Raw genomic sequence first — 57,671 nt, 5'->3', positions numbered from 1 at the left:
TGACCCACCATTTCTTTTTAATTTCCGATGGCTTTGCCGAGTAAGTTTTCACAATAGTATCTTTTTAATTAGAATTTAAAATTAAAGAATCAAGAAACATATTTAATAGCATTAATCCCTGCCATTTGTCAAGTTAAATATAATCTATTTACTGGTATTGCTAATCAAAGATAAATTAGTTAATAAATTAACGTTATTGCGAGGATAAATTGAAAATTTTGATGAAGCAATCCAGTTTAAAAATGCTAGTTTATAGCATTTTTATTATCTTTTCTGGATTGCCGACCTCACTTTGACCGCTCGCAATGACGATATTATCACTAGTTAGCAATCCCTATTTACTTCCGAATATTATTTTTCTATCGGTAGAAAAATATAAATTATTATTTGCTCTTAGCCCATAATAACGAATATTCTTTATAATTTTGACAATATGAGGCATCATGTTTAATCCATTATTATCAACATCAAAACTATATAAAACACCGTTAACGGAAATAACATTTAAACTTCGCTTATTGTTATTATCAACTCCAACAAAAGGTACTAAAAAAGTAGCAGATTTTAGTTTCTTAGGATCTTTTCCATCATTTAAATCAGCTACAAACTTTACTTTCCCTGTTTCAGGATTAAATGCCGCTATTTGTCTAGCGTTATTTGTTACAAATAGGCTATTACCGATTAAAGACATTGATTGAATATCCTCGGCATTTACCTGCCAAATCACACTGCCAGTTGCTACATTAAGCTTAATAAGCTTGCCAAGACCGGTCGCTATATACAGATTCATATTATCATGAACGGGGGTACATAAAATACTTGATTCGTCAAAATTCGGTATAGCTGTACGATCATTAAGATTTGCGAACTCAAAATTCCATCTTACTTCACCGTTTTTTATATTTAATGCAAGTACTTGCCCGGAATTATAAGTTACTATTACATTGTCATGCTGTACTATAGGCGTCATAAAATAACTAGCCGATAAAACTTCCGCTAGGCTTTCATGTTCCCATACGGTTTTTAAAGTTTCTGCATTTAAAGCAATAGTTTGATTACTGATAGTTTGCACTAAGACAGTATTATCATTTAGCACAATAGGCTTAATTCTAATAATATCCGGAAGTTCTTTTCTAATTATTTCATAACCTGATTTTGCATCTAGCACTACTAACAACCTTGAACCGTATGTTACGTATAATTTTCCGTTATGGTGTAAAATTCCGCCACCTATATAATTATCTTTTTTATGTCTACTTAAATTATAAGACCAAATAATCTTATTTTTCTCTATAGAAAATGCAGAAATATTCGATCTAATATCTAATGCATAAATCATATCGCCTATAAAAATCGGCTCGGTAATTGTTTTGCTTCTAGCGGAACTATACTGTTTATTCTTAAGCATATTTGCATTAAACGCATATATATTTGCATTAGAATCTAAATATATAGGCTCATTAGCCTGAATTGCTAATTTAGGAGTCAACTCAACAATATTTTTTACCCTTTTTGGTCCAAGCCCGTTACATGAAATTAAAATAAACGGTAATAACAGAAGTGCTATTTTTTTTGTCATATTTTTCCTTAAGTACGAATTATTATTTATTTAAATTTACCAGCAATGCTTTAGCCTGATCTTTTATTAGATCAGATACATTATTTGAAATTAATAAATTTTTTAGATTTTTTTCTGCTTGCGGTTTCATATTATTCTTAATATCCCACATAGCCTTTATAATAGTTGCCGTAGCCCAAAAAGGTTTTTTCTCGTCATCAAAATAGTTTAAATATTTTGTCAATTTTTCTTTATCTTGAATATCTAGATTTTGATCATCAATAACAAGACCACACCATGAAATACGTGCATAAGAAGTAGAAATTTCGGAATATTCTTTATTTTCAATAATTTTATTAAGCAGATCTTTTGCTTCTGAATATTTTTTTTCCGAAATCTTTATGGCTACTTGTTCTAATGCAGCTATTTCTTTTATTTTAGTATTACTAGTAGTAACCAAATTCTCTAAAGTATTAAAAGCTAATTCTTCATTATCTTTTGTTGTTTCCAAACCAACAGTCTTAATAAGAATATCACCGTTTTTTTGGTTATTTTTAATTCTTTTATCTTTATTATTATTAATAACAACCATTATAGTAATAGCTATTATAGAAATGATTATTATTATAGGTAAAAGCTTTTTGAAAAAAATTAACCTTTTTTCTTCATTTTGATCACTCAGTATTTCATCCAAAATATCAGTCATATCTTATTATTTTTATTTATTTTCACAGCCAAATTTGATCTTAGCATCCTCTGCCATTTTCTTGGATGCAGCAGTTCTATTAGTTGAAAATTCCTTATCAAGCTTAGCAAGCATATTACATGCTTCCTGAGTTTTTTTTAGTTCGCCTAAGGAAAGTGCTAACTTCAATAATCCATCAGAAGATTTTACCCCTTTCGGTAACTCTTTATAGCCTTTTAAATAGTTAACCGCTGCTCCGTTATAGTCTTTTTGTTTAAAAAAGCATTCCCCATACCAGAAATAAGCATTACTAATCAGCGAACTGTTAGGATATTTTTGGATAAAATTTTTAAATTTATCTTTTGCTTCAGTAAGTTTATTATCTTTATAAGCAGCAAGAGCCAAATCGTAAGCTTGCTTATCGGGAGCTATATCCTTATTAACCGCAATAGGTTTTTTAGGAGCATTATCCGGCATGTCTTTAAGCAAAGCTATATCAAAAACATCTTGTTTTTTTGAATCACCAGCTTCTAAAACTTCAGTATTTTCTTCTTGATTTGGAATATTTGAGTTCTGCGTTAGCATATCAATTTTATGCTGTAAAACCTCAACTTTACCAATTAATCTTCTGATTTCTTGTTCCTGTTCATCTAATCTATTTTCAAAATCATTATTTGCTGCATATTTTAAAGGCTTTCCTTTAATAGTTTCGCTTTCTCCGAAAGAAACCATAGAAAATAAAAAAGTAAATAATAAGACAATCAGTTTCATATATTTTTTAAAGATTTATAATTTTTTTTATAATATACTCTGAATAAACGAAGAGTAAGTAGACGAAATTTAATTTGGAAAAGAGCAAGGAGTTTATAAGGCGAGGTGTGCTGCGTATACTTAAATACGTGAGAACCGCAGATCTTATAAAACGACGTAGCCAATTTTTCAAATTAAACAAGTATAACGAAAAATTTTTAATATTCCACACAATTTTTTATATTTCAATACTACCGTCATATGTAAAAGTTATTGTTATGGTGGTACCTTCATGTATCTTACTTTGCAAATCAAACTTACCGTTCATAAGCTCAACCAGCTTTTTAGTAAGCGGCAACCCAAGACCGGTACCTTCATATTTTCGACTAAGCTCACTATCAATTTGACCGAACGCCGATAAAGTTTTTGGGATATCTTTTTCCTCAATACCGATGCCGGTATCTATAACTTTTATATATACTAATTTTGCTAACTCATCTTTTTCAAGTGCAATAGTAACACTTCCTCCGGAATTTGTAAATTTCACGGCATTTGATAAAAGATTTAAGAATACTTGTTTTAGCCTTTTTGGATCAGCCTTTATAACCACATGCTCTTTCGGTAATCTACTAATTAAAGCCACTTCGGCTTGATCGGCACGAGGCTTAACAAGTATCAGCGAAGAACTAATTAATTTATTTAAATCAAGATCTATACTATCTACTTTTAATTTATCGGCAGAAGCTTTAGAAAGATCTAAAATATCATTAATCATACTAAGCAAATGTTTACCGGCATCATTTATATCTTTAATATAATTTTTACTTTTTTCTGCATCTCTTTCCGACATAAGAATTTCCGAAAAGCCTATTATAGCATTAAGTGGTGTACGCAATTCATGACTAATATTAGCAAAAAACTTTGTATTTGAAGAACTGGTTTTTTCTACTTTTACTATTTGAGCTTTTAAATTTCTATTTGTTTCAAGCTGCTCCTCAATAATTTGTCTAGCATAGTTAGTATTACTAATAATTATAGTGCAGAATATTATAAAAATAATGATAAAAGCTATAAAAACCTTTTGCTCAAGAGAGGTTATATTTTGCCACTGGCTGGTAATATTAGTGTTAATCTCAAATACTGCATCTACGGGAAAATCTAAATTATTATCTATAACAGGGATATAGCTAGTAACAAAAGAAGCTTTTCCCACTGTTAAATCACTTTCATTTTCTATTACTACCCTTGGTAATAATATATGACTTGTAATACCTTCAAAAGCATCTTGAAGCGGAGCTTTTGAAGTAAAAGACTTTAAAAAAAATTTATCGATTTTTGCGGTAACTATCTCAACCAAACTATCATCTTTATAATTGTCTACACTATACATATGTAACATATTACTAGTGATGAATTTATTACCTTTGAGATCGTAGAGAGAAATATTAATATTAAGATTGGTGAACCATTGAGCGGTAATCTTTGCAAAATTAATAAAATCTTGATCTTGTAGTAGTTTTAAATAATCGAATTTATGTAATTTACTGATTACGTTCTGATGAGTATTCCAAATATTATCAGTGTAAAGTTCTACAATTTTAGTATGTTCCAAAGCCACTTGTTTTACTATCATTTCTTTTATCATAAAATAACGATAAAACATCATATTTATGACAATATTAAGAAACAATATAATGAATGATAATCTTACTATATACTTATTATGGTTCATTACGAGACCTAGTAGTTATTTTTAGCTCAACTGATGTCATCCCTGCGGAAGGCTTGCTTGCATACCAAATCGTCATTGCAAGCGACTAAAAGGAGCGTGGCAATCTCATAAAGCAGGGCTCCTGAGATTGCGTACGTACAAAACTTACAGTTTTTCCGTAGCTTATGACGAAGAATCTATCCATGCAGCAAAACCGAGAATGACATTATCCTCTCTACTTATCTTCTTGTTTAACTTTCTCTTTTGTTTCCAGCTTCTTATTAATAATCAACCCTGTAATTACATCATAAGCACGAGCAAATTGATAATCTTTTTTGTATAATTCCGATAATTCATTCTCTTCTTGTTTATTATTTTTGGCTTTTGTTTCTTTTTTGCTATCTTTGTTTTTAGATGAATTATCTTTATTTTTTTCATTATCATTCTTCAAATAATTTTTTAAAGAACTCTCAGAAAAACGCTTATCTATTTTTTTCACTTCTGGATACTCAACTTTCGCCGGCTCAATTAAAATATCAGGCTCTATTCCTTCTGCTTGAATAGAACGACCGCTTGGGGTGTAATATTTAGATATAGTCAGTTTTAAGGCAGCCCTAGAATTGATTTGCATTAAAGCCTGAACTGATCCTTTACCGAAAGACTTAGTGCCAAGTATTATTGCTCTTTTATGATCTTGCAAAGCTCCGGCAACTATTTCCGAGGCAGAGGCAGAATTACCATTTATTAAAACTATCATAGGTACTTTGGGAGCTTTTAACGAAAACTCATTTGCTTTAGTTTCGCTATTACTTGATATAGTTCTACCTTTTGTTGTTACAATTACACCGGAATCAATAAAATAATCACTAACGGCAATAGCTTGATCGAGTATACCTCCGGCATTATTACGTAAATCTAGAATTATACCTTTAAGGTCATCTTTACTTTCAGTTTTTAACTTCTTTACTGCTGCCTTCAGCTCAGAAATTGTTGACTCATTAAAAGTAGTTATACGTATATATGCAATATTATTTTTTTCTAAATGTGCTTTTATCGGCTTGATTTTTACTATTTCGCGAGTAAGCTCTAGCTCTTGCGGTTTTGCCTCTTCTTCCCCAATTATCAACAATTTAACCTTAGTACCAGGCGTACCACGCATCTCTTTTATAGCTTTATTAGGACCAAGCGTAGAGACTAACTCGTCATTCACGCCTACTATATAATCCCCGCCTTTAAGCCCTGCTTTGAAAGCCGGCAAATCGTCAATAGGCGATATTATCTTAATTGCTCCGCTATCATACATTATTTCAACACCGATTCCGCCGAATTCACCTTTTGTAAAAGTAAAAATATCTTCTAAATCCTCATCGGTATAATAGCTTGAATGAGGATCAAGCGAGTTTAACATACCGTTAATTGCTTCATCTATCATTTTTTGCCTATCGGGTACTTGTACGTAATCCTTTTCAATACGTTCAAATACGTCTTGAAATTGCTTATAAGCTTCCTGATTTGATATTTTATTTTCAGTTTCTTTTTCTCCTTCTGCAAATGCACAAATAGAATTTATAATAAAAAATAGTGTTATAATTAAACGTAATAACATAATACTCCAAATATGTGTGTTTTTAAGCAAAGCGTCATTGCGAGAAAAATTACGAAATAATTTGACGAAGCAATCTCAGGATATTTGACGAGATTGCCGCGTCGCCTACGGCTCCTCGCAATGACGATTAAATATCCAGTTCACTAATAATTTTATCCATTTTAACTAAAGCCTGTTCATAAATAAATTGAAATCTTTTTTCCGGCTTTTTACCCATTAAATCATCTACTATTTTATCTACATTTTGAAAATCTTCTAAAGTTACCTTTAAAAGCGATCTTTTTTCCGGATGCATAGTAGTTTCCTTTAATTGTGCAGGCATCATTTCACCGAGACCTTTAAACCTACCTACTTCAATTCTAGCTTTACTAGCTTTTGATAATTTATCCGTTAACTTAGCTTTTTCCTCTTCATCGCCTGCATAATAAGTTTTATTAGACTGCGTTAAACGATAAAGCGGAGGCTTAGCTAGATATAAATGCCCCTCTTCTACCAATTTCGGCATTCGTAAAAAAAAGAAAGTCATTAATAGCGAAGCTATATGAGCACCGTCAACATCTGCATCAGTCATAATAATTATTTTTTCGTAACGCAGATTTTCTTTTTTATAATTCTTTAAACTACCGCAGGCAAGAGCTATTTCTAAATCTTGTATCGCTTGATTATTAACGATTTTTTCAAGCGTAGAACTCGCAACATTTAGAACTTTACCCCATAGCGGTAATACTGCTTGCGTTTCTCTATTACGTGCTTGTTTTGCAGAGCCTCCTGCCGAATCACCTTCTACAATAAATAATTCCGTCCCTTCAGGTGAAGTTCGTGTGCAATCGGCAAGTTTACCAGGTAAACGTAATTTTTGAGTGGCATTTTTACGGGAAATATTTTTTTCGTTTTTCTTACTTATTCTAAATTCGGCAATGCTAATTACATGCTCAAGTAAATTAGTAGCTAAAGCTTTATCGCTACTAAGAAAATGGTCAAAATGATCTTTTATTATATTCTCGACCGGTTTACTTACACCGTTTGATACTAATTTTTCCTTAGTTTGTCCTTGAAAAGACGGCTCAACTATAAAAATAGAAAGTACGACACTTGCGGTTTCTAAAATATCTTCAATAGTTAGATTAGCAGCTTTTTTATTCCCTATCATTTCACCGTATGCTTTAAGCCCACGTAAAATAGCTGACTTAAGTCCTTGCTCATGCGTTCCTCCTTGTGGAGTCGGAACGGTATTACAATATGATTGAATAAACGCCGAGCTATCGTTATTTTGCCAGCAGATTGCCCATTCAAGTTTTATCCCGTCCAGCGTAGACTCTATATTGCCTGAAAAAATTTCCGGAATAACTAAATTATCTAAAGTTATTTTTGAACTTAAATAATCTTTTAAACCGTTTGGGAAATTTATTAATGCCTTTTTAGGTATATCTGACGGTACTTCTACTTCGCATTCCCATTCTATAGTAACACCGCGATATAAATAAGCTTTTGACCTTGCAAGCTCATAAATCTTTTTAGGATTAAAATGTAATTTTCCACTAAAAATTTCCGGATCGGGAGTGAAATTTATTGATGTACCTCTTAGCCTTTTAGATGCTTCTTCACATATTAAATCAGTTAACTTTTCTCCTTTAGAATAACTTTGACTATATAATTTACCTTGTTTATAAACCTTTATTTCTAAATGTTTAGATAAAGCATTTACTACCGATATTCCAACACCATGCAATCCACCTGCAGTATGATAAACATTATTTGAGAATTTACCTCCTGAATGAAGAGTAGTTAAAATTACTTCTAAAGCTGATTTATCAGGAAATTTAGGATGATTATCAATAGGGATACCGCGACCGTTATCAAATATAGTAATACTATGATCCTGATGCATTTTTATCGTGATGATACTTGCAAAGCCGGCGACTGCTTCGTCCATAGCATTATCCAGCACTTCAGATACTAAATGATGCATAGCATTTGAATCAGTGCCACCGATATACATCCCCGGTCTTTTACGAACAGGCTCAAGCCCCTCTAATACTTCAATATCTTTTGCACTGTAGTTATTATCGACTAGCTTATTTTTTTTTTCTTTGTTAAAGCTGAATAAATCATTCATATATGTAGGAGAGGAATTAATTGTTTTCTTTCCTAAATTAAACTATTTAACCTAGAAAAGCAATTAAGCTTTAAAGAAATTGTTTGAAAATTCTACGTCATTGCGAGGAAAAACTGTAAGTTTTGACGAAGTAATCTCAAAATTTTATACTATTTCATGAGATTGCCACGCTCCTTGCAGTCACTCGCAATGACGATAAAAATAATCTTATTAGTACCCCTTAGCTTTGATTAACATGCAAGCTATGTTAGCGTTTCCTTGAGCTAATGCAATATCTAATGGATATTGGCACTGATCATTTAGAGTAGAAATTTTAATACCTCGTATGACCAAAAATTTTGCTAAATAGTAATTATCGTTATAAATAGCAGCAGTTAGTAATGTTTCACCTAATCTGCTCTTTTCTTGCAATATCGGATAAACATCAAGTAACGCACGCAGCCCAAAAAGATTGTTTCTATCAACTGCTCTAAAAGCATTATCTACTGCACTACAATAAGACAGATTGGCATAAATATCTTTCTTTTTATTTATATCATTATCATATTTAATAAAACTCTCTACAGCTTTTCTTCTTTCGGCACTTGCTATCCATTCTTCTTTCTTTTGGAACAGCTCTATATATGCATACATATCCATCTGCTCTAAAGCCGCTTGCTCTGTTAGTTTACCAAGAACTATATCATCATCAGGTAAAAGTAACATTTGCGTTTCATCTTTAACGAATTTTGTTGTCGATTCCGAGGTTTCATTATTCACCTTATCATCCTGTTTTTGAATCGTGACATTTGGAGAGCTTATCGGCAGTGATTTCTCTTGATTATTTGTAGTTTGATTATTCTTAATTTGCTTCTCTAAAGGCTGAGATTGAGGTTGATTCGGCTTCACTACAACAACGGGGATAAGCGGAGTATTCCAATCTTGTTTTTTTGGGACATCTGAAACAGCAACAAATGTCTCCTGCGAGTTATTGATTTCCGCTGAAGAATCGGTTGTAGGAACTACTTTAGGCGGAGTAGTAACGGGTGTATTTGGGCTAGCCGGTGTTATAGGCTGTATAGATTGTTGATTTGTAGGCATTACCAGCGGTGCAGGTGCATTACTAGGTACTACCGGAGTTTCTGCAGGAAGTACTGTTGTCGGCATAGTACTTGGTGTAATATCTTGGGTTACCGGCGGGCTAACCACAGGCGGAGAAACAGCAGGCATATTAGGTATAGACGGCGGTGCTATCGGTGCTACGCTTTCTTCCTCTTTATTAGCATCAGGAGGTGGATTAAGCGGAATAGGCTTATGCACGGGCGGCAAATTGGTCGGTTTATATATTTGCACCGGTCGCTGCGGATGCACTACATAACTTCCTGCTTGAGCCGGAGGCATAGATACTATCGGTCTCGGTACGTTAGGAGTTATAATATTAGAAGCTAAATTTGTATCTTTATGCTCATTAGAATCAACTTCTTCTTCATGCATTTCATTACTTGTAGCACTAGGTAACTTTGCACTACCAATATCTATAAAAGGTTCAGATGTTTCCGATTCATTAGGTTCTTGTTGTGTAACTTGTTTATCCGGTGTGTTATCATGAGAAGCTAAATTTACACTACTTTCATGTTCATTACTTGCGGTGGCACTAGGCAATGCTGTATTACCAACATCTATAAACGGCTCAGCTTGTTCATTTTCATTAGACTCTTGGGAAGCTAGCTTTGGTTCTTCTTTATGGGCTGCTTTAGTTTGTTCATTTGCCTGTTTAGGGGGTATATTTTTCTTTTTTGATTTACTAAAAAATTGCTTAAATTTATCAAAAAAAGAAATATCGGAATTAGAGCTAACATCCTTATCTTTAGTATCTACTTCGGCAGCCGGTAATGATGGCGGTAAGGACGGAGGTGAAGCATAACTTTGCACTGCAACCAATAACAGATTGATAAAAAATAATATCTTACATAATTTATTTAACATATAATTCCTTATTAAATAATTATCCTAAAACGTCATTGCGAGCGACTGGCATTGTTGCTATGTCATTCCCGCGAAAGCGGGAATCCAGAATAAACAAGACTAACCTAGCGCAAAATTACAAGCTTTGATGAAATAAAAATACAAAAAATATGTTTTTTGTATTTTTTTACTGGATTTCCGCTTTCGCAGGAATGACATAAAGAGCCGTACAATGACATTTACTCCTCTACCTCTTACTATTCTGCACCAATTTTTTTATTTCAATCTCTACTAACTCTTTAACAAGTAAAGGTAGATTTTTATCAAGCCAAGCTTTAAGTTCCGGTTTTAACATCTCAACGACTAATTCTTCCAGTGCATTTTTAGATGAGATATTATTATTCAGCTTTTTATCTTCAATAGTATCGGTAAAACTTTTAAAAATATCACCTACCTCTTCAGCAGATTTAGTTGATATTAACTTTTCTTCTTCATCTTGATTTACTATTTCCGTTAGCTCTAATATATCTTCATCTTCACTATCATTTTCGTGAATAGGATTTTTACGTTCGTTAATTACTCCTTTAATCGATTTTAATATGTCTTCTATCGACATATCTTGTTTTTTTTTATTTTCCTTACTCACGTTAGAAACCTATAAACATTTTCTTTTTAATAGTCTTAAACTTTTCTTCAGGACTAAAATATTTTACTTTAAGTTTTAAACTTTGAGCCGTTAGCTCGCCGGTTAACAATTTCATTTGATATGCTGCAAGTACTGAAGATTTATACGCATCCACACGAGTTATTTTTGCTTCATATAATTTTTCTTCGGCAGTTAAAACATCTAATATTGTTTTAGACCCTACTATTTCTTCTTGTACAGTACCGTCATATGATATTTGAGCAGCATCTACTCCTTGATTAGCTGCAACAATACGAGATTTTGCTGCTTCAAATCCCTCCCATACGCTTACAACCCCTGCTTGGGTCTGCTTTATCGTACTATCAAGTTGAACTGCACTATTTCTTGTTTGATTTTTAGCCGATCTGATTCTTGAATATTGAGCTCCTCCCTCAGGATAAATAGGAATATTTACCGAAAGAGTAGTAGTATAGCTTCTATTATTTATAGCATTTATATCATCTTGTGGATTGTAGTGCGTTCTACCGGATTGCAGTTGCACGCTTACTTGCGGTAATAATTTCCCTTTTTCTGCAATTTCTAAGGCTTTAGCCGAAGTGACATTATGCCTTGCCGAATCAATATCAGGATTGAGCTTAGCAGCTCTTTTTGTTAACTCATCTAATGAAGCAGGTAACATTTTAGGTAACTCAGGCATAGTTATATTAGTCGGCTCTATTCCAAATACTCTAATAAAATTTGCTTTTTTTCCTTGAAAATCGGCATAGGCAGCTAGTTTATTCGTTTCTGCCGCTGCAAGTCCTGCTCTTGCGGTTGCTATATCTATTTCCGTTGCTTCTCCAAGTCTTAATTTCTCCTCAACGGTGTTAACTTGTTGTATGTTAGTGCGAACCCTACTTTCGGAAATATCATATTTCTCTTTGCTCTCAAAACAATCAAGATACGCAGTTATTAAATTTAATAATATTTTTTGTTCACCGGCATAATATGCACCCCGTGCGGCTCTAAATCCTGCTTGAGCAGCTTTAAGAGCCGCAACGCTAGAACCACCATTAAATAGAGACTGTTGAATTGTTAATGTACCTTGATCACTATCTGTTGCCCTTGGAGTAAGACCAAGCCTATCTGCATATTTTTTATTATATTTGGTTTTACTATTACTTCTTTCAATCTTCATTCCAGCACTAGGCATAAACCCCGAAAAAGCTCGTGGAAACTGCTCAATCGAGTCTAAAAACTTAATTCTAGCAGCTTTCAGCTCCTCATTATTCTTATACCCTTCAGTTAAAGCTTCCTGCAAATCAACAGCGGCAACCGAACTAGTTAGCAATAATGTAACAATAAATGTAGTTAATTTACGCATAAATTTTTTGAATAATTGATAATATGTTAGTTAGATTAGTTTAATCTTTCAAGAATATACCTAATAAAACAATATAATATCTATTGTAGCAATGTTAGCACGTAATATAACAAAAATTAATCTCAAGGGCAATGATAACTATTTTACATTTTATTTTACGGTTATGCTTATAAAGCTTTAAGATTAATTAATATTTGATAACAAAATAATAAATTTTATGTCTATAATTAATTTTTCTAGTTTCAGCGGATTAAACAAAGAACAACAAGAAGAACTACAAAGACTTTTAATAAAATTAAAAGGTTTTACAAAATCTTTGAAAATGAATGTAAAAGATTTAGAAGATCATTTATTTTATATAATACAAAATTCTTTAAATGAATTATCTCACACTGTCACACTGAAAATATCGATTTAGAGAAAATAGAAAAACTTTTTAATAGGACAATCCAAGAATCTCTAACTACTTTATCTGAAGCACTTGAGAAAGTATATCAAGAACAGCTAAAAACAAAAGATATCTTTTTATTTGACGGGGTTATTGTAGAAAAATGTTTAAACGTTTTAGAACAAATTTTAAAATTTCAGCAAGAATTAGATAAACTCTATCCTGGAACTTCTAAAAAAATTATAGAATCATTAGAAAATATATTAGTCGGGGTTATATCCACTCAAATACCGATGCTTGGAATATTTATACAAACAAGCGGAATACTTGAAAAAGTAAATAATTTTATTGACTCTGAAAAATTATTGCCCAAAATAACAAAATTGCATAACGATATAAAAGAAATAAGAGAAGAGACTAAATCTAATGAGAAGCTTGAAAACATCTATGAAAAAGCCAAAAAAGTTGCCGCAATTTCAGAAATATCAAAAGAACCGCCTCGAAAAATTATTGAAATAGCAAATAAAAACCCTAATAATCAAGCTTCACTAGAGAATGTTGCAAAAGCTGCTAAAGCTATACCAAAAAGCAAAGATGAAGTAGAAGAAAAAATAGCAGAACTAAAAAGTAATATTGAAAGTGCAATTCCACAAGATATAAATATTGACAAATTAAACTCTGTAAAGAATACTCGGGTAATCTAAATGAAGCTAAAACAGAATTATTAAAAGTATTAAATCCGGAAGCTTCTTTTGGCGAAAAGATAGAATCCTTATGTAAAGCAACAGAAAAAGCTACGGAAATTGCAAGCGACATAAAAAAAATAGTAGGAGTAATACCAGGAAGTAAAGAACTCGGAAATGTTATAAGTCTAACAATAAAAACTAACTTATTACCGCCTCCGGTCTTAGCAGTTGCAAAGCTAGCTCCTGATATAGCTAACTTAGTTAATATAGGTAAAGCAGTGGTTACGATGCTTTCTAAAACACAAAACTTAACTCAACAACAAGGAAGAGCAAAATAGTGTCTAATTCTAATACTCATATTTTAATTGCCGTAGGTTGCTTAGCATTATTATTAATATTTTTAATGTATAAGAAAATAGCAGCACGTAAAAAAAATATATTACCTGCTGAAGGAGGTAATATTGACGATTCACCAAATGTTGCCCTTAATAGTCAAAAACCGGAAAATAAAAAGCTGACATTACAAGAAAGAATAGAATTATCTTGGAAATTCCTTTATGACATCACGGAAGTTATTTTAAATAAATTCTCTAAAGAAGATGTTATTCAAGTGAATAAATGCGGTCAAGTTTTATTTGAAAACGGCGTTAGATATGAACATGTAGTCGATCTTGCAATCCCTCAAGTCAAATCTCATACTCAAGCAGTTGAACAAGAACAATCTAAAGATAAAAAAGCCTTAGGGGTGTAACTCTTTTCTTTGAAAAGTAGTATTTTATTCTTCTTTTTAAAGTAGGTTTAAAATCAATACTAATATTTTTAGGAATAAACTCCGATTAAGTTAGATTATAAAAGGCAGCATTCTTAGCTAAATAACCCCGATTATGGATAAGAAATACATGGTTTATTAGGTTTAAGTTGGTAAGCAATAAGAGCAGAGAATAGAGAAGTAAAGAAATTAATAGGTGATCGATGTATGAAAGGAGTAATATTAAAATGTACAAGTTACGACTTAATCTGACAGAGTTGAGTAATAAGGCAGCTTGATGGGCAATCATCAAATTGTCTGATATTCTCTCTATATTACCAATATTTTTATCTATATTACCAATATTACCAATATTTTTATCTTTAGCAATATAAAGTGAATCTGTAAAAGATTGCATTGGTGTTTTACCAAAGCAATGTTTACCGGAATGAGGTCTTGCATTATTGTAACTCACAAGCCAGTTATCTATATCTGTTTGCAATTCATCAAGTGAATTATAAAATTTTTTGCGGAATAGAATGTGATAGCACTCTTCCTGCATAGTTTTATGGAAACGCTCACAGATACCGTTGGTTTGAGGACTATATGCTTTAGTTTTGGAATGATCGATATTCTCAATGCCAAGATATAGTTGGTAAGCATGGTTTTCTGGTTTTCCACAATATTCCGTACCTCTATCAGTTAATATTCTAAGCAGAGGGATATCATGGTTTGCAAAGAATGGAATAACCTTATCATTTAAGTGGTCTGCAGCTGTAATAGCCGTCTTTTCGGTATAGAGTTTACAAATAGCTACTCCTCAATAGGTATCGACAAAAGTTTGCTGATAAATACGGCCTATGCCTTTAATATTACCAACATAGTAAGTATCTTGTGAACCAAGGTAGCCAGGGTGCATAGTTTCTATTTCACCACTAGCTTCACGTTGGTTTTTAACTTTTTCAAGAACAGCAAGTTGATTATCACTTAAAACAATACCATCATTTGCTACTTTAGTCTCTAGAGCTTTTAGACGTTTTTTGAAACTTTCTAAATCATGACGTAACCACACAGATCTAACTCCGCCACCAGAAATGATTATCCCACTCTTGCGTAATTCATTAGCAGCACGTTCCTGACCAAATGCTGGAAATTCAACAGCTATATTAACTACAGCATCCTCTATATTTGCGGGCACACGATTCTTAATGCAAGCTTTACGTCTAGTCATCTCATATAGAGCTTCCCCCCTCCCCACCTTGATCATGGAGCTCTTTGTAACGATAAAATGTATCCCTGCTATAACCCATTACTTTGCAAGCTTGTGATACATTCCCTAATTGTTCAGCGAGTTTTAATAAACCGATTCTTGGCTTTATGATTTTTTCTTGATATGTTGTCATCTGACAGTCTCCTTTTTAGTAGGTTGTTAAAACTTGCCAGGTACTATCTTATCTTTTTTCTTCGTACCCAACAATCCTTAACTGTCAGATCAATTCTTTACTTTTACATTTTAATATTACTCCTTCCAGACATCGATCACCTATTAATTTCTTTACTTCTCTATTCTCTGCTCTTATTGCTTACCAACTTAAACCTAATAAACCATGTATTTCTTATCCATAATCGGGGTTAACATAGCTGCAATTTTTTCTTTGGTAATAGTCATAAATAATACCGATTTTTAAGGGTATATTGTCCGCAGTCATTGCGAGGAGAAACTATAAGTTTCGACGAAGCAATCTCAGGAGTTTATCCTACTTTATGAGATTGCCGCGTCGATGCTACGCATCTCCCCTCGCAATGACGTTAAAAAATTACGAATCTGCTTTTTCTTTATCGTTATTATATTCATTAATATTTTTATTTAGCTCTTCTAATTTATCCACTAGGTACTGACGTATTTTTTCTTGCTTCCTGCTTTTTTATAATCTTCCATTTTTGCTTTTACATCATCTATAGATTTTTGCAGTTCTTCACCGTTTTTATCTTTCTGATCTTTCACATTCTTTTTTATCTCTGCAACGCTTTGGGCTATCTTATCATAAGTATTGCTTAAGGTCTGATTAAATTTATCGGCTCCCGTTTGTGCTAGGTTTGTTAAATTGTCTTTTAATCCCTGTAAGTTTTCGGTAATTGTTTTTGTAATGCTTGTAGCTATTTCTTCAGTTTGCACTTCATTTGCTTTTGTTTCATCCTTGGTAGGCGAATCTGCAAAAATGCTAGGTGTTAATAATAATGTAGCGGTAGCCCCTAGTGTTATTAAGATTTTTTTCATTATATCATCCAATTATTTATGTTTATTATTATATTGTTCAATTTTTTTACTTAAATCATCAAGTTTTTTTACAAGAGTTTGTCTATATTCTTCTACTTTATCATCTTTAATTTTCTGATAATCCTGCAACTCTTTAGTTAAATTTTTATATTGCTCTTTTATAGTTTCTAAAGAATGATCTTTACTATCCTTAGTATATTTCTCTAAATCATTAATTTTAACGGATAATTTATCCGCCACTTCATGACATTTTTTATTAAAATCGGTAGTAATAATTTTAACAGAACCTTTAAGATTATTATGTAATTCTTCAAGTGCTTCCCCTATAGTTCTCATAAAACCTCTTTTTGAAAAAAGTTAATAAAAATTAAACTTAGGTATTATATATCAGAATCATAAATAATATAACTTTAAAAAGTAATTTTAAAAAATACATATTTAATATATAGTTATTTGTATCAAATAACTTTGAGGATTTTATGACATTAGAACTAGGAAAAAAAGTTCCTGATTTATCTTTACACATAGGTAAAGATAAAATAATTAAACTATCGGATTTAAAAGGAAAATTCATAGTATTATATTTTTATCCGAAAGACGATACACCTGGATGTACTATTGAAGCACAAGATTTTAACAAGCTAAAACCGGAATTTGATAAACTTAATACGGTAATTATCGGAGTATCCAAAGATAAGCTTGACTCTCATGATAAATTTAAAGAAAAATATAGTTTAGGATTTGATTTAGCCTCTGATGCAAATTCAAATTTATGTGAACAATTAGGGATATGGATAGAAAAATCAATGTTCGGTAAAAAATATATGGGCATTGATAGAGCTACGTTTTTACTTGATAAGGAGGGCATAGTTAAGCATATTTGGCGGTCGGTAAATGCTAAAAATCACGCTCAAGAGGTACTTAAAAAATTACGGACTATGCTTTCTTAAGTGTTGTTACGTGGATCAATTCCATCACTGTCATCCCGTGGCTTGACCACGGGATCTAAAAAAAATTAAAAAAGACTGGATGCCGTGGTCAAGCCACGGGATGACACCAAGCGTATGAGACCGTTCAGTCGCTCACAATGACGTTTTATTTTTTCCATCTATTATGAAACCAGAACCATTGAGAAGGATTTTGCTTAACCCATTCTCCTAGTATTTGATTAATATTAAGCATAATATTATAGCAATCAACTTTATTATCACCGGTTTGCTCAAACTTTAATTGCGGGTGAACTATTACTTTAAAATAACTGCCTTTAGTTCTAATGATTTGGCAAGGTATAATTGGATATTTATACTGCAAAGCAATTTTAGCGATGGCGTTTGCAGTCATAGCAGGGTGCCCTAAAAAAGGCACTTCAATTCCATCGTTCATTTTTTGATCAACAAGCATAACAATAGATTCACCCTCCTTGATAGCCCTAACTAAAGCTCTGCTACCTTCAGGACCTTTTGGTATAAGTTTTAATTTATCACCGGCACGGCTTTCATTAACCAACTTGTTAACATACGGGTTATTTGCTTTACGATAAATTACGGCAACTTTCGGATAAGATTTATGAAGAATCTTAAGACTAATATCCCAATTGGCAAAGTGACCGCTAAATAATAAAAAGGGTTGTCCTTCAAGTTTTTTAATATTTTCTATGCCGATTATTTCGATTCTACGCTCTAACTCGGCTTCATCCATCTTGTCGACATATGTAAATTCACCGATAAATCTACCAAAATTATCCCAAGTCTGATCTATGATTTTTTCAACATCACACATATCGCCAAATACTGCTTTAATATTTCGTCTAGCAATTTTATTAACGGCAAATAATATACCGACTTTTCTTGCTATAAAACTACAAATATCTGCTGCTTTATCTACACCGAATATTCCTATTACTTTAAGGAATATAACGACGATAAAATACTCAATTAAATATCTGAGCTTTTTTAAAAATTTTTTCATTTAATAAATCAGGGTTGTTTATAGATAGTTCTACATCTAGACAGACAATATTATTATTTAAATCATTAAACTTAACGTGATCTTTTCTTGTAGTAATTAAGGTAGCGTTATGCTCTTTAGCTAATGAATATAAATTTTCTAAATCTGCTTGTAAATAATTATAATGATCAGGAAAAATTTTGTAACCGGTTATATTTAATCCGTAATTTTTTAAAGTCGAAAAGAAACGCTCAGGATTACCAATGCCACTAAAAGCAAAATAATTTTTAGTTTTATCTATATTATTTGAAGGAACTATTTGAGCATTTATTAACTTATTGACATAAGGAGTTAAAATATTCGGTATGTTATCATTGGTGCTACTGACTAAAAAAATTAAATCAGCTGCATCAAGGGCTTTATTTGGATACTGCCTTAAAGGACCGGCAGGAATTAGAAAACCGTTGCCGGAAAGCCTTTGGCTATCTACTGAAACTATAGTAAAATCTTTATGAAGATAAGGATTTTGTAGGAAATCATCAACTATTATTATATCAGGTTTAAGCTCGTTAATTAACGGTAAAATCTCTTTAATATTTTTAGTAGCAATAACTGTTCCATGCTTTGCAAGTATTACTCCCTCATCTCCTACCTCTAATGCTGTATGTCCTTGATGTATGGTAGTTGCACTTTTAAGGTTACTACCATAAGCCTTAGTTACTATTACAAAACTTACATTTCTAACTTTTAGTAATTTGGCTAGATACATTACTATCTGCGTCTTACCCGTACCTCCTACGCTACAATTACCGACACAAATAACTTTAGCAGGCAACATAATAGGACGTGCTAAACTAGCTCGTAAATAGCCTAAAAATTGATATATCAAGCTTATAGGTAAAAGCAAATAAGCTGTAATATTTCGCTTCTGCCAAAATTTAGGATATAAAAGTTTGATCATAATTTAACATTTACGGCAGTTAAAAATAAAATCAAAAGGATTAATTGCTTTATTGTCTAGTAGAATTTCAAAATGCAAATGTTCACCCGTTGCATTACCGGTTCTTCCTTGTATACCGATAAATTGACCTCGCTTAATTTTATTTCCTTCCTTGACTGACATTTCCTTTAAATGAGCATATTTCGTAACCAATTTACGTCCATGTTTAATCTCAACAAAATTCCCGTAATCAGGTGCTCTTGCCGCTTTTATAACAATTCCGCTTGCCGCTGCATATATCGGCGCTGCTTTTTTAGCTTGTAAATCAATACCGCTATGGAAACATTTCTTTTTTATTTTCTTTTTATGAGGACTTTTTCTAATTCCGTAATGGCTAGTAATTTTCGGCTCATATTCCGGCATCATAAGCGGTATTGTACTAATTATTTTATCAAGCTTGGTTAATTCCGAGATATTATTCCTATGAGTTTGTTTTTTTGCAAAATAACTAGCTTCCGGTTTAGAGAGAAACTTATATTTTGAATTTAGTTTTGTTACAACTGCCTTTATATCAGCTATTTTTATTTCGGCTGCTTTATTAAATTCTGCCGGGTTTTTATTATGGAATTTTTGTAAAAAAATCTTATTCTGTTTAGGATTATTAATTATTAGACCTAAGTTTTTTGCATATATACATTTGCTATTTTTGTTTGTTAAATCATACTGTACTACTAAATCCGCATGGCTGATTTTATATTTTTGCTTTAATTGAGATGAAGTGGTAGAAAGTAATGTAGTATCACTAGATTCTTTAATACTGCTACAACCTTGAACCAGAAAAACTATAAACAGTAAAAAGATATATTTTCGAAAAGACATTAAAAGTAAATATACTCCTGTGAAATGAAGAGTTGATATACGAAGCTCAATTTGGAAAAGAGCAAGGCGTTTTGAGGCTTTTAACCGCAGCATACATACTAGTACGTGAGGATTAAAAGCAAAAAACAACGAAGCCAATTTTTCAAATTCAGCAAGTATACGTAAATTTTAAATTTAAAATATTGCTTAAATAACCTGTACAAGTTACGACTTAATCTGACAGAGTTGAGTAATAAGGCAGCTTGATGGGCAATCATCAAATTGTCTGATATTCTCTCTATATTACCAATATTTTTATCTATATTACCAATATTACCAATATTTTTATCTTTAGCAATATAAAGTGAATCTGTAAAAGATTGCATTGGTGTTTTACCAAAGCAATGTTTACCGGAATGAGGTCTTGCATTATTGTAACTCACAAGCCAGTTATCTATATCTGTTTGCAATTCATCAAGTGAATTATAAAATTTTTTGCGGAATAGAATGTGATAGCACTCTTCCTGCATAGTTTTATGGAAACGCTCACAGATACCGTTGGTTTGAGGACTATATGCTTTAGTTTTGGAATGATCGATATTCTCAATGCCAAGATATAGTTGGTAAGCATGGTTTTCTGGTTTTCCACAATATTCCGTACCTCTATCAGTTAATATTCTAAGCAGAGGGATATCATGGTTTGCAAAGAATGGAATAACCTTATCATTTAAGTGGTCTGCAGCTGTAATAGCCGTCTTTTCGGTATAGAGTTTACAAATAGCTACTCCTCAATAGGTATCGACAAAAGTTTGCTGATAAATACGGCCTATGCCTTTAATATTACCAACATAGTAAGTATCTTGTGAACCAAGGTAGCCAGGGTGCATAGTTTCTATTTCACCACTAGCTTCACGTTGGTTTTTAACTTTTTCAAGAACAGCAAGTTGATTATCACTTAAAACAATACCATCATTTGCTACTTTAGTCTCTAGAGCTTTTAGACGTTTTTTGAAACTTTCTAAATCATGACGTAACCACACAGATCTAACTCCGCCACCAGAAATGATTATCCCACTCTTGCGTAATTCATTAGCAGCACGTTCCTGACCAAATGCTGGAAATTCAACAGCTATATTAACTACAGCATCCTCTATATTTGCGGGCACACGATTCTTAATGCAAGCTTTACGTCTAGTCATCTCATATAGAGCTTCCCCCCTCCCCACCTTGATCATGGAGCTCTTTGTAACGATAAAATGTATCCCTGCTATAACCCATTACTTTGCAAGCTTGTGATACATTCCCTAATTGTTCAGCGAGTTTTAATAAACCGATTCTTGGCTTTATGATTTTTTCTTGATATGTTGTCATCTGACAGTCTCCTTTTTAGTAGGTTGTTAAAACTTGCCAGGTACTATCTTATCTTTTTTCTTCGTACCCAACAATCCTTAACTGTCAGATCAATTCTTTACTTTTACACATAACCAGTTAATTTTTCTGATTCTTCTCTAATATTTGGGGGATTAATTAACATTAACCCACACTTTACCATATTTTTATCACTATATAAAAGCTCATATTCAATAATTATAGTTTCTTTAAATCCGATATTCTTGTAATTGTGGTAAAAATCACGGACTAAAGATAAATCTTTTATAGGATACCAAATTAAGACGGTATTATTAAGAACTCGTAGCTTAATTTTTTTAAGTGCTTCGAGCAGTTTTTGAAACTCATTTTTTACTTCAAAAGGCGGATCAAGAAAAATTAATCCTCTATTCTCTTTAAAGGGTAAAAAAGCTTTTATAACATTATAAGCATCTATATTATGTGTATTATTCGGTATAGTTTTTTTAACTCAAGTAATCGCTTGGATGAAGTTCGCAAGCAATTAAGCGATCATTTGGTCTTAATAATTGTTTAATTATAAAAGGTGAGCCGGGATAATGATTAAGACCTGCTAGGTTTACTATATTTAAGAAAGTTTGTAAAAGCTGAGAAATAGGATCGGTAGCTTGCAGTAGTTTATTAATGCCCGTATCGCTTTCTAAAGTTTTAGAAGCCGCCTCCGAGTTTAAATCGTAAAGACCTAGCCCAGCAAAAGCATCTAAAACCGCAAAAGGTTTTTCTTTTTTCTTGAGCTGTTCTAAAATCGCAATAAGTACTAAATGTTTGACTATATCAGCAAAATTGCCTGCATGATAAATATGACGATAGTTCAAAACTATAATCCATATTTCTTTTTTAACAATTTTGCTGCTTCTTCTGAAGAATATAATTTCTTATTTGGATTATTACTTCTTGCTAAAGCAATTTCTGCATCTTCTCTATCTTCTTTTAATTCACGTAAGTAATTCTTAATTACCACTCGTACTAATTGAGCTTTACTAGCCATAAAACTAATCATTTATTAAATTCATAATTAAGTTAATCATTAATTCTTTTTGTATAGGATCGCTTTCTGCAATAAGTAATGCTAATGATGTCATAGCACTTACTCCAATATTTTTTAACCCAATTGTTGCTTTGGTAAGATAAAGTAAAAAAAGTAAACAACCTATTCTTTTATTACCATCACTAAATGGATGATCTTTTATTATGAAATATAACAAATGAGCCGCTTTTTCTTCTGCCGAGTTATATAAAGATTTGCCGTCAAAAGTTTGATCAATATTACCTAAAATTCCTTTAAAACTATTGTCTCTTTCAGCTCCAAATAAATTACTTATTTCCGCATCCTTTTGCTTGCCTAATTCTTGCTTTAACTTTTTAATTGCTTCTAAAGATTCTTGGTAGCTTAATAATCCATTAGTTTCTGCTTGTAATTTTGTCGGTGGATTTAATTTGTCTTCATCATATTTAACTAATATCTCCCATGTTTTAGAGTAATTCCTTATAAGATTAATTAATTCTTGTCCTGTACTATTTACTAAATTTTGATTTATCAAAGTATTTGTTAAAAGTTCTACCGTTTGTTGTAGATTATTTAATTTCTTTTGAGTAATTTTATCTTGATTAATACTATAGCCTTTAATGAGATATTCTTTAAGTAAGTTAGTAGCCCACTTTCTAAAGGCGATCCCTCTCTTAGAATTTACCCTATACCCGACTGATATTATTGCATCTAAATTATAATATTCTACTTGGTATGTTTTACCGTCAGCGGCAGTTGTTGCAAAAAATGCAACAACTGCTTTCTCTTCCAATTCTTGCTCTTTAAATATATTCTTTAGATGTCTTGAAATTACTGATTTATCTCGGGCGAATAATTCTGCTATTTGATTTAAAGATAGCCAAACTGTTTCGTCTATTATCTTAACCTCAACATTAACTTCCCCATTTTCATCTTGATAAATTACTACCTGGCTTTCCATTTCTTTATTCATTGTTTTAAACATTTTTATGAGCGTAAGCCATTCTTCTTCATCAATAATTTTAATTCCCAGCTCTTTAGCTTTTTTAAGTTTACTGCCTGCATCAACGCCTGCTACGACTAAATCCGTGTTAGATGATACGCTAGCTGCAACTTTAGCTCCAAACTTTTCAGCCGTTGCTTTAGCTTCCGCTCTAGATATCGTCGGTAAGCTACCGGTAAATACTACTCTCTTGCCTGTTAAACTGCTTTGTTCTCTAGTCTCTTTATAATCTTCAATATTTAATATTTCACCAAGTTTTTTGATAAGTTCAATATTTTCTTTAATGTCAAAAAAATCAATAATATCTACTAAAATCTTATAGCCGATACCCTCTAAATCATTTAGTTTTTGATAGATATCCGAATCGTTTTTACTAAGTAATCCCATTTGAGCTATAAAATTAGCATAGCTACCAAATTCTCTAGCAAGTAATTTAGCGTTTTGTTCACCGATATGCCTTATACCTAATGCATATATGAACCTTGGTAAGCTAACGTTCTTTGATTTTTCTATATTTTTAAAAAGATTCTCTACTGATTTTTTACCCCACCCATCCATGTTCTCAAGTTTTGTTAAGCTAGAATCATTTTTTTCTTTTAAAAAGAAAATATCGAATGGATTGCTAATTAATCCCTTATCTATTAAAAACTCAACTTGCTTACGCCCCAATCCTTCAATATCCATAGCATTTTTCGATACAAAATGACGGATACGCTCATAATTCTGAGCAGGGCAGTTAAGACCGTTATCACAGCGTATAATAATATCTTCAGGTACATAATGTAATTTAGAATTGCATGACGGACAAAATAAAGGAGTATCAAACGTTGCTGTATCATTAGGACGTTTATCAAAATCAACTCCCGTAATTTGAGGAATAACGTCACCGGCACGTTGCAGAAATACATAATCGCCGATACGTACGTCTTTTCGCATAATTTCTTGAAAATTATGCAGCGTTGCTCTGCTAACGGTTACCCCGCCTATTTCTATAGGTTCAAGCTCGGCTACCGGTGTTAACGTACCGGTTCTGCCTACTTGCACCGTAATAGAAAGCAGTTTTGTTTGTCCTATTATAGCAGGAAATTTATGAGCGGTAGCAAATCTTGGAGATCTAGCAATAAACCCCATTCTATTTTGCAGTGCAAAATCATTTAGCTTATACACTACTCCATCAATTTCATAAGGTAAATTTTCTCTATTTGTTTTGAGATATTCATAAAAAGCAAAAATTTCTTCTTCGGAATACGCAAGTTTTGATATCTCATTAACGCTAAAGCCGAATTCTTTTAATTTTGTAAGTAGTTGATCTTGTGAAGAAGCGAGATTCTGTTCAGTTACCCCTCCTGAATAAACAAAATATTTGAGCGGCCTTTGAGCCGTAATAGAAGCATCAAGTTGACGAAGCGAGCCGGCAGCAGCATTACGAGGATTGGCAAATTTATCTCTGCCCTGCTCTTCCTGTTCTTTATTTAGGTTTAAAAAATCTTGTTTCTCAATATAAATTTCCCCTCGCACTTCTAAAAACTCCAGAGCATTATCTATTTTATGAGGAAAATTTTTGATTGTTTTAATATTTGCCGTTATATCTTCACCGACATATCCATCACCTCTTGTAGCTCCCATTGTAAGCAGCCCATCTTTATAAATAGCAGAAAAAGACAAACCGTCTATTTTAGGCTCACAAAAGATAGGAACAAACTCATCAAGGCGTAAGAAATTTTTTATACGATCTACAAAATCTCTTACATCTTGCTCGTCAAAAGCATTACTAAGAGATAGTATTGGTGCTTGATGCGTAACTTTAGCAAATTTATTTGCTATTTTAGCCCCTACTTTTTTGCTAGGACTATTTTCTAGAATTAGATGGGGAAATTTCTGATCTAGCTTTAGATTGGTATTAAATAGCTGATCATACTCGGCATCTGAAACTAAAGGATTATCTTCTATATAATAAGCATGATTATATGCTGCTATTTTATCTGCTAATTCTTCTAGTAATTTTTTTGCTTCTTCTTCAGATATTAAATCAATATTTTGCATTAGTAATTCATACTTTTATTTAAAATTCGGATTTAATAATGATATCTACATTGTAATATATAAACGGTTTTACCTTTAATAGTATATATTAACCTATGTTCGTGATTAATCCGGCGAGACCAATAGCCTGATAAATCGTACTTTAAGCCTTCAGGTTTACCGATTCCCGTAAAGGGAGAACTTGTAATATCTTTAATTAGCTCATTTATTTTTTCTAGAATTTTTGTATCATTTTTTTTAAGTACAAATAATCTGCCCATGCATCAATGTGAAATGATATTTCCATTATAAAGACATTGTTTTAAAGTTTTTATTTGCTTCAAAATCATTAATTGCTCGTTTTAGTCTTGCAGCATTTTTAGGGCTTTTTAATAAGTATAAAGTTTCCTCCATAGCATTATAGTCTTCAAGGGACATAATAACCACCGGTTTTTGTTTTTGTCTAGTTACAACCACTGAAGTGTGATCTACACAAACTCTTTCCATAATATCTGCAAAATTATTTCTTGCTTTAGTGTAAGATATTGCTTCCATAATATGATATATTTAAGTACATGTACATATAATAAGACATATTTTATAATTAGTCAATTTAAGAATTAAAATCAAAATCTTTACCTAGTTTAATATATTCTCTAATACGGCTCATGAGGTTTTGAAAAAATGTTAAATTATGCCACGTCATTAGCATAGAGCCAAGTATTTCACCGATTCTAACTAAGTGATGCAGATAAGCTTTACTATAGTTTTTACAAGCAGGACATAGGCAATCATACTCAAGCGGCTCGTTATCATCGACATATTTGCTATTGCGGATATTTACCGTACCGTATTTGGTAAAAGCCTGACCGTTGCGACCTGAGCGTGTCGGGATTACGCAGTCAAACATATCTATACCCCTGCTAACCGCACCAATAATATCAGCAGGCTTACCGACTCCCATTAAGTAACGCGGCTTATTTTGCGGCAGAAAATCGGGAGCATAGTCAAGTACTTTAAACATAAGCTCCTGCCCCTCGCCTACCGCAAGCCCGCCTATAGCATAGCCCTCAAAATCGAGTTCTACTAAATCCTTAGCCGATTGCTCACGTAATTCTTCGTAAATACTACCTTGAATAATACCGAATTGTGCGTAGCCTTCCCGCTTAACAAAAGCATTACGCGATCTCTTCGCCCATCTAGTCGTTAACTGTATAGAAGTTTTAGCTTCTTCAAAGGTTGAAGGGTAAGGCGTACATTCATCAAAAGCCATAGTAATCGTACTACCGAGCAGATATTGTATTTCGGTAGAACGCTCAGGAGTTAACATATATTTATCGCCGTTAATATGAGAGCTGAAACTTACTCCCTCTTCGGTTATCTTGCGTAACTTCGATAACGACATTACCTGAAAACCGCCGGAATCGGTTAATATAGGCTTATCCCAATTCATGAATTTATGCAGACCGCCAAGACGTGCTATACGTTCGGCAGTCGGCTGCAGCATTAAGTGATACGTATTACCAAGCAGTATATCCGCCCCCGTTTCAGCTACTGATTCAGGTAGCATTGCCTTAACGGTTCCTCTAGTCCCGACCGGCATAAAGGCAGGAGTGCGAATCTCACCGTGTGCGGTTGTGATAATACCGCTTCTAGCTTTTTTATTCTGATGATGAATATTAAAAGAAAATTTTGACACTGATAACCACTTATTTTTAAAAGTAATATCTTAGCATACTATAATTTATCCTGGAATATAAAAATTAAGGCTAAAACAGGTATCACCTAAAAGCAGCTGATATCGTCATTGCGAGCAGCCGTACGCCTTGTTGCATGGCTCGAAAAACCTGTGCCTTTCCAAAAGTCAATTGAGAACATTATTGTTTTGACGGCATTGCCTAAAAAGAATTGCTTTGTATTGGAGCTTAACGCTTTGATGTCATTCCTAGCTAAAAGCGACTTTGTTGCACGGATCTTATGTCATTCCCACGGAAGCAATGATGATTTTTTCAACTCTAAATAATTATATTTATAGGTGAACTAAATTTATAAAACTATAATTATAGTCATTGACTTATTTTAATTACTTCTCTTAAATGATAATTAAACTCTGTCATTCATGATATAATCTAATTTTTAAGAGTTAAAATATGGAAAATAAAGAAGAAGAAACTTTAACCTCTGAGTTAATAATAGATGAAGAGGAGGAAAAGCGTTTAAAAGCTCAAAATGCAAGGAAAGAGCTTAAGTTAATATTAATAACATTTGCTATTATTCTTACTAGTTTTTTAACTTTTTGTTATTTCTTTTTTAACTATATAGAAGAAAAAGCAGCAGAGTATAAATTACAGCAAGAACAAGAAGCAAAAATAAATAACAAAACAGAATGAAGTTGTTTAAATACAATATAACCAAAAGTTATTAATCTATTTAAAGTTAAAAAATTATTTGTTATTGCAATTTTTTAACTTTTGCTTTAATTGTAATCAACTATTATTAATATAAATAAAATAACTTTTATGGAAGATATAAGCTCTTGGAAAGAAAAGTTTGAAATTTGCATTTACGCTAAAAAGCTGATTGATAAACTCGAATATTTAAACACTAAAGTAAAAAATCCTGTTGATATAGAGGAAGTCAAAAAAGTATCTAGCCCGTAAATATCACGGCTCGCAAATGCGTCAATCGGATGATCCTTACTACTCTCACCCAATTGAGGTAGCGATTATGCTTGCGGAGTTTGTGGCAGACGAAGCTCCTAAGCTTTTTACTTCTAATATGATAAATGCTGCTCTACTTCACGATACTATTGAGGATACAGAGCTTACTGAAAAGATGATCATCGAAATTTTTGGTAAAGAAATAGCAAAACATGTAGAAGGTTTAACTAGAATTAAACCTCACGGAAAAATCAGTGTCGAGGAAAGCTTAAACCTATTAATTAAGCAAAAAAGATATGATATAAAATTATCTGATCGTATTCATAATGTACAAACATTAGCAGCTAAATCACCTGAAAAGGCTAAAAAAATTATTGAAGAGACTTTAAGAAATTTTGTACCTTTATCTATTTAGTTAACCCCGATTATGGATAAGGAATAGAGAGGAAGGAAGGTTGCAAGAGTTATTAAACCTTATATAAATAGGGCACTGAAGGAGTAAAATAAAGGTTTAATAACATGTGTAAATATACTACAATATTTTGTATAGTAGATAAATTTTGTAAAATTTATGAGAAATGGGTAAAACATCAATTGCTGAAAAGTAATAAGCAAAGATTTAGAGAAGGTAAGCTTTCCTTAAGTGAAGAACTCTCAATAATGATTTTTACCATTTTAGTGCATATAAACATTTAAAAGCTTATTACCAAAACTTTATTATTAATGGTAATTTGTTCAGGAATCCACCTTGTTATGAGAGATTTGTTCAGCTTATTCCTTCATTATTTCTGCCATTGATTGTGATGTTACATTACTTAAGTGGGAAAAGAACGGGAATTTATTATGCAGATTCCACACATTTTGCAGTATGTAAAAATATCAGAATTAATTCTAACAGAACTTTTAATAATCTTGCAAAAATGGGACGTAGTTCTGTCGATTGGTTTTTTGGATTCAAGCTTCATATGATAATCAATGATAAGGGAGAAATTATTGCTGTTAAAATTACCAAAGGTAATGTTGATGACAGAATTGCATTTGAAGCAATGGTTATCAAAAAGGTCTAAAAGGTAAGTGTTATGATGATAAGGGGTTTATTTCAGAAAAAATGTTTACAAAACTTTATAAGCAAGGTTTAATAAAAATTACCGGAATAAGAAAGGATATGAAAAACTATTTATTACCTCTTTTGGATAAAATCCTTTTAAGGAAGAGATTCATTATCGAAACCATTTTTGGCTACATAAAAGAGAATTTTAATATTACTCCTTCCAGACATCGATCACCTATTAATTTTTTTACTTCTCTATTCTCTGCTCTTATTGCTTACCAACTTAAACCTAATAAACCATGTATTTCTTATCCATAATCGGGGTTAACTATACTTTTAGTAAATGAATAGGAGGTAGCATTAGAGTTCTAACTTGCTTCTAAGGGTAATTTGTGCGTCGATCCGGTACTCGAATTCTCACGTACTAAGGTACGCTGCGGTTCTGCGTTCCGTGTCTCCTACAAATTCCTCCTTATTAGCTACATTATGCAAGAACTCTATTGTTGTGTGGATATCGATGTCATTCCCACGAAAGCGGGGATCCAGTCATTAAAAAATATAAACATACTAAATTTAAAAAATCAAAAGCTCAAATAATTTCGCTTTTTCCTGGATTCTTGCTTTCGCGGGAATGACATCGATTCTTAAGTTGGCCCCCATATGCTTTCGCAGGAATGACATAATTAGCTAGAAATGTCGATGAGCATTAAGATAAATATACTTCCTTATCTAAAGTATCTTCGCTGTTATCTATAATCATAGTAATTGTTGCATCGCCGGTAATATTGATAGTAGTACGTAGCATATCAAGTATTCGGTCAATACCGGCAATAATTGCTACTCCCTCTATAGGTAAGTGAACCGCAGAAAGAACCATAGGAAGCATTATCAAAGAGGCACCGGGAATACCGGCACCGCCGATAGATCCAAGTGTTGAGGTGAGAATAATTACTAAATAGTCGTGAGGAGCAAGCGTTACTCCCATCATCTGAGCAAAAAATATGGTGGTAAGAGATAAATTTATAGCAAAGCCGTCCATATTAATTGACGCACCTATCGGAAGTACGAACGAAGTACTAGACTCTGAAATGCCAAGCTTTTCACGACAAACTTGCATAGTAGTTGCAAGAGTCGCCTTACTACTTGAAGTAGAAAAAGCGAGTATCTGATACTCAAAACTTTTCTTATAAAAAGGTATAGGGGAAACACGGCAGAATACATATATAAGTAAGCCAAAAACTAAATATTGGAATGTCATTGCCACAACTACCGCTACAATAAGTTTCGATAAACTAATCATTATCTCAACTCCCTGCATGCCTACAATCCAGCCTGTTAAAGCAAAAGCACCGTAAGGGGATAATTGAATAACAAACGATATTATTTTTAATATTAATTTTGACATTACATGAATTAAATCAGTAACAGGTTCACCGATAGATTTCATTTTGTTTAAGGTAATCCCAACAAAAATAGCAAAAAATACAACTTGCAAGACATCACCGTTTGCAAAAGCCCCAACAGCATTATCAGGGACGATATTTACAAAAAAATCAATTATATTAAATGAAGTTCTACTTTTCGTTTCTGAAGAGGTAAAATCTATATGTATGCCTACTCCCGGCTTTAATACTAAGGCAACAGTAAGTCCAAAAACCGTGGCAAAAAAAGTAGTACCTAAAAAAGCGGCTACCGCTTTCATTCCTACTCTACCAAGGGCAGAAGTATCATTCATACTAGTGATACCGGAAACCAAACTGAAGAAAATTAAAGGGGTAATGATCATTTTTATCAAACGTAAGAAAATGTCACCGATAGGTTTAATATAATTAACATATTGTGGTAAGTATATACCAAATATAATACCTAAGATTAACCCTAAGGTAACTTTTTGCCATAATTTCATAATTTACTTACTTAATTTTTAAATTTGTTCAACTATAAGTTTATTTATTATTTTGGTCAATCCATTCTAAGTACTTTTGAAAGCAATAGTCAATATTTATTTTTATTATTTGCGGTAATTCATAATTATGAATTTCAAGGAGTTTATTTTCAATTTCGTTATAATTAGAAGATTTTGCTTTAATTACAAGTCTATATTCGCTTTCTAAAGTGACTCTACCATCCCATCTAAAGTAACTTTTAACATCGTCAATTTGAATGCAGGCAGCAAGATTTAATTCTAACAAAACAGATGCTATTTTTTCGGCAATTTGCAAATCATTAGTAGTAGTTAAAATTAAACAGCAATCTTGCATGCCTAAACCTCAACAAAACAATTCAGCGTTTCATATAGTTTGAGGCTCGCTATGAAGAAGTTTTGACTGACGAAAAGTTTAGGAAAAATTTCATTCTTTAAATGCGTCGCTATATTTTCTGCAGTTGGGTTATTTTGCATATAATATATTTTTTGACCGGTACAATTTTCTATTTGCTGTCCCATTTCCTTATCGCCTTGATTTAGGATTAAGCTATGATCAAAATTTTCATCAATCCATTTTTTAGCTAAATCCTTAATTAAACCAAAATCGATTACCATACCAAGTTTATCGGTTTCGTTTGTGGCTATAGTTATCTCAAGAACATAGCGATGACCGTGCAGGAATTGACATTTATTTTGATGTCCTATAATTCTATGTCCTGCATCGAACTCAATACGACGAGTACATTTTATCATTATTATATACTTCCTTTTCCGATTGTCATGCCGTGGCTTGACCACGGCATGACAATTTTTTACAAATTTAACAATAACTTCTCAGGATTTTCAATGAGTTGCTTAATTTTTACCAAGAACGATACTCCTTCTTTCCCGTCAATTATGCGATGATCGTAAGATAAAGCTATGTACATCATCGGACGCATTTCAATTTTACCGTCTATAACTACGGCTCTTTCCTCGGTTTTATGTAAGCCTAGAATACCTGATTGAGGAGGATTAATAATCGGTGTAGATAATAATGAGCCATATACACCACCGTTAGAAATCGAGAATGTGCCGCCTGACAAATCAGCCATAGAAAGCTTACCCTCACGAGCTTTTTTAGCCAAAATTTCTATAGCTTTCTCTACTTCGGCAAATCCCATTTTATCGGCATCCCTAACAACCGGTACGACAAGTCCTTGCTCTGTTCCGACAGCTACACCTATATCATAGTAATTTTTATATACTAAATCATCGCCGTCTATTTCAGCATTTACCGACGGAATAAGCTTTAAAGCTTCTATAGTTGCTTTAACAAAAAACGACATAAAGCCAAGTTTCACAGAGTGCTTTTTCTCAAACTCTTCTTTATATTGATTACGCAAGGCAATTACTTTTGACATATCGATTTCATTAAAAGTAGTCAAAATAGCTGCCGTATTTTGTGAATCTTTTAAACGCTGTGCAATAGTTTTACGCAAGCGTGACATACGAACACGCTGTACTCTTTCTTCATTAGATTTACTTATTGCAGGAGCAGAAGTAGCCGTAGGCGGAGTGTTTATTGTTTCAAGCACGTCACCTTTGGTAATTCTACCGTCTCTACCTGTTCCTTTTATATTATTGGGGTCAAGCTTATTTTCGGTAACTAATTTTTGTACAGAAGGAGCAAGAGTATTATTAGCCACGGCAGGTTTTTCTACAGGTTTTTCTGAAGTAGGTTGCGTAACTGCTTGAGCTTTAGCAGATTCATTATTAGTACCGGCAGTATTTGCAGCTGCCCCTTCATTTATTTCGCCTATTTCTTCGCCAACTGCTACATTTGCACCGTCAGTTTTCGATATTTTACCTATAGTACCATTGCAAGGAGCATTAACTTCTAAAGTCACTTTTTCGGTTTCGATTTCTAACAGTAATTCATCGGTTTTAACCGAATCGCCTTTTTTCTTATACCATTTTGCAATAGTTGCTTCCGTTACGGACTCCCCAAGCGACGGTACTATAATTTTAACGCTCATAATTTATTTTACTCCTAAAAATACGATTCCTATGTCATTCCCGCGTAGGCGGGAATCTAGAATTTGCTTTGTCATCCCGTGGCTACGACCACGGGATCTTGTATCACAGACTGTGTCCTAAGATACCGCGATCAAGTCGCGGTATGACACTAAATGTTACTAGATTCCCGCCTATGCGGGAATGACATTAAGAACCACAATACTCACACCTTTAGTGCTTCCCTTAATAGCTTCTCTTGCTGTTTATTATGTGCTTGCAGCGAACCTACTGCCGGAGAGGCTGATTCCTCTCTACCTACATATTTAAATTCGTTATTAATTCCTGCTTCTTTTAAAGCATCGTTTAAGTGAGAAAATATATAACGCCAAGCTCCCATATTCTTCGGTTCTTCCTGACACCAAATAAATTCCTGCGTCCTATTATATTTTTTTAATAGCGATGCTACAAGTTTTTTTTCAAAAGGGTATAATTGCTCAAGCCTAATAATCGCTATATTACTGTTATTGCCACGCATTTCAAATAGATCGTAATACACCTTACCGCTACATAAAACTATTTTAGTAATATTGTTTGTATCTACTTTAGTTACTTCATCTAAAACCGGTAAGAAAGTAGTATTTTCACCTAGCTCGTCAAGTTTAGATACGGCATATTTATGACGTAATAATGATTTCGGTGACATTACGATTAACGGTTTACGGGTATCATCAAGTATTTGGCGACGTAGCAGATGGAAAATCGAAGCAGGGGTAGTAGGGTATGTAATATACATATTATCCTCAGCCGCCAGCTGTAAGAACCTCTCAAGTCTTGCCGAACTATGCTCTGGTCCTTGTCCCTCAAATGCATGAGGTAACAAAACCACAAGCGCGCTCATACGAAGCCATTTAGTTTCGCTGCTTGAAATAAACTGGTCAAAAATAATCTGAGCTCCATTAGCAAAATCACCGAATTGTGCTTCCCATAAAACTAAATTTTTTGGGTTTGCGAGTGAATAACCATACTCAAAACCAAGCACCGCATATTCAGATAAATTACTATCGGCTACCTCGTATTTTGCTTGTTCTTTAGATAAATTATTTAGAGGTATATAGGTAGTATCATCAATTTGGTTGTGCAATACTGAATGACGATGCGAGAAAGTACCGCGTCCCGAATCTTGTCCGGTTAGCCTTATATTTGTGCCTGAAGCAAGCAAGCTTGCAAAAGCTAGCTGCTCTGCCGTCGCCCAATCAATAGGTTGATCAGCTGTTAGAGTGGCTTTTCGAGCTTCAAATAGTTTTACAAGTTTTGGATTAGCAGCAAAATCTTTCGGTATTTCACATAGTTTAGTTCCTAAATCTTGTAATGTTTTTTTACCAACGCCCGTTATTGCAGCTTGTGTACGAGTACGAGAAATACCTTGCCATAACCCGCCTAAGAAATGTGCTTCTTGCTTATAACTTTTTGCCTGCTCATATTCCTTATCTAGTTTTGCTTTAAATTCTTCTTTTAACTTAGCAAAATAATTATTATCAATTATACCGCTTTTTACTAACTCATTTGCGTAAATATTTCCAGGGGTCGGTTTGCTTTTAATAATGTTATACATCTTGCCTTGAGTATACATCGGCTCATCGCCCTCATTATGCCCGTATTTACGGTAACAAATAATTTCTACTACAACATCCTTGCCGAATTTCTGCCTGTATTCTACCGCAATATTGGTGGCTTTTAACACTGCTTCTATATCATCACCGTTAACATGTAAAATCGGGGCAGCTATGATTTTAGCAAATTCCGTAGAATATCTACTAGCTCTAGTATCTGCAGCATTAGCTGTAAAACCTAACTGATTGTTAATGACGAAATGCAATATTCCACCGATATCATAAGCAGTGAGTGGTGACATTGATAGACTCTCGGCAACTACGCCCTGACCGCAAAAAGCAGCATCGCCATGCACTAAAATAGCTTTGACTTTGCTGCGTTTAGTATCTCCAAGAATATCTTGCTTTGCTCTTACTTTTCCTGCAACTATAGGATTTACCGCTTCTAAATGTGAAGGGTTATCGGCTAGCGACAAGTGTATTTTCTTATCCTCTATAGTTCTATCGGACGAATAGCCTAAATGGTATTTTACATCGCCTGAAACATTTAATTCATCAGGAAATACGCTACCGCTTATGAAACCGGCAATAACGGTTTTATAAGGTTTGCCGACTACTTTAGTCAGAGTATTTAGCCTCCCTCGGTGGGCCATACCGATGACAACTTCTTCAACGCCTTGATGCATAGATAAATCTATAGCTTTACTCATGGCAACTATAGAAGCGTCTCCGCCCTCAACGGAAAAACGCTTAGCACCAGGGAATTTAGTATGTAGATACTGCTCAAACCCTTCTACTTCTACTAAATCATTTAGGATAGTTTTTTTGTCTTCAGAAGAAAATGTAATTTTGCTTTCTAGCTTATTATATAACCAGTTTTTTTCTTCTATATTTTCTATTTGTTCAAATTCAACACCGATGGAGCCTGTATAAACTTTATCGAGCTTGGTAACTAATTCAGATAATTTACAGTTCCAAGTACCGACAAATTCATCCGTAATATTGATATTTTCTTCTAGCTGACCGCTATCAAGACCAAAAGTTTCTATATTAAGCTTTAAATCATTTTTTGTTTTACGTAGCTCAAGACCAAGCGGATCAAGATTCGCTAAATAGTGAGCATACTTGCGATAAGCATTGATCATTTCCTTAGCTTTTAAACTATTTAAGTCTTCAGAAGATAAATTATTATTTAACGATTCTTTTTTTATTTCATCAGGGATAATTATTTTTGCCGTACTTTTATTGAGTAAAGTATTATTATCCTTAATGCCGACAAAAAATTCTTGCCAAGTTTGATCAACCGAGGCAGGGTTGGCTAGATATTGCCTATATAGCTCTTCAACAAAAACAGCATTCCCGCCAAATAAATAACCTGTTTTTTTTAAGTCTTCTTCCATATTATTGTTTGTATTGTTTGATTTTTTTGTTCCGGTGTCATACCGTGGCTTGACCACGGTATCCAGAAAAACAATTACTGGATCCCCGCCTACGCTGGGATGACATCGAGTAGGTTGTGCCGATCCATGCAACAACGCCAATTGCCTGCTCGCAATGACGATTTTATTACTATAAATACTTCCCTTCTAAATATCTTATATACACCTCAGGGTTAATTTTTTCCTCACCGCTAGCACTTTTTAATAAATCGGCTGAATTTTTTAACGAACCGAGATTTCTAAAATTCTTATTTAGATTACTAAAATCACCCTTTAATATATCATCATCATTGATGCGATAATTGCACCGTTTGTATAGGCAGGAAAGTAACCGAAATTTCCGTGTGACCAGTGAATATCTTGAAGACGGCCGTTACTAAAACTTACCGGTTTAACGCCTAAATATTCTTGCATCTTACTATCCCAAAAGCTTGGTAACTCATCGAGATTCAAGTCACCCTTGATAAGCATTTCCTCTATCTCAAAACGTAATATTACATGCATCGGATAAGTTACTTCATCTGCATCTACTCTTATAAAATCAGGCGTAACTCTTGTAATTTTTCTATATAAACTTTCCGCTGAATATTCTTCGCTTTTAAAAGCACATTCGTCTCGAAGTAGTTTAGCTAAAAATTCCGTAAATTCTCTTGATCTACCTACTTGCATTTCCATAAATAAAGATTGGCTTTCGAAGGCCTTTAGCAAGCCCAACCGGCTGCCCTTTATACATTTCCGGTAGATTCTGCTCATATAAAGCATGTCCTATTTCGTGAATAATTCCCATTAAACCGCTTATGAAATTATCTTTATCATATCTAGTAGTTAAACGTATATCGTTTGGCGTTCCGCCGCAAAAAGGATGAGTCGATTCGTCTAATCGTCCTTTTGTTAGATCAAACTGCATAATTTCCATAATGCGTTTTCCGATACGCTTTTGCATTTCAGGAGCTAGTTCGCTGTTCTTTACTAGTTCTTTCTCGCTTTTCTGTTTTTCTAAAACTTTATTTATGAGCTGCGGGAGTTCTTTTTTAAGTACTGAAAAAACTTGTTTGATCTCGCTACTTTTCCTGCTTGGATCAAACATATCTATTAATGAGTCGTTATAATCCGCAATTAAAAACATCTGCTCGTACTTTGGCAACTTCTTTCGTATAATCTAAAACTTTTTGTAAGTGTGGTTTGAATAAATTATAGTCGTTATTTTTTCTTGCTTCTCGCCAAACAAGTTCAGTTTTAGTAGTAGCGGCTACCAATTTCTTTTGTAGCTGCTCGTCAATACAATTTGCATCTGTTATTTTTCTCTCAATCTCTCTAATATTACCATTCTGCCATTCATCAAGGTTCTTTGATTCTTCTTTTGCCTTGCTAAGTAACTCTTTTAGCATGGGAGATTTGAGCATAGAATAAACTAGTGACGTTAAAGTTACTATTTCGTTTCTGCGACTTTCTCCTGAACCTATAGGCATATTTACGGCAACATCCCAGTATAATATGCTTAAGATATTATTAAAATGTGAGATGGTCTGAAGCTCATTTTCTAATTTTGTATAGTTGTTCATATGTTCCTTGTTTTTTGTCATTGCGAGGAGACGCCATAAGCGTCGACGAAGCAATCTCGGGTAAATTCCTGAGATTGCCATGCTCCTTTCAGTCGCTCGCAATGACGTTCATTACAAATGCAACAACTCCTTTGCTGCTTTTAAACTTGCCTCGGTGATTGTTTTACCTGAAATCATGCGGGCGAGTTCCTCTTGCTTTTCAGCTAAATTTAAAGCTTTTACCGTTACTTTTGTTTCTTTAATCTAGCTGTGTTTTCTCAACTTTTATATGCAAATCTGCCTTACCTGCCACTTGAGGCTGGTGCGTAATAACTATTACTTGAGTAACGCTACTAAGTTTTTTTAATCGCTCACCTACTTTATCTGCGACCTCTCCGCCAATCCTGACATCTATTTCATCAAATATAATAGATGGTTTTACCGTTTTATCAAACAAAGAAGTTTTTAAAGCAAGCATGAACCTTGATAATTCACCGCCGGAAGCGATTTTATTGATTGCTGTAGCTAGCGTTCCAGGATTGGTAGAAGCCTTAAACACAATAGCATCATTACTGCCGGCTGTCTGCTCTTTTCTAGTTTCTATCTCAATCTCAAAAATTGCTTTCGCCATTTTAAGCTGTTTTAGCTCCTGATGCAACGATTCTTCTAAGTGTTTTGCAGCAATAAGACGCTTTACAGATAAATCACTCGCCAGTTCATAATATTTTTTCTGCAATAGCACTTCTTGAGCTTTTAACTCATTGCTATTTGCTATTTTATTTTTTAATATACCGAGCTGCTCTAAAGATTTATCTAAAAATACACCTAATTCATCAGCGGGAACATTATATTTACGGCTAATAGCTTTTATTAAAAATAATCTTTCTTCTGTTTCTTCGAGATTATATTCCTCGTAATTAAAACTATCTAACAGATTTGATAATTCTTGACGTGCTTCTTCTAGATTATTATAGGCTTCTTCTAAGCTTTTAGCGATAGCTTCAAAACGCTCATTATCGCCTTGCCTTGCTAATAATTTCTCTGCTCTATTAATCGATGTATTTATTTCGGGATTATTAATCTGTTCTAGAATATCTTTTATTAACTGTAACCTTATCTTTATTTTGCAAATCTTTTCGTATATTTGCTAATTTTTCTTCTTCGCCTATTTGAATGTTCAGCTTAGTTAATTCTTCCGTTGCAAAGCTCAAATAATCGATTTCTTGGTCTATAGAATTTTGCTTAAGTGTTATTTCGGCAATTTCTTTCCGAGTATTTTGCCAAGTCTGATAACATTTAGAAAGTTCGGCTCGGAAGTCCAAAAGATTTCCGTAACTATCTAAAATATCACGCTGCGTATTTGCTTCTAGAAGAGAAATATTATTATATTGCCCATGAAGTTCAAATAAGTAAGTAGCTAATTGCTGCATTATAGCCTTATTAACTACTTGATTATTAATGAAAAAATTTTTCCGTCCTTCGGCTTTTTGCAAACACTTTATAAGCAATCACTCTTCAGGTTCAATAAAATTTTGGATCAGAAAATTTTTTATTTCTTCATTTAAAGAGAATATTATATTAACAACAGCGTAATCTTTTCCACGCTTTATTATATTATTTGAAGTTTTATAACCTAGGCAAAATAAAATAGCATCAAGTAAAATAGATTTGCCGGCTCCTGTCTCACCGGTAATAACGCATAAACCTTTATTAAACTCAATTTCCAGCTCGTCTATCAGAATGAAGTTTTTAACTGAAAGACTATGGAACATAGATTTCCTGATTTAGTATCCCTTAACTAGTCTATATGCATAACTATACCATTGACTATCAGGATAGTTGTAACCTAGCACCGAGGCATATTTTTTTGCTTCATCCGGAAGTCCGAGCATCATATAGCTTTCGACTAAACGGTAAAGAGCTTCTACCGAGTGAGAAGTAGTTTGATAATTATCAATTACCTCTTCAAATCTATTAATAGCTGCCATTGGGTTCTTTTTCTTTAAGTAAAACCGACCTACCATCATCTCTTTACCTGCTAAATGATCGTTTACTAGGTCGATTTTTAAAGATGAATCAATAGCATATTTAGTATTTGGGAATTTTGCTATTACGTCTTCAAAACTATCTTTAGCTAGGAAAGTTCTAGATTGATCATGATTTACGTCTGAAATTAACATATAATATGATAATGCTTTAAGGTAATATGCATAAGCAATGTCAACATTTGCAGGATGCAAATTAATGAACATATCAAGCACATCAACCGCTTCTTCATATTGAGCGGCGAGGAATAAAGAATAAGCCTGCATCAATTCGGCTTGCGGCGTCATTTCATTACCTGGATGTTGGTAAAATACTCTTCCGAATTCTTCCGCAGCTTTCTTATATTTCTTCTTTTCTAACAAAGTAACACCTTCGTTATAAAGAGTAGGAATAGGAACTACTATGTCATCACTGTTTTTTTTGCTTTTACATCCGCTGAAAACTAACCCTATAACTAAAAGGGTACTCAATAATTTTGTTAATTTCATAAGAACTTAAATTCAGTTAATAACTAAATATACATATAGGTTTACAGAATTTCAAGGATTCAATTTAAAATCTCACAAAACTTATAAATTCTTGGACTTATTTCTCTACCCAGTGTCCTTTATCATTTTTGTGGTATTTTTTTTTCAACGGCTGACCATGCTACTTTATTTGCAAATGTCTCTCTAGAGTCGTTTTCACGTCTTTTATCGGCATCCTTATATTGCTCAAATGCATGATTGAAAGCTTCACGATAAATATCCTTGGCATGGCTTGGAAGATGATTTTTGACTGAATCAGGTAAATCGTTATTATTTTTATAAGGCATAAAAACCTCCGGTAATATTGATTATTTAACGTCATTGCGAGGAAAAACTATAAGTTTTGACGAGGCAATCTCAGGGGTTTGTTATTATTTCATGAGATTGCCACGCAGCCTATGGCTGCTCGCAATGACGACTCGGTATTCACGACCATAAGCTTTTCATTTTGTTAAAAAAGCTGCCGTCGTTTTCTTTTTCATTTATAGATTCTTTTTTGAATTCTTCTAGTAATTCACGTTGTCTTTTAGATAAATTTTTAGGTACTTCGACATGAATATGCGTAAGCATATCACCCCTAATAGTTGATCTCATTTTAGACATACCTTTGCTGCGTAGCCTTAATTTATCACCGTTTTGTGTGCCTGCAGGAATTGTTAAGTTTACTTTTCCGCCTTCAATTACCGGTACTTCTATCTCTCCTCCAAGAGCGGCATTCACAAAACTAATAGGTAGTTTACAATGTAGATTTGCTCCGTCTACTTTATAAATATCATGTGGTTTTATTGCTATATCAACGTATAAATCACCGCTATTACCGCCTCTAATACCTGCTTCCCCTTCTCCGGTATGTCTTATTCTAGTACCGTTTTCAACACCGGCAGGAATATTTACCGATAAATTTCGTTGTTTATGATAACGTCCCATGCCATGACATTTCTTGCAAGGATTTTTTATAATTTGTCCATTACCTTGGCATTTATGACAAGCTTGTTCGATCGTAAAGAATCCTTGCTGAATTCTAGTCGCTCCAACACCGCCGCAAGCATCGCAAGTAGTTATGGTTTCACCTTTTTCAGAACCGCTACCGTGACAAGTATCGCATTTTACTTCGCTAGAAAAGCTAATATTTTTTTCTATACCGTGAAATGCTTCCTCTAGGTTAATTGTCAGATCATATTTTAAATCCGAGCCTCTAACTTTAGCTGAAGTTGGGCGTGATGATCTTCTGCTGCCTCCCATAAAGTCGCTAAAGAAGTCACCGAATATATCGTTAATATCAGGATGAAAACCGCCATGATTTCCTCCTCCTCGTGATTGTTGGTTTTGAAAATTATCATGCCCAAAGCGGTCATAAGCGGCTCTTTTCTGTTCGTCTTTTAAGACATCATAAGCAGCATTTATTTCTTTAAATTTCTTTTCAGCATCTTTAGCGGTAGTAGTATCAGGGTGATATCGCTTGGCTAGTTTGAGGTAGGCTTTTTTAAGGTCAGCTTGGCTAGCTGTTTTACTAACGCCTAGTATTTGGTAATAATCTTGTGACATGAAATTATGTTATATGTTTGTTTTATATGACGATGTCATACCGTGACTTGACCACGGTATCCAGTGAAAACATAAAATGTACACTTTAAGTTGTTTTCTGGACCCCGTGGTCAAGCCACGGGGTGACAATTATTACTTCTTCTCTACATCTTGAAAGTCGGCATCTACTATTTTTTCATCATTAGCGGCACTTTCTTCAGCAGGTTGGCTCTCGCTTTGTGCTTTATACATCGCTTCACCGATTTTCATGCTAGCTGCAGTTAAGCTTTCGGTCTTTTCTTTAATCAAAGCAGCATCTTCTGACTCAAGAACGGCTTTTAAAGTAGCTAGTGCTTCTTCAACAGCTCCTTTATCGTCTGATGATAATTTATCGCCATACTTTGTAAGAGTTTTTTCAGTAGAATAAACTAAACTATCGGCAGCATTTTTTGCTTCAATAAGTTCCTTACGCTTTTTGTCTTCATCGGCATTCTGCTCGGCATCTTTAACCATTTGTTCAATTTCCGCATCGCTAAGACCGCCGGAAGCTTGAATAGTTACTTTCTGCTCTTTACCACTTGCTTTATCTTTAGCCGAAACATGCACTATTCCGTTAGCATCAATGTCAAACGTTACTTCTATTTGCGGTAAACCTCTTGGTGCAGGAGGTATACCTTCGAGATTAAACTGACCAAGTAATTTATTATCTTTTGCCATTTCACGTTCACCTTGGAATACTCTAATAGTTACGGCATGCTGATTATCGTCAGCAGTTGAGAATACCTGACTTTTCTTAGTAGGTATAGTAGTATTACGATCGATTAATCTTGTAAATACGCCACCAAGAGTTTCAATGCCAAGGGATAGAGGCGTAACGTCTAATAATAATATATCCGTTACTTCTTTATTAAGTACTCCGCCTTGAATAGCAGCACCGAGAGCTACAACCTCATCGGGATTTACGCCTTTATGCGGCTCACGTCCGAAGAATTTTTTTACGGCTTCTTGTACTTTCGGCATTCTAGTCATACCGCCGACTAATACTACTTCTTGAATATCAGAAGCTTTAAAACCTGCATCCTGTAGTGCTTTACGGCAAGGCTCAATAGTTTTCTCAATTAAATCATCTACTAATTTTTCAAGTTCTGCTCTAGTAAATTTAATATTTAAATGTTTCGGTCCTGTGCTATCAGCCGTAATATAAGGTAAATTAATATCGGTAGTTACTGCAGAAGATAGCTCTTTCTTAGCTTTTTCTGCTGCTTCTTTCAAACGCTGAAGTGCTAAAGGATCTTTACTTAAATCTATACCGTTTTCTTTTTTGAATACATCTATTAAATGGTTTAATATTCTTGTATCGAAATCTTCACCACCAAGGAATGTATCGCCGTTTGTTGATTTCACTTCAAAAACACCATCAGCGATCTCAAGAATTGAAACATCGAATGTTCCGCCGCCAAGATCGTATACTGCAATAGTTTTACTTGCCGATTTCTCGAAACCGTAAGCAAGAGCTGCAGCAGTCGGCTCGTTGATTATTCTAAGGACCTCAAGACCTGCTATTTTACCAGCATCTTTCGTTGCTTGACGCTGTGCATCATCAAAATAAGCAGGTACAGTAATTACTGCTTGTGTTACTTTTTCCCCTAAATAACTCTCGGCAGTTTCTTTCATTTTTTGTAAAATGAATGCACTAATTTGGCTTGGTGAATATTTATTGTTATCAGCTTCAACCCATGCATCATTATTATCGGCCTTGACTATTTTATACGGTACAATACCTTGGTCTTTTTTAACCATGGGGTCAACAAACTTTCTACCGATTAGTCGTTTTACTGCATATACTGTATTGCGAGGGTTAGTTACTGCTTGCCTCTTAGCTGATTGCCCAACTAATTTTTCGCCGTTTGCAAAAGCTATTATTGACGGCGTAGTTCTCTCACCTTCTGCATTTTCTATTACTTTCGGTTCTTTACCTTCCATGACTGCAACACAAGAGTTGGTAGTTCCAAGGTCGATACCTATTACTTTTTCCATAAGATTCCTCGTTTTCTTTATTTTATTTTTGTTTATTATTAGTGTTGTAGTCTTTATGTCATTCCCGCGTAGGCGGGAATGACATAAAGACTACAAATCCTTTAATTATTGTGCTATGACTTTTTATTTGATATAGTGCGGCTTAAATGATTTTACAAGAGGTGAACATGAAAAAACTACCGATTTTACTAAAACTTTTATTTATTATTAATTTAGTTTTCCAGAATAATATAGTTTTTGCATCTTCTGAAACAAGCAGTGCTATATTTGAAAAAGCGAAGAAAGCAATCGTAACAATTGATACTAGAATTGCCGTATCGGCATATGATGATACAAGTAGTTGGACAGGAACGGGATTTATTAACGATAAGAACAATGGTTATATAATTACTAATACTCATGTTGTCGGCGGTGCGTCTATCGGAACTTATTTTGTTACTTTTTATAATGGGGAGCAGGCAGAAGCAAAGCTTATCTATTACGATATTTGGCAGGATTATGCCGTTCTAAAAGTAGAGAGCAAAGATATACCGGCATCGGCAACACAAATAGCTTTCTCAAACGAGCTTCCAAAATTAAATCAAAAGGTTTTCGTAGTCGGTAACACGGAAGCAAAAGGTTTTTCTTTCCATACCGGTTATTTGTCCGATCTTTATAATATTGAAGGTTTAATGCCACAATGTACTTATGTTATTAATTTAAATAGTACCGGCGGTGCTAGCGGTTCACCGGTGTTAAACAATAAGATTGAGGCTATAGGAGTATTATATGGTGGGGGTAAAACTCATTCTCTAGCACTGCACGGTGATTATGTAGCTCGCACTTTAGACAGTTTAAAGAATAATAAACAACCGAGCAGAAAACATATAGGAATAATAAGCGAGTTATATTCTTTAAATAAAGCAGTTAGACATCATAATTTCCCTAAAGAAGAAATGGACAAATATATAAATAAATTTCCTGATAGTAGAAATAGAGTGATAAGCGTTAAGGCAGTTCTAGCCGGTTCGCCTGCTGAAAAATCTTTAAAAGCCGGTGATATTATTTGGGCAGTTAATGATAAGGAACTCGGCGGTAATCTAGCATTATTTGATAGAGAAATGGATAATTTCAAAGGAATAGCTATTAAACTTACTATATTTCGTGACGGAAAAAAGCTAGAACAAGCAGTAGATTTATATGATGTGAACAATAATAAAATCGCTAAAATGATAAATTTTGGCGGTGCAGTATTTTTTGAAGCCGATGATTATTTTAGTAATAAATCAGGTATTCCGCTTAAAGCTCTAAGTATAGCTTCCGTTCAATCCGGTAGTAGCTTTAGCTCTATACCGACGTTTTTTACCAAAGATTATAAAAATGTTTATAGATTGCAAATTTTTGAGATGAAAGATTTGGCTTTGAGTAATCTTGACGATTTGGTGAAATTCTTACCTGCTATTACTAAAGAGAAATTTATAACGGTTAGATTTAAAAATTATCAACCTTACTATGCTAATTTTGGTTATAACGAACTCATCTCGTCACATGATAATATAATTGCGGATGTAACTTTGGATTCTATAGATACTAAGCCTTATATATTAAAGTATAATACTATTTCTCATGACTGGGATATGGAAAATATAAAACTTCAGTAACTAATCCATTGTGATAAATTAACAATTCTTATAGCTCAGAGTAGTTCGCCAACTAGGTCATTTTTGTGTGGATTGGTAAATATTCTTTATGTTATTCCTGCAAAAGCGAGAAAGCATTGTTGCGTGGATACATACCTAACCCCGATTATGGATAAGAAATACATGGTTTATTAGGTTTAAGTTGGTAAGCAATAAGAGCAGAGAATAGAGAAGTAAAGAAATTAATAGGTGATCGATGTCTGGAAGGAGTAATATTAAAATTCTCTTTTATGTAGCCAAAAATGGTTTCGATAATGAATCTCTTCCTTAAAAGGATTTTATCCAAAAGAGGTAATAAATAGTTTTTCATATCCTTTCTTATTCCGGTAATTTTTATTAAACCTTGCTTATAAAGTTTTGTAAACATTTTTTCTGAAATAAACCCCTTATCATCATAACACTTACCTTTTAGACCTTTTTGATAACCATTGCTTCAAATGCAATTCTGTCATCAACATTACCTTTGGTAATTTTAACAGCAATAATTTCTCCCTTATCATTGATTATCATATGAAGCTTGAATCCAAAAAACCAATCGACAGAACTACGTCCCATTTTTGCAAGATTATTAAAAGTTCTGTTAGAATTAATTCTGATATTTTTACATACTGCAAAATGTGTGGAATCTGCATAATAAATTCCCGTTCTTTTCCCACTTAAGTAATGTAACATCACAATCAATGGCAGAAATAATGAAGGAATAAGCTGAACAAATCTCTCATAACAAGGTGGATTCCTGAACAAATTACCATTAATAATAAAGTTTTGGTAATAAGCTTTTAAATGTTTATATGCACTAAAATGGTAAAAATCATTATTGAGAGTTCTTCACTTAAGGAAAGCTTACCTTCTCTAAATCTTTGCTTATTACTTTTCAGCAATTGATGTTTTACCCATTTCTCATAAATTTTACAAAATTTATCTACTATACAAAATATTGTAGTATATTTACACATGTTATTAAACCTTTATTTTACTCCTTCAGTGCCCTATTTATATAAGGTTTAATAACTCTTGTAACCTTCCTTCCTCTCTATTCCTTATCCATAATCGGGGTTATTTTAAGTTATTTTTCTGGATACCGTGGTCAAGCCACGGTATGACACGAATGTGTTTTTCTATCCACGCAACAATGTCTTACAGGAATGACATAGAATGCATTTTTCTAAACATTATTAGTATATCAGGTATCTACCACGCCTATCACAAAATAGGGCTATAGTTTTATTTAGAAAATGGTGCCAATGTGGGGATTTGAACCCCAGACCTACGCATTACGAATACGCCGCTCTACCAGCTGAGCTACATTGGCTGAAATATGATTATATTATGCTGAGATATGGATTCCTACGAGACATGTTTCGTCATTGCGAGCGACTGACAAGGAGCGTGGCAATCCAATAAAAAATTTAAAATGCTAAAAGACTAGCATCCTTAATTGGATCCCGTGGTCAACCACGGGGTGACAATGAAACATCTTTATAAATGCGTCGAAAATCTTAAATGGAAATGCTGCGTATCATCATATTTCTTCTTCTTAACCGGGAAACCCCAATCCATTCTGATCGGTGCAAAACGTGTTACCCAAATAAAGCCGAAACCAACGGAAGCTCTAAGCGATTTATCGTTATAAAAACCGTTTGGAGTTTGATATTGTTTCTTATTTAGACCTACTCCCCAAACGCTTCCTAAATCCATAAAGACTGCACCGGTTAAATTAAATTCCTCAGGTACAGGTGTTGGGAAATTAAGCTCTGTTGAGAATGTGTAATATCGCTCACCGCCAAGTCCTTCGTTAGTGACCTTTTCACGAGGTCCTACACCACCGCTTGCAAAGCCTCTTAAACTATAATCACCTAAATTAAAGCGATCGGAAATTCTAATAATTTTTCCTCCAAGTCCTGCAATATCGCCTCCGGAAGCAGATAATTTTAAAGTAAGCTTGTTATGTATGAAAGATTTATAATATTTACCGTCAACTTCATGCTTTATATATTTGTTATCACCTCCAACGCCGGCAAATTCTTGTGTGCCGCTTACTAAATAACCGTTCTTTGGAACAATTTTGTTATCGGTTTGGTCATAAGTAATAGTATGTCCTATAGCAGAAGTAATGAATCTTCCCATTTGCTCCTTTAAGAATATTGAGCTTGATGGAGTTGGAGCACTTAAAATATCACGTTTGATTAAATAATCTATTTCGTGACCTAAATCCTCTTTAATTTCATAACCAAGAGAAGTTTTGACTCCTATAGAGTGTAACTTATAACTTTGATCAGTTGTATTTAATACACTAGCACCGCGTCCGGTATAGTTTCTAAATGCGTTTACGCCAAGTGATAAATCACGATCTAAAAAGTGCGGTTCGGTAATACCACCGTAATAGCTTGTAGTGTTTTTACTTACTTGTACACCGGCATTAAGCAGTTTCCCGGTACCGACTAAATTACGCTCTAAGAAAGAGAAACGTCCGAATAAACCGCCGGCAGTATTATATCCTAAATCAAAACCTATAGAGGAAGTAGATTTTTCATCAACTTCAACGTTAACATCATATTTATCTTTAGCTTTAGTCGGAGCTAAGCTAATTGCTACTTTCTCAAAATAATCTAAATTTCTAAGATTACGCTCACCTTTTTCAATATATGAACGATTAATTATATCACCTTCTTCTGTTTTAAATTCTCTTCTTATAACATGGTCTTCGGTTTTAAGGTTATTAATAATATTAATTTTATTAATATAAACTTTGTCGGCTTTCTCAATAATAAATTTAATATCTGCAGTATGATTAGCATTTTTCATTATATCCGGATAAACATTTACTGCAGGGTAACCGTTCGCTGTAAAATGTTCTCCGATTTTTTCAGCTATATCATCAACCTTTTTCATATTGAAAACCTTGCCTTGCTTAATATTAACAATTTTATTAAGCGGTGTTATATCTATATTAGTTAATTTATTGTCTATTGTAATATTACCGAAGCTATATTTTTCTCCCTCTTCAATGGAATAGGTAAGGGTGAAATATTCTTTAGTATTATTGAGTTCTGCCGATGCCGAAATTACTCTAAAATCTGCAAAACCTACAGATTGATAAAACTCTCTCAGTAATTCTTTATCATACTCCACTCTATCAGGATCGTAAGTATCGTTACTTTCTAAAAAACGAAACCAACGAGATTCTTTAGTTAAAACAATAGATTTAAGTTCTGAATCACTATAATTTTCATTACCACTAAAATAAATATATTTAATAACGGTTTTTGGTCCTTCTGCTATATCAAAAATAACCTTAACTCTGTTGTTTTCTAAATTTTCAATTTTAGGTGTTACCGTGGTAGTAAAACGTCCGCTACGTTTATAAATTTCTAATATTTTCTTTACATCTAATTCAATTTTAGCTTGGCTAAGAGATTCGCCTGACATTGTATAAATTTCTTTAGCGAGCATATTAGTTTTGATTTTAGAATTACCGCTAAATACTACGCTACTTATAAAAGGCGTTTCAGTAACGTTTACTATTAAATTACCATCATTTGTTATATGCATGTTTATATTTCTAAAAAGTGAGGTGGCATATAAACGTTTTATTGCCTCATCTTCTTTAGAATTATTATATGTTTCTCCTACCTTAAGCTTTAAATAGCTATCAATAGTAGAACGCTCAACCCTATGGTTACCTTCGATAGTTATTTTACGAATTACAGAGTCAGCTAATGAAATATGATAATAAAAAATCGTTAATAATAAAATTGTTAACTTACTAATTGATCTGATTTTCACCTAAAACCTTCTTTAAGATTTAAATATTCTATGGTTTAATGCATTAGTTACAAATTCATCGTCATTGCGAGGAAATTGCATAGCAATTGACGAAGCAATCCAGTAAAAATTCTGGTTTACAGAATTTTTTTATTATTTTTTCTGGATTGCCACACAGTCTATAGCTGCGGTGTTGTTGCATGGATCGAAAAACCTACTCGATGTCATCCCCGCGTATGCGGGGATCCAGAAAAATAACTTCAAATGTTGATATAGAAGTTACATATTTGATAAAATAAACATATAAAAAACAAGTTTTTTATATGTTTTACTGGATTCCCGCCTACGCGGGAATGACATAAAACGATCCATGCAACAAGGTATACGGCTGCTCGCAATGACGATAAAGCTCTCCTATACTAATGCATTTAAACGTAATTAATTTACTCCACTATAGTAGATAATATAAACGAGAGCAAGCAAATCTATAATTTAGGAAAACAAATTTTGTATATCGTTGGAAACAGAAATTATAATAAGAAAAATTATGATTATTGCTACCTAATTGTAACTAAATATTTTTAGTCTTAGGATTCGGTAATTTATTTGTAATTGCTTCATATAATATAAATACTAAATGTCCGCCGTCAAGCACCGGTATAGGTAGTAAGTTAAGTAACCCTAAATTAACGGAAAGCATTGCTATAAATAATAGATACATTTGACCTCCCCCCGCTATAGATTTTCCTGACTCTTTAGCAATAGCTACCGGTCCTCCTATCTCATCGAATGAACGTTTCCCTACAATCATTTGCGATATTGCTTTTAGAGTTAAAGCAGACATATCTATAGTAGTATTAATAGCTTCCCAAAATCCTCCTAAAATTCCTATTTTAGTATGAATAGGTTCATTTTTAGCTATAATACCGATGCGAAGAGTTTTCTTAACTTTCTTTTCTTCGGGAGGCGATATAATTATTTCTTGAGGCATTATATTAACGATAAATTCCTCATTTTTTCTTTCTATAGTTAAAGTAGAAGGACTAAAGCCGTTAATTAATATTTCTTTCTGTACGTCCCCGAAATCTTTAACAGATTTATCATTAACCTTAACAATTTTATCTCCTTCTCTTAAGTCTGCTCTCTCTGCCGGTGATGAAGCTACTACGTCACCTATTATAGGAGGAATCTCTGTTTTTCCAAAGTAACAATAAAAACCTGCAAATATTATTACGGCAAGTAAATAATTAATTAACGGACCTGCTGCAACTATTAAAAAACGTTCTAAACAAGATTTAGCATAAAAAGCTACTTTTTCGTTAATTTCTTCAGTCTTATCCATAAGGCTGCGATCATAGCCGTAAATCTTGACATAGCCGCCAAGCGGTATAAGACAAATCTTCCACCTAACTCCTTTTTTGTCGGTAATACCTATTAGTTCTTTACCGAAGCCTATCGAGAATTCCTCAACTTTTACATTAAAATATCTAGCAATGCAATAATGCCCAAACTCATGGATAAATACCAAGATACTAATTGTTATAATAAATCCGATTATAGAGAGCATAAAAATTTTATAAGTTTACTAATAAATTATTTTAAGGTATAAATTGCAAGGTTACAGATATCATTTCGTCATTGTGAGTGATATTGTTGCAGGGTTTGAGTTTCTTAATGTCATCCCGCGACTTGATCGCGGGATCTAGTCTTTTTTTATTTTTTTTCTGGATACCGTGGTCAAGCCACGGTATGACACTGAACGTAATACTCACTCGCAATGACGAAAATTAAATTTTAAATTTCTTTTCTCTATGAGTTCAAATAAAATTAATAAAAAGTCGATTGCACGTATTGCAGCAGTGCAAGCTATTTATCAAAACATATTGCAAAATAACGACGATATGGATGATATCATGCAAAATATACTTTCTTTTTATCAAAATAATAATTCTATAACAGATTTACCGGAGAATTTAAAAATATCATTAAGTATAAGTCATTTTAAAATGCTGGTAAAGTCAGTATTTGAAAATATTAATAAACTAGACGAAATTATAGACAATCATTTAACAAATGATAAAGATCCTGCACATATGCCGATCTTACTCCGAGCTTTATTGCGTGCCGGTATATGTGAGCTATTATTTTGCCCTACTACGTCTGCTAAAGTAGTAATCAACGAATATACGGATATAGCAAATGACATGTTAAATGAACATGAGATCGGTTTTGTGAATTCTGTATTAGATAAAATAGCAAAAGAGTATACTCGTTTAATTTGAAAAATTGGCTACGTCATCCTACAAGTACTCCGGTACTCACGTATTAAGTATACGCTCCGTTCCTCGTCTTGTGGATTCCTTGCTCTTTTCCAAATTAAACTTCGTCTACTTATTATTCATTATAAAAGATTTTATGACAAATAATTTAAGCGGTTATAGAAATAAATTCGTTAGAGTCAAGAGTTCTAAAAAACGTACCGTTTCCTCTAATAACTGGTTAAAACGCCAATTAAACGATCCATATGTTGCAAAAGCACGCATTGAAGGCTTTAGGTCGAGAGCTGCATATAAACTATTTGAAATTCATGAAAAATTTAAACTTTTTACTCCTAACATGAAAATTGTTGATTTAGGGGCAGCTCCTGGGGGATGGAGTCAAGTAGCTTCCAAGCTTATTAAAGCTTCGGATAATAGCTTAAATAATAAAATAATCTCTATAGATTTATTAGAAATCGAACCTATTGCAGGAGTTGAATTTTTTCAAAAGGACTTTTTTGAAGAAGATACGGAAGAATTAATTATTCAGGCTTTAGACGGTAGAGCTGATATAGTAATGAGTGATATGGCATCAAATACCATAGGTCATAAAGCTACAGACCATATAAGAACCTTACTTTTATGTGAGCAAGCTTTTGAATTTGCTTTAAAAGTACTAAAGCCCTCCGGTCATTTTATTGCTAAAATTTTTCGTGGCGGTGCAGAAAACGAATTATTAAATAAAGTGAAGCGTGAATTTAGAACGGTGAAACATTTTAAACCTTCATCCAGCCGCAGCGAATCTACGGAAATCTATTTAGTTGCTCTAAATAAGAAATAATCAATATGAAAGGCGAAAGGCGGTTTCCGCCTTTTATATAAATTGTTATTTTTTTATTTAACATACTATTTAACATACTAGAGGATAATTACTTATATCTCCTGTTGTTTTGACTTCTTGAGCGTATTCTTGACTGCAGCTTTGAAAATCATTATACATCTCAACTAAATTAGCTCCAGTTTCAGTTTTAACTATTCTATTATATAAATTATTTTTTAAATTTAGAGTATTTTTAGCATATTTTTGTATTCCTGCTTCCCAATCATCTACGGTTAAAGTAATATTCTGTTTAAAATCAGAGAAATTAACAAGTCCATGTTTACTGATTCCGGCTATTATTTCCTCAAAGCCTTCAACTATTCCATTAATTCCTAGGTATTTTATAACTTTTTGTTTGGCAAAATTATATAAATATGATGCCCATTCTTCTGATTGTGATAGTTCTGTTTTTTTACCAGGAAGTACCATTGTTGTTTTTCCCAAATGCTTATTAGTAATATTAATAAGATTATGTTTTGCATTATATATCTTGGAATGGGTAGCTAGCTCTTCTATTGGAGTTGTTACTTTTCCGGTAAAGAAATTTTTTTTTATGGCTCTTTCAATTATCGGTTTTGAGCCAGGGCTGTCAAAAGTTGTAGATTTATTAAAATGTAAGTTGCGAGAATGTATTTCTACTGAGGTTAAATCTGCAATTATTGCTCCAAGTGAATGACCGCTAGTATTAAAACTATATTCTATGGCTTTACTTAAGCCGCCTAATTTGTTAATTACTTCATTAACAAATTCCTGAAGCGGAGTTAGTTTAGTAGGTAAATAGTGAAGAGTGATAAGCCCATCATCTAATAAATCATATATATTGAATTTTGTGCCGGCACTAGCAATATGAACTTCTTTAGTTTCTTTATTTATAAATGCGACGGCTTTATAACCATATTTAGCAGTGCTGACATGATCACATGAAGCAGTCAGTATTTCCCAGCCGCTATCTGTTAATTGTTCATTGACCTTTGATGCTTCTAGATTATAAACATTTAAATCATCTGTTTTATATGCGAGGTCTAACCCTATATAAGCAAGTTTTTTAGTGCTAATATGTTTAGAATTTTTGTGCTTAGACATATCTACCTCTTTTTTATTGGTATTACCATAAAATATGGTTTTTTCTAAAAAATGTCAAGTATTAATATTAATTAACTTAATTATTAAATAAAGGTTGACATTTGGTTACCTTTGTTATATAGTGCATTTGCGTTATATAAAACCATGAAACATGGCAACTTAAAACAAGGAGATAAACTATGTTTACATTATTACGTAATTTATTCGGAAGTAATAAACCTATTACTTACTTATCTTTAATAGAAAAAGCAAAAGCAGATTATAGTTTTTATACAAAATTAGCATCAGGAAGTTTTCTTGCAGGAATAAGTAGTTTTTTTTCATCTAGTAGTTGGCTAAGCAAAATACCTTTAATAACAGGGGCTGTTTTTGGTACTAGTTATGGGGCAAAAGGTATTATGGATAGTAATGAACAAATAAAGCTTTTTACTAAAGCTCATGAAGCAACTAAGGTTGAAGAGTATTTGGCTATTTCGGGGTTAGGAAGTTTTGTATACGGTACTGCTATAGATAAAAATGGTATAGATAAATTTACCGGTAAATATATTGAAGGAATAAACGGTAAGATAATATCTAATGCAATAACTCGTGTGCCAACCTTAAGTTTAACGGAAGACGGCGTTGGTTACAAACATAGTGGTGGTTATGAAATATTAGAATCAACAGATCGTGCGTTATATCAGGAAATACCTGGCGTGAAAGGACAATATACAAATAAATTAGTTCTAGATACTAGTATTCTTTCTTTACATAATTGTATTATTCAGCAGCTAATACAAAATGGCTATTCAAGTGAAGATATTGAAAAAGCTTTAAGTTTAGAAACTGTTGAAAAGAGAGACAGTTACAAAAATAAGCAATTAGCAGAATACAAGCCAAATTTGACAAGTAAGTTATGGCATGGTACAGAGAAAGCTATGCAAAATAAAGAAGTAGAACTTTCAAAAGAAATACAGAAATATGCTAAAATAAATGAAGCTTATGAAGCATTATTTAATTATCATACTTCTAGTACTAGCGAAGAACAAGAAGAGCAGTTTTATAGCCTTGATTATAATAATCATAATGATGATCAAACTAATGATGATCAAACTCAAATCTTAGGAGATGAAGGATATATATCTGATATTGCCTAGTAACTAAATACAAAATTTTCTAGAGAGTAAGGTTATAGATTATAACCTTACTCTTTTTTATTTAATAACCTCTTTAGCTCTCTTTTCAAAAGCCACAATCATTTTTTCTGTTGCTTTGGTAAAATAAGTGCCGATTAATTTATCCAGTATTACGGACTTCATTTTAAAATCAATAAAGAATTTTAATTCAGTTTCTGCTGTGCATGGAACAAATTGCCAAGTACTTTTTAAATATTCAAAAGGTCCTGAAATAGCTACCGTATTAATCAAATATATTCCATCATCTGTTATTTCGCTTGTAACCCGTGAGTTATATTTTTCTGAAAAGCCTTTTAACTGAATTACTAATTCGGCAATAACCTCTTGATTATTTTCTGAAATGATTCTAGCGGCGGCACACCAAGGCAAGAATTTAGGATAAGACTCTACATCCCACACCAAATCAAACAATTTCTGCGGCTGGTAAGGTAAAACCTTAATTTGCTCAAATGATGGCATAATATTAGAAATCCGTGACTTTACCTTTATGTTGCCAATCGCCGTATCTTGTCGGTTCTAGACCTTTAACACCACCAATTTCTTTTTCTTTTGGCAAATTTTCTTCTTCTGATATATTATTATCTTTTTTATCGTCCATAGTACTAAATATATGAAATATAATCGTATTTATATTAATAGTCGTTTAGCTGAAAATAGCAAGATAGAATTAGCAGGTGATCATGTTCATTATGTTAAAACGGTGCTACGTCTTAAAGTAAATGATGGCTTGCGTATCTTTAACGGTATGGATGGAGAATTTTTAGCACAAATTACCGATATAGGTAAGCATAACTTATCGGTTAGGCTTAAAGAACAGTTAAAAAAGCCTTATACAGAATCTACTTTAATTATTGCTATATCTATAATAAAGCAAGATAAATTAATGCTTGCAATAAATATGGCTACGCAACTCGGTATAACTAAAATTATTCCGTTAATTACTAGGCGATGTCAATTTAGATCGGTAAATATCGAACGTTTAACAAAATGTGTAATTGAGGCAACAGAGCAATCAGAACGTCTTACTCCCCCGATAATTGAAAAAGCTATCACAATACAAGATTATCTTAAAAAGAATAATAATTTGATGTTATATGCTAATGAACATGAAAAAGAAGAAAATTCTATATTACGAATTTTATCATCACTTAGTAATATATACTCTTGCGAAATGAAGAGGGGTTATACGAAGAACAACTTGGAAAAGAGCAAGGAGTCTGTAAGCCGAGGAGCGGAGCGTATACTAATACGTGAGCATCTGAGGACTTACAAAGACGACGTAGCCAATTTTTCAAGTTCATCGAGTATAACTATTATTGTAGGACCGGAGGGAGGCTTTACTAATGATGAGCTGGAACTTCTTGCCTCATATAAGAATACAAAATCTATAAGTTTAGGAAGTAATATATTACGTGCTGAAACAGCAGCAATAACTGCTATAGCACAGGTGAGGTTGTGGTGTGGATCAGTCTACCCCGTGGTTTGACCACGAGGTCTAGTTAAAAATACTAATATTATTAGTATTTTTAGTTATTTTCTGGATACCGTGGTCAAGCCACGGGATGACACCGAGTGGGTTTTTTGAGTCATACAACAAGATCTTTAGTTGGTTAGCTCATGACGAAAAGGCGTTTACTTCGCCTTTTCTATTCCGGGTTTACAAAATAGCTTACCTAAACAAAGGAAAGAATATACACCACAAAAGCCTATAATTATATAAAGTATGGTAACAATAATTGGAAATGAGCTAAATAAAAGTGTGACTAAATTAAATAATCCGACTAAGCCCCAATTTATAGCACCTATAGAAGATAATAAATGTATAGTAGTAATAAGCGGATTATTAGAAGTATTTATTAACATATTTAAGCTCCTTTTAGTTAAACGTAAAAGACCTTGTTGTGTGGCTCATACCTCTGTCATCCTGCGACTTAATCGGCGTTGTTGCATGGATCAAAAAACCTACTCGATGTCATCCCCGCATAGGCGGGGATCCAGAAAAATAACTTCAAATCGATATAGAAGTTACACATTTGATAAAATAAACCTAAAAAAACAAGTTTTTATAGGTTTTACTGGATTCCCGCCTACGCGGGAATGACATGAAACGATCCATGCAACAACGCAGGTCAAGCCACATGATGACGCTGTGTGCGCTTTCCGAGCCATGCAACAAAACTAACGTAACCCCGATTATGGATAAGAAATACATGGTTTATTAGGTTTAAGTTGGTAAGCAATAAGAGCAGAGAATAGAGAAGTAAAGAAATTAATAGGTGATCGATGTATGAAAGGAGTAATATTAAAATGTACAAGTTACGACTTAATCTGACAGAGTTGAGTAATCAGGCAGCTTGATGGGCAATCATCAAATTGTCTGATATTCTCTCTATATTACCAATATTTTTATCTATATTACCAATATTACCAATATTTTTATCTTTAGCAATATAAAGTGAATCTGTAAAAGATTGCATTGGTGTTTTACCAAAGCAATGTTTACCGGAATGAGGTCTTGCATTATTGTAACTCACAAGCCAGTTATCTATATCTGTTTGCAATTCATCAAGTGAATTATAAAATTTTTTGCGGAATAGAATGTGATAGCACTCTTCCTGCATAGTTTTATGGAAACGCTCACAGATACCGTTGGTTTGAGGACTATATGCTTTAGTTTTGGAATGATCGATATTCTCAATGCCAAGATATAGTTGGTAAGCATGGTTTTCTGGTTTTCCACAATATTCCGTACCTCTATCAGTTAATATTCTAAGCAGAGGGATATCATGGTTTGCAAAGAATGGAATAA

General features: G+C 33.3%; 44 protein-coding genes, 1 tRNA gene and 14 pseudogenes (2 of these 59 only partly in view). 12 read left to right on the top strand and 47 right to left on the bottom strand.

Annotated elements, in window-relative coordinates:
* From rplM to RMONA_RS03225, 10 genes are all read right to left on the bottom strand, one after another.
* Positions 1–52, bottom strand: partial view of a 50S ribosomal protein L13 gene (rplM, locus tag RMONA_RS03270; protein WP_023507638.1) — the start only. 416 nt of this gene lie to the left of the window's left edge; only the first 52 of its 468 coding nucleotides appear in the window; its start codon is at positions 50–52; the stop codon falls past the left edge of the window.
* A gap of 282 nt (positions 53–334) precedes the next feature.
* Entirely contained in the window at positions 335–1,579 is a 1,245-nt protein-coding gene (locus tag RMONA_RS03265; protein WP_023507637.1) for an outer membrane protein assembly factor BamB, read from the bottom strand.
* 22 nt (positions 1,580–1,601) lie between these two features.
* Positions 1,602–2,264, bottom strand: coding sequence for a DUF2659 family protein (locus RMONA_RS03260; protein ID WP_023507636.1), 663 nt, complete (start codon positions 2,262–2,264; stop codon positions 1,602–1,604).
* Positions 2,265–2,276: 12 nt separating this feature from the next.
* Positions 2,277–3,014 (bottom strand): tol-pal system protein YbgF, encoded by a 738-nt coding sequence (ybgF, locus tag RMONA_RS03255; protein WP_023507635.1) that lies wholly within the window; start codon positions 3,012–3,014, stop codon positions 2,277–2,279.
* A gap of 217 nt (positions 3,015–3,231) precedes the next feature.
* A complete protein-coding gene (locus tag RMONA_RS03250) occupies positions 3,232–4,725 on the bottom strand; it encodes a sensor histidine kinase (RefSeq protein ID WP_023507634.1) in 1,494 nt (497 codons plus the stop codon).
* A gap of 214 nt (positions 4,726–4,939) precedes the next feature.
* A complete protein-coding gene (locus RMONA_RS03245) occupies positions 4,940–6,310 on the bottom strand; it encodes a S41 family peptidase (RefSeq protein ID WP_023507633.1) in 1,371 nt (456 codons plus the stop codon).
* 127 nt (positions 6,311–6,437) lie between these two features.
* The gene (gene parE, locus RMONA_RS03240) at positions 6,438–8,426 is read right to left on the bottom strand and encodes a DNA topoisomerase IV subunit B (RefSeq protein ID WP_046058387.1); all 1,989 of its coding nucleotides are present in this window, start codon (positions 8,424–8,426) and stop codon (positions 6,438–6,440) included.
* Positions 8,427–8,636: 210 nt separating this feature from the next.
* Entirely contained in the window at positions 8,637–10,391 is a 1,755-nt protein-coding gene (locus RMONA_RS03235) for an ankyrin repeat domain-containing protein (RefSeq protein ID WP_023507631.1), read from the bottom strand.
* 226 nt (positions 10,392–10,617) lie between these two features.
* Positions 10,618–11,016, bottom strand: coding sequence for a DUF2497 domain-containing protein (locus tag RMONA_RS03230; RefSeq protein ID WP_046058386.1), 399 nt, complete (start codon positions 11,014–11,016; stop codon positions 10,618–10,620).
* 1 nt (position 11,017) lies between these two features.
* The gene (locus tag RMONA_RS03225; protein WP_023507629.1) at positions 11,018–12,379 is read right to left on the bottom strand and encodes a TolC family outer membrane protein; all 1,362 of its coding nucleotides are present in this window, start codon (positions 12,377–12,379) and stop codon (positions 11,018–11,020) included.
* Between the two features lie 217 nt (positions 12,380–12,596).
* Here RMONA_RS03225 and RMONA_RS10235 point away from each other — a divergent pair.
* Both RMONA_RS10235 and RMONA_RS03210 read left to right on the top strand, forming a co-directional pair.
* Positions 12,597–13,791: pseudogene (locus RMONA_RS10235) on the top strand (hypothetical protein).
* Entirely contained in the window at positions 13,791–14,204 is a 414-nt protein-coding gene (locus RMONA_RS03210) for a DUF2660 domain-containing protein (protein WP_023507626.1), read from the top strand. Before RMONA_RS10235 ends, RMONA_RS03210 begins: the two are co-directional and overlap by 1 nt.
* A gap of 358 nt (positions 14,205–14,562) precedes the next feature.
* On the opposite strand, the pseudogene RMONA_RS03205 reads toward RMONA_RS03210, so the two are convergent.
* The 3 genes and pseudogenes from RMONA_RS03205 to RMONA_RS03195 form a co-directional block, all read right to left on the bottom strand.
* Positions 14,563–15,604, bottom strand: a pseudogene (locus tag RMONA_RS03205) (IS481 family transposase); the annotation flags it as partial.
* Between the two features lie 414 nt (positions 15,605–16,018).
* Positions 16,019–16,479, bottom strand: a pseudogene (locus RMONA_RS03200) (hypothetical protein).
* Between the two features lie 12 nt (positions 16,480–16,491).
* Positions 16,492–16,815, bottom strand: coding sequence for a hypothetical protein (locus RMONA_RS03195; protein WP_023507621.1), 324 nt, complete (start codon positions 16,813–16,815; stop codon positions 16,492–16,494).
* A 143-nt stretch (positions 16,816–16,958) separates the two neighbouring features.
* On the opposite strand from RMONA_RS03195, the gene bcp reads away from it, so the two are divergent.
* Positions 16,959–17,429, top strand: a complete 471-nt coding sequence (gene bcp / locus RMONA_RS03190; protein ID WP_023507620.1) for a thioredoxin-dependent thiol peroxidase — start codon at positions 16,959–16,961, stop codon at positions 17,427–17,429.
* A 145-nt stretch (positions 17,430–17,574) separates the two neighbouring features.
* On the opposite strand, the gene RMONA_RS03185 is transcribed toward bcp, so the two are convergent.
* The 11 genes and pseudogenes from RMONA_RS03185 to tgt all read right to left on the bottom strand — a co-directional run bounded on the left by RMONA_RS03185 (position 17,575) and on the right by tgt (position 27,361).
* Entirely contained in the window at positions 17,575–18,447 is an 873-nt protein-coding gene (locus tag RMONA_RS03185; RefSeq protein ID WP_023507619.1) for a lipid A biosynthesis lauroyl acyltransferase, read from the bottom strand.
* On the bottom strand, positions 18,410–19,387 hold the full coding sequence (gene lpxK / locus RMONA_RS03180; protein WP_023507618.1) for a tetraacyldisaccharide 4'-kinase: 978 nt from the start codon (positions 19,385–19,387) through the stop codon (positions 18,410–18,412). The genes RMONA_RS03185 and lpxK overlap by 38 nt, the downstream gene beginning before the upstream one ends.
* Positions 19,388–19,390: 3 nt before the next feature.
* Positions 19,391–20,245: a M23 family metallopeptidase gene (locus tag RMONA_RS03175; protein ID WP_037231251.1), complete on the bottom strand. Its 855-nt coding sequence runs from the start codon at positions 20,243–20,245 to the stop codon at positions 19,391–19,393.
* Positions 20,246–20,553: 308 nt separating this feature from the next.
* Positions 20,554–21,595, bottom strand: a pseudogene (locus RMONA_RS03170) (IS481 family transposase); the annotation flags it as partial.
* A gap of 103 nt (positions 21,596–21,698) precedes the next feature.
* Positions 21,699–22,446 (bottom strand): annotated as a pseudogene (gene rlmJ, locus RMONA_RS10230) (23S rRNA (adenine(2030)-N(6))-methyltransferase RlmJ).
* A 2-nt stretch (positions 22,447–22,448) separates the two neighbouring features.
* A complete protein-coding gene (locus RMONA_RS03160) occupies positions 22,449–22,619 on the bottom strand; it encodes a hypothetical protein (RefSeq protein ID WP_172643941.1) in 171 nt (56 codons plus the stop codon).
* A gap of 4 nt (positions 22,620–22,623) precedes the next feature.
* Positions 22,624–23,598, bottom strand: coding sequence for a Fic family protein (gene rhuM, locus RMONA_RS10225; protein WP_172643955.1), 975 nt, complete (start codon positions 23,596–23,598; stop codon positions 22,624–22,626).
* A 24-nt stretch (positions 23,599–23,622) separates the two neighbouring features.
* Positions 23,623–25,683: pseudogene (ligA, locus tag RMONA_RS03155) on the bottom strand (NAD-dependent DNA ligase LigA); the annotation flags it as partial.
* Between the two features lie 32 nt (positions 25,684–25,715).
* A complete protein-coding gene (locus tag RMONA_RS03150; protein ID WP_023507612.1) occupies positions 25,716–25,943 on the bottom strand; it encodes a Txe/YoeB family addiction module toxin in 228 nt (75 codons plus the stop codon).
* Positions 25,944–25,968: 25 nt separating this feature from the next.
* Positions 25,969–26,217: a type II toxin-antitoxin system Phd/YefM family antitoxin gene (locus RMONA_RS03145; RefSeq protein WP_008579252.1), complete on the bottom strand. Its 249-nt coding sequence runs from the start codon at positions 26,215–26,217 to the stop codon at positions 25,969–25,971.
* 58 nt (positions 26,218–26,275) lie between these two features.
* Positions 26,276–27,361, bottom strand: coding sequence for a tRNA guanosine(34) transglycosylase Tgt (tgt, locus tag RMONA_RS03140; RefSeq protein ID WP_023507611.1), 1,086 nt, complete (start codon positions 27,359–27,361; stop codon positions 26,276–26,278).
* Positions 27,362–27,812: 451 nt separating this feature from the next.
* On the opposite strand from tgt, the gene RMONA_RS03135 reads away from it, so the two are divergent.
* The 4 genes and pseudogenes from RMONA_RS03135 to RMONA_RS10880 all read left to right on the top strand — a co-directional run bounded on the left by RMONA_RS03135 (position 27,813) and on the right by RMONA_RS10880 (position 29,691).
* Positions 27,813–28,052, top strand: a complete 240-nt coding sequence (locus tag RMONA_RS03135; protein WP_023507610.1) for an RP671a family tick cell line-upregulated protein — start codon at positions 27,813–27,815, stop codon at positions 28,050–28,052.
* A 129-nt stretch (positions 28,053–28,181) separates the two neighbouring features.
* Positions 28,182–28,731: pseudogene (locus RMONA_RS08135) on the top strand (HD domain-containing protein); the annotation flags it as partial.
* Positions 28,732–29,125: 394 nt separating this feature from the next.
* Entirely contained in the window at positions 29,126–29,389 is a 264-nt protein-coding gene (locus RMONA_RS10885; RefSeq protein WP_023507103.1) for a transposase, read from the top strand.
* 41 nt (positions 29,390–29,430) lie between these two features.
* Positions 29,431–29,691 (top strand): transposase, encoded by a 261-nt coding sequence (locus RMONA_RS10880; protein ID WP_023507102.1) that lies wholly within the window; start codon positions 29,431–29,433, stop codon positions 29,689–29,691.
* A 53-nt stretch (positions 29,692–29,744) separates the two neighbouring features.
* Here RMONA_RS10880 and RMONA_RS08130 read toward each other — a convergent pair.
* The 12 genes and pseudogenes from RMONA_RS08130 to dnaK all read right to left on the bottom strand — a co-directional run.
* Positions 29,745–29,919: pseudogene (locus RMONA_RS08130) on the bottom strand (palindromic element RPE1 domain-containing protein); the annotation flags it as partial.
* Between the two features lie 160 nt (positions 29,920–30,079).
* Positions 30,080–31,279: a dicarboxylate/amino acid:cation symporter gene (locus RMONA_RS03115; protein WP_023507606.1), complete on the bottom strand. Its 1,200-nt coding sequence runs from the start codon at positions 31,277–31,279 to the stop codon at positions 30,080–30,082.
* Between the two features lie 40 nt (positions 31,280–31,319).
* Positions 31,320–31,634: a divalent-cation tolerance protein CutA gene (gene cutA, locus RMONA_RS03110; RefSeq protein WP_023507605.1), complete on the bottom strand. Its 315-nt coding sequence runs from the start codon at positions 31,632–31,634 to the stop codon at positions 31,320–31,322.
* A 2-nt stretch (positions 31,635–31,636) separates the two neighbouring features.
* Positions 31,637–32,053 (bottom strand): 6-pyruvoyl trahydropterin synthase family protein, encoded by a 417-nt coding sequence (locus RMONA_RS03105; RefSeq protein ID WP_023507604.1) that lies wholly within the window; start codon positions 32,051–32,053, stop codon positions 31,637–31,639.
* Positions 32,054–32,112: 59 nt separating this feature from the next.
* Positions 32,113–33,318: a 2-oxoglutarate dehydrogenase complex dihydrolipoyllysine-residue succinyltransferase gene (gene odhB / locus RMONA_RS03100; protein ID WP_023507603.1), complete on the bottom strand. Its 1,206-nt coding sequence runs from the start codon at positions 33,316–33,318 to the stop codon at positions 32,113–32,115.
* Positions 33,319–33,521: 203 nt separating this feature from the next.
* Positions 33,522–36,308: a 2-oxoglutarate dehydrogenase E1 component gene (locus RMONA_RS03095; RefSeq protein ID WP_037231229.1), complete on the bottom strand. Its 2,787-nt coding sequence runs from the start codon at positions 36,306–36,308 to the stop codon at positions 33,522–33,524.
* Positions 36,309–36,477: 169 nt separating this feature from the next.
* Positions 36,478–37,909: pseudogene (locus RMONA_RS03090) on the bottom strand (carboxypeptidase M32).
* Positions 37,910–38,020: 111 nt separating this feature from the next.
* Positions 38,021–39,660, bottom strand: a pseudogene (gene recN, locus RMONA_RS03085) (DNA repair protein RecN).
* A gap of 12 nt (positions 39,661–39,672) precedes the next feature.
* A complete protein-coding gene (locus tag RMONA_RS03080; protein WP_023507598.1) occupies positions 39,673–40,422 on the bottom strand; it encodes an outer membrane protein assembly factor BamD in 750 nt (249 codons plus the stop codon).
* 122 nt (positions 40,423–40,544) lie between these two features.
* On the bottom strand, positions 40,545–40,748 hold the full coding sequence (locus RMONA_RS03075) for a ChaB family protein (RefSeq protein ID WP_023507597.1): 204 nt from the start codon (positions 40,746–40,748) through the stop codon (positions 40,545–40,547).
* Positions 40,749–40,887: 139 nt separating this feature from the next.
* Complete coding sequence (gene dnaJ / locus RMONA_RS03070; RefSeq protein WP_023507596.1) at positions 40,888–42,006, bottom strand: molecular chaperone DnaJ; 1,119 nt, start codon at positions 42,004–42,006, stop codon at positions 40,888–40,890.
* A gap of 132 nt (positions 42,007–42,138) precedes the next feature.
* Positions 42,139–44,022: a molecular chaperone DnaK gene (dnaK, locus tag RMONA_RS03065; protein ID WP_023507595.1), complete on the bottom strand. Its 1,884-nt coding sequence runs from the start codon at positions 44,020–44,022 to the stop codon at positions 42,139–42,141.
* Positions 44,023–44,168: 146 nt separating this feature from the next.
* Between dnaK and RMONA_RS03060 the strand changes: the two genes are divergently transcribed.
* On the top strand, positions 44,169–45,662 hold the full coding sequence (locus tag RMONA_RS03060; protein ID WP_037231227.1) for a S1C family serine protease: 1,494 nt from the start codon (positions 44,169–44,171) through the stop codon (positions 45,660–45,662).
* Positions 45,663–45,807: 145 nt separating this feature from the next.
* On the opposite strand, the gene RMONA_RS08115 is transcribed toward RMONA_RS03060, so the two are convergent.
* The 5 genes and pseudogenes from RMONA_RS08115 to rseP all read right to left on the bottom strand — a co-directional run bounded on the left by RMONA_RS08115 (position 45,808) and on the right by rseP (position 51,033).
* Positions 45,808–46,068, bottom strand: a complete 261-nt coding sequence (locus RMONA_RS08115) for a transposase (protein WP_023507102.1) — start codon at positions 46,066–46,068, stop codon at positions 45,808–45,810.
* 41 nt (positions 46,069–46,109) lie between these two features.
* The gene (locus RMONA_RS08110) at positions 46,110–46,373 is read right to left on the bottom strand and encodes a transposase (RefSeq protein ID WP_023507103.1); all 264 of its coding nucleotides are present in this window, start codon (positions 46,371–46,373) and stop codon (positions 46,110–46,112) included.
* Between the two features lie 564 nt (positions 46,374–46,937).
* Positions 46,938–47,013 (bottom strand) — tRNA-Thr (locus RMONA_RS03045).
* A gap of 167 nt (positions 47,014–47,180) precedes the next feature.
* The gene (gene bamA / locus RMONA_RS03040; protein ID WP_023507592.1) at positions 47,181–49,487 is read right to left on the bottom strand and encodes an outer membrane protein assembly factor BamA; all 2,307 of its coding nucleotides are present in this window, start codon (positions 49,485–49,487) and stop codon (positions 47,181–47,183) included.
* Between the two features lie 471 nt (positions 49,488–49,958).
* Positions 49,959–51,033 (bottom strand): annotated as a pseudogene (gene rseP / locus RMONA_RS03035) (RIP metalloprotease RseP).
* A gap of 244 nt (positions 51,034–51,277) precedes the next feature.
* On the opposite strand from rseP, the gene nusB reads away from it, so the two are divergent.
* Entirely contained in the window at positions 51,278–51,748 is a 471-nt protein-coding gene (nusB, locus tag RMONA_RS03030) for a transcription antitermination factor NusB (RefSeq protein WP_023507590.1), read from the top strand.
* Positions 51,749–51,881: 133 nt separating this feature from the next.
* Positions 51,882–52,565, top strand: a complete 684-nt coding sequence (locus RMONA_RS03025; RefSeq protein ID WP_023507589.1) for an RlmE family RNA methyltransferase — start codon at positions 51,882–51,884, stop codon at positions 52,563–52,565.
* Between the two features lie 69 nt (positions 52,566–52,634).
* Here the strand turns inward: RMONA_RS03025 and RMONA_RS03020 are convergent, their stop codons facing one another.
* The gene (locus tag RMONA_RS03020) at positions 52,635–53,687 is read right to left on the bottom strand and encodes a hypothetical protein (RefSeq protein ID WP_023507588.1); all 1,053 of its coding nucleotides are present in this window, start codon (positions 53,685–53,687) and stop codon (positions 52,635–52,637) included.
* Positions 53,688–53,866: 179 nt separating this feature from the next.
* Between RMONA_RS03020 and RMONA_RS03015 the strand changes: the two genes are divergently transcribed.
* Positions 53,867–54,823: a hypothetical protein gene (locus tag RMONA_RS03015; RefSeq protein WP_023507587.1), complete on the top strand. Its 957-nt coding sequence runs from the start codon at positions 53,867–53,869 to the stop codon at positions 54,821–54,823.
* A gap of 57 nt (positions 54,824–54,880) precedes the next feature.
* On the opposite strand, the gene RMONA_RS03010 is transcribed toward RMONA_RS03015, so the two are convergent.
* Both RMONA_RS03010 and RMONA_RS08100 read right to left on the bottom strand, forming a co-directional pair.
* Positions 54,881–55,321, bottom strand: coding sequence for a type II toxin-antitoxin system RatA family toxin (locus tag RMONA_RS03010; protein ID WP_023507586.1), 441 nt, complete (start codon positions 55,319–55,321; stop codon positions 54,881–54,883).
* 4 nt (positions 55,322–55,325) lie between these two features.
* Positions 55,326–55,451 (bottom strand): annotated as a pseudogene (locus tag RMONA_RS08100) (DUF1674 domain-containing protein); the annotation flags it as partial.
* A gap of 21 nt (positions 55,452–55,472) precedes the next feature.
* On the opposite strand from RMONA_RS08100, the gene RMONA_RS03005 reads away from it, so the two are divergent.
* Positions 55,473–56,348: a 16S rRNA (uracil(1498)-N(3))-methyltransferase gene (locus tag RMONA_RS03005; protein ID WP_023507584.1), complete on the top strand. Its 876-nt coding sequence runs from the start codon at positions 55,473–55,475 to the stop codon at positions 56,346–56,348.
* 12 nt (positions 56,349–56,360) lie between these two features.
* On the opposite strand, the pseudogene RMONA_RS10215 reads toward RMONA_RS03005, so the two are convergent.
* The 3 genes and pseudogenes from RMONA_RS10215 to RMONA_RS02995 all read right to left on the bottom strand — a co-directional run.
* Positions 56,361–56,456 (bottom strand): annotated as a pseudogene (locus tag RMONA_RS10215) (permease); the annotation flags it as partial.
* Between the two features lie 38 nt (positions 56,457–56,494).
* Positions 56,495–56,725 carry a DUF378 domain-containing protein gene (locus RMONA_RS03000; protein WP_008581250.1) on the bottom strand — a complete coding sequence of 77 codons (231 nt, stop codon included), beginning with the start codon at positions 56,723–56,725 and terminating at the stop codon, positions 56,495–56,497.
* A gap of 482 nt (positions 56,726–57,207) precedes the next feature.
* Positions 57,208–57,671: pseudogene (locus tag RMONA_RS02995) on the bottom strand (IS481 family transposase) (it continues 653 nt past the right edge of the window).

Origin of the sequence: Rickettsia monacensis (assembly GCF_000499665.2) — a bacterium.
Classification (GTDB): Bacteria; Pseudomonadota; Alphaproteobacteria; order Rickettsiales; family Rickettsiaceae; genus Rickettsia; species Rickettsia tamurae.
Note: the sequence above shows the minus strand (reverse complement) of the source record. Positions and strands in the feature narration are given on the sequence as shown.

Coding starts and splice junctions, on each gene's coding strand:
- RMONA_RS03075 (WP_023507597.1), bottom strand. CDS start 40,748: ATGCCTTATAAAAATAATAACGATTTACCTGATTCAGTCAAAAATCAT.
- RMONA_RS03185 (WP_023507619.1), bottom strand. CDS start 18,447: ATGAAAAAATTTTTAAAAAAGCTCAGATATTTAATTGAGTATTTTATC.
- nusB (WP_023507590.1), top strand. CDS start 51,278: ATGAGTTCAAATAAAATTAATAAAAAGTCGATTGCACGTATTGCAGCA.
- ybgF (WP_023507635.1), bottom strand. CDS start 3,014: ATGAAACTGATTGTCTTATTATTTACTTTTTTATTTTCTATGGTTTCT.
- rhuM (WP_172643955.1), bottom strand. CDS start 23,598: ATGGAAAGCCAGGTAGTAATTTATCAAGATGAAAATGGGGAAGTTAAT.
- RMONA_RS03135 (WP_023507610.1), top strand. CDS start 27,813: ATGGAAAATAAAGAAGAAGAAACTTTAACCTCTGAGTTAATAATAGAT.
- RMONA_RS03150 (WP_023507612.1), bottom strand. CDS start 25,943: ATGGGCAGATTATTTGTACTTAAAAAAAATGATACAAAAATTCTAGAA.
- RMONA_RS03260 (WP_023507636.1), bottom strand. CDS start 2,264: ATGACTGATATTTTGGATGAAATACTGAGTGATCAAAATGAAGAAAAA.
- RMONA_RS03000 (WP_008581250.1), bottom strand. CDS start 56,725: ATGTTAATAAATACTTCTAATAATCCGCTTATTACTACTATACATTTA.
- dnaK (WP_023507595.1), bottom strand. CDS start 44,022: ATGGAAAAAGTAATAGGTATCGACCTTGGAACTACCAACTCTTGTGTT.
- RMONA_RS03145 (WP_008579252.1), bottom strand. CDS start 26,217: ATGGAAGCAATATCTTACACTAAAGCAAGAAATAATTTTGCAGATATT.
- RMONA_RS03195 (WP_023507621.1), bottom strand. CDS start 16,815: ATGAGAACTATAGGGGAAGCACTTGAAGAATTACATAATAATCTTAAA.
- RMONA_RS03235 (WP_023507631.1), bottom strand. CDS start 10,391: ATGTTAAATAAATTATGTAAGATATTATTTTTTATCAATCTGTTATTG.
- RMONA_RS08115 (WP_023507102.1), bottom strand. CDS start 46,068: ATGTTTACAAAACTTTATAAGCAAGGTTTAATAAAAATTACCGGAATA.
- parE (WP_046058387.1), bottom strand. CDS start 8,426: ATGAATGATTTATTCAGCTTTAACAAAGAAAAAAAAAATAAGCTAGTC.
- RMONA_RS03020 (WP_023507588.1), bottom strand. CDS start 53,687: ATGTCTAAGCACAAAAATTCTAAACATATTAGCACTAAAAAACTTGCT.
- RMONA_RS03250 (WP_023507634.1), bottom strand. CDS start 4,725: ATGAACCATAATAAGTATATAGTAAGATTATCATTCATTATATTGTTT.
- RMONA_RS03060 (WP_037231227.1), top strand. CDS start 44,169: ATGATTTTACAAGAGGTGAACATGAAAAAACTACCGATTTTACTAAAA.
- RMONA_RS08110 (WP_023507103.1), bottom strand. CDS start 46,373: ATGTTACATTACTTAAGTGGGAAAAGAACGGGAATTTATTATGCAGAT.
- RMONA_RS03105 (WP_023507604.1), bottom strand. CDS start 32,053: ATGATAAAATGTACTCGTCGTATTGAGTTCGATGCAGGACATAGAATT.
- dnaJ (WP_023507596.1), bottom strand. CDS start 42,006: ATGTCACAAGATTATTACCAAATACTAGGCGTTAGTAAAACAGCTAGC.
- bcp (WP_023507620.1), top strand. CDS start 16,959: ATGACATTAGAACTAGGAAAAAAAGTTCCTGATTTATCTTTACACATA.
- RMONA_RS10880 (WP_023507102.1), top strand. CDS start 29,431: ATGTTTACAAAACTTTATAAGCAAGGTTTAATAAAAATTACCGGAATA.
- RMONA_RS03175 (WP_037231251.1), bottom strand. CDS start 20,245: ATGTCTTTTCGAAAATATATCTTTTTACTGTTTATAGTTTTTCTGGTT.
- RMONA_RS03025 (WP_023507589.1), top strand. CDS start 51,882: ATGACAAATAATTTAAGCGGTTATAGAAATAAATTCGTTAGAGTCAAG.
- RMONA_RS03115 (WP_023507606.1), bottom strand. CDS start 31,279: ATGAAATTATGGCAAAAAGTTACCTTAGGGTTAATCTTAGGTATTATA.
- RMONA_RS10885 (WP_023507103.1), top strand. CDS start 29,126: ATGTTACATTACTTAAGTGGGAAAAGAACGGGAATTTATTATGCAGAT.
- RMONA_RS03080 (WP_023507598.1), bottom strand. CDS start 40,422: ATGAAATTAACAAAATTATTGAGTACCCTTTTAGTTATAGGGTTAGTT.
- cutA (WP_023507605.1), bottom strand. CDS start 31,634: ATGCAAGATTGCTGTTTAATTTTAACTACTACTAATGATTTGCAAATT.
- odhB (WP_023507603.1), bottom strand. CDS start 33,318: ATGAGCGTTAAAATTATAGTACCGTCGCTTGGGGAGTCCGTAACGGAA.
- RMONA_RS03245 (WP_023507633.1), bottom strand. CDS start 6,310: ATGTTATTACGTTTAATTATAACACTATTTTTTATTATAAATTCTATT.
- RMONA_RS03095 (WP_037231229.1), bottom strand. CDS start 36,308: ATGGAAGAAGACTTAAAAAAAACAGGTTATTTATTTGGCGGGAATGCT.
- RMONA_RS03160 (WP_172643941.1), bottom strand. CDS start 22,619: ATGGCTAGTAAAGCTCAATTAGTACGAGTGGTAATTAAGAATTACTTA.
- RMONA_RS03010 (WP_023507586.1), bottom strand. CDS start 55,321: ATGCCATCATTTGAGCAAATTAAGGTTTTACCTTACCAGCCGCAGAAA.
- RMONA_RS03225 (WP_023507629.1), bottom strand. CDS start 12,379: ATGCGTAAATTAACTACATTTATTGTTACATTATTGCTAACTAGTTCG.
- RMONA_RS03265 (WP_023507637.1), bottom strand. CDS start 1,579: ATGACAAAAAAAATAGCACTTCTGTTATTACCGTTTATTTTAATTTCA.
- RMONA_RS03015 (WP_023507587.1), top strand. CDS start 53,867: ATGTTTACATTATTACGTAATTTATTCGGAAGTAATAAACCTATTACT.
- RMONA_RS03005 (WP_023507584.1), top strand. CDS start 55,473: ATGAAATATAATCGTATTTATATTAATAGTCGTTTAGCTGAAAATAGC.
- lpxK (WP_023507618.1), bottom strand. CDS start 19,387: ATGATCAAACTTTTATATCCTAAATTTTGGCAGAAGCGAAATATTACA.